Raw genomic sequence first — 55,162 nt, forward strand, 5'->3', positions numbered from 1 at the left:
TGTCGCCGACTTCATGGCAGGGGCAGGCTTCGCTCCGGCTGCAGACTGGTCATTGTCGTAAAACACGACCAACGTTTTGCAGCGCATGGTGGTGTCGCCCTGCACCACTTTGACATCGCCACTGAAAGTCGCAGCCTTATCCTTGTCCCGCATTTCAAGCGACGCCGCATCGATCTGAATAGGCTTGTCTCGATTCTGCGAGAAACCCTGCATCGCATTTGGAACGCCCGTCGTCGTACTCTGCGCCACGGCCTCGTGCGTAACAAAAAGAACGACAGCGATCATGCACGCGAACAACACGCGCGACTTCACACGAAACAAGGTCTCTGCTTTCAAACAATCAACCGGCGACATCATCTGGCTGCGGCGTCCTGCGCAGAAGTCGAATTCTGCGGCGTCTTTGCAGAGGAATCCTCTGGAATCAAAATCATCGAAACTCCGCCTTCGAACCGGACCAATGCGCCATTCTCGGTGATTCTCAGGCGTTGCGCATCGAGGGTGCCGTTAAGCAATTTCACCGCAACAGGCTCGTCCGACGACACGGTCCCACCTGCGATATCGACCGCGGCTTGTGTCAAACGTGCCTCATAGCCGGTCGAGGACTGCAGGAAAATTCGGTCCTTTAAATTCAGCAATTGCGATTTTGTGTCGAACAATCCGCTGCGCGCATCCATCGTGATGCCCGTCTTGTCTTCCATTTGAACCTTTGCGCGCAGTTCGTTCAACTCGACATTGGTGGGATTGGTGACATCCTGGACGGCAGACTTGGCCCACAGCTCATAAGGTCGCTGGTCCGGTGTGAAGCCCGCAAGATGCGGTGAGTCCATAGTGATCTTGGTGCCGGACACCGCCAACTTTGTCAGATCGATCGGCAGCTGAGCCAAAATCCTGAACGGGTTGAAAAGCGAGATTCCGACAATGCTCAGCAGGGCAGCAGCAACCAGCACAGGCACGGCAATGCGCAATTGGCGCACACGCCGGCTATGGCGTTTTGCACGCGCGTAACGCGCATCGGCGTCCGCCTGATAGTTCTGGCTCTGAATCGAATACAAAACCCGCTCCGAAACACCGGATGCCCCGCTTCATTCTACGCGATAAGCCGGCCCTTTACAGCCCGGCTTTCTTGTCGCGCTAGGTAAGCTACCCCGCCATCAGGCCAACGAGTGTGACCGAAACGAGGCGGCTTTAAGCATGTTTCGAAAAAGAGAGACCGAGGCAACCTTGCCCGCGCGGCAACCAAAGACACTCTTACGAATGAGCGAAGATGTCGTCGTTTTCCCAGCCATGAAGATCGAGCTTGGCGCGCGTTGGCAAAAACTCGAAACAGGCCTGTGCCAGCGCTTCGCGGTTTTCCCGCGCCAACATGGCGTCGAGCTTTTCGCGCAAGGCATGAAGGTGCAACACATCAGAGGCTGCGTAAGCAAGCTGCGCGTCCGTCAACGTCGCAGCGCCCCAATCGCTCGACTGCTGCTGCTTGGACAATTCCACGCCGAGCACCTCACGCACGAGATCCTTCAACCCATGCCGATCCGTGTAAGTGCGGACAAGCTTGGAAACGATTTTCGTGCAGTACACCGGCGCCGGCATCACGCCGAAAGCCTGCGACAACACTGCGAGATCAAACCGCGCAAAATGAAAAATCTTGGTGACGCCGGGATCGCCGAGCAGCTTCTTCAAATTGGGAGCATCGGTGTGACCGGCCGGGATTTGCACCACGTCGGCGGTGCCATCACCGTTCGACAGCTGCACAACACACAACCGATCGCGGTGCGGATTGAGCCCCAGCGTTTCGGTGTCGATCGCGACTGACTGCGTATAACGCGAAAGATCCGGCAAATCGCCGCGATGCAGACGGATGGTCATGGTTCACAGCACCCTGCTTTTCAAAGCCGTCGAATCGGCACAGTCTAAATTAACGCTCGATATTTTTATCGACGAGAGGTGATCGAAGCCTCAACGCCAAAGCCCGTAACTCGCCCACTTCGATTCTGGAATTTGTTCGCCGATTTTATAGCTGAACGACAGAACACTCATGTGGTCGGGGCTACCCTTGCACACAAACGAAAACGAATACCAATGGCCCTTGCTGCGAAATGCACCGCCGGCCCCCTTTACGGTATCCCCCATATGCTGAGGGTGCGACATCACATCGGTCTTGGCACGATCGGGACGGAAAGACCGCGCGTCCTTTGCAATACGGCTCATAGCCTCAAGGTCGCAGACCTGCTCCAGCCGCGTTTGCGGATCCAGCTTCTTCAGGCTCGCCGCGAAGCGCGGATCCATAGCGAAGGATGGCGTGACCGCAGCAGTTACTGCGAGCAAAACAAAGAGGAGATTCTTCACGCGAGGACCATTGCGAAGAGGACGGGCGCAATACCCAAGGGGCTCAACTTCTTGAAGAGTAAGATCTTCTTGAAGTTGCTGGTGCCCAGGAAAGGACTCGAACCTTCACGGCCGTTAAGCCACTGGCACCTGAAGCCAGCGCGTCTACCAATTCCGCCACCTGGGCACGGAGCGGTTTACTACGGACAGGCCGTCCGCTTGTCAAATTGAGCTGATAGAAACCCGGCATCTTCTCAACGCGAAAATGCTGGCATATCGCCGAACCGCGGGATATGCCCGCATCCAGCGTTATAACTTGCCCAGGAATCGCCCCATGCCAGCGCCCATCGATACGCTCGTTACCGTTTTCGGAGGATCGGGGTTCCTCGGCCGGCATGTGATTCGCGCGCTAGCCAAGCGCGATTATCGCATCCGGGTCGGTGTCCGCCGCCCCGAACTGGCCGGGCACCTCCAGCCGCTGGGGAAAGTCGGCCAAATTCACCCCGTTCAGGCCAATGTGCGCTACCCCGCGTCGGTCCAGGCCGCCGCCCGAGGCGCCCACATCATCGTGAATCTGGTGGGCATTCTTGCCGAGGGTGGCGCTCAGAGCTTTGACGCTGTTCAAGCCAAGGGCGCCGAGACGATTGCCCGCGCCGCCAGCGAGATCGGTGCGCGGGTCGTCCACGTCTCGGCCATCGGTGCCGATGCTTCATCTACCTCGCGTTACGCCCGCACCAAGGCCGCCGGTGAAGCCGCCGTGCTCGCTGCATCGCCTTCGGCCGCGATCATGCGCCCATCGGTGGTGTTCGGTCCGGAAGATCAATTCACCAACCGCTTTGCGGCCCTGGCGCGCATGTCGCCCATGCTGCCGCTGATCGGCGGTGGACTGACCAGGCTGCAGCCGGTGTTCGTCGGCGATGTCGCGACCGCGATCGCCGATGCAGTGGACGGCAAGACGAAACCGGGGGCCACCTATGAGCTTGGCGGCCCGGAAGTCATGACCATGCGGGAAATCCTCGAGGCGATCCTATCCATCACCCAGCGCGACCGGGCGCTGGTTCCGTTGCCGTTCGGACTGGCGCGCCTCCAGTCGATGTTCCTGCAATTTGCACCGGGCGACCTGAAGCTGACCCCGGATCAGGTCGAACTGCTGCGAAGCGACAATGTTGTGTCTGACGCAGCCAAGTCCGCTGGGCTAACGCTGGAAGGCTTGGGCATCACGCCGGATTCGCTGGAAGCCATCGCGCCGTCCTATCTGTGGCGCTTCCGCAAGACCGGACAGTTCGCACATAACGGCGCGTAATTCCGACGCGCCGTTCCGTTGTGCGGCAGGATTAGAACCCTAAAGCCAAACCAATCAGGCCCAGCGTTCCTACTGCCACGCGCCACCATGCAAACAGCCCGAAGCCGTGGCGAGTGACGTAGCCAAGGAACGTCTTCACCACGATGATCGCGGTGATGAAAGACACGACAAAGCCGACTGCGAGGACCAGGGAATGGTCCATCGTCATGTCATTCCGGCTCTTGTAGAGATCATACGCAAACGCGCCGACCATGGTCGGAATGGCGAGAAAGAACGAGAATTCCGCCGCCGCGCGCTTGTCCGCGCCGAACAGCATCGCGGCCACGATCGAAGCGCCGGAACGCGAGACGCCGGGAATCATCGCTGCGCACTGCGCCACGCCGATGCCGAGATACATCGGCAGCGAAAACGTCGTCGCATCATGATAGCGCGGCTTGAAATCCTGCTGGTCGACCCACAGCAGAACGGCACCACCAACGATCAGCGAGAAGCAAACCACCCAGGGATTGAACAGACGCTCCTTGATGAAATGACCGAACAACAATCCCATGACCACCGCGGGCAGGAATGCCACCAGTACGCCGATCACAAATCGCTGGGCGGCGGGATCGGAGAACATTCGCGTGGCGATGTGCCAGAGTCTGCCGAAATAGATGACAAGGATCGCCAGGATCGCACCGAGCTGAATCAGCACCGCGAAGCTTTTCCAGAAATTGTCCTGATCGAGATTGAAGAAGCGCTCCACCAGCAGCAGATGCCCCGTGGACGAGACCGGCAGAAACTCGGTAACGCCCTCGACGATACCGAGGACGAGGGCTCTCAAGAAATCAGCTAACATCAGGGGTCATCCGCAAGGCTAGTAGAGTGGATTTGACATTCGCAGGAGGCGCCCACCGAAACGGGATGCGAGTGTTCCAGGACCGGCGAACTTGTCGCCCATTCGGCATGCCGCCGCAACGGCAAATACATCCGGCGCGGACTTCAAATCGACACAACGACACGGCAGATGGCGAAGCTGTGTATCCCCTTTCGTCTCAACCGGCCGGGCGTGTTAACCGCCATTCGAGACGCTTTGTTAAATCTGAATGGACTATCACACCTTCATGTTCACCCTTTTTCATCATCCTTTTTGCCCACGATCGCGTTTTGTGCGGCTTGCGTTAGGCGAACACGGCCTGGATTCCCGGCTCGTGGAGGAAAGGGTGTGGGATCGCCGTGAAGCATTTCTCACTCTGAACCCCGCCGGCACGACGCCGGTTCTGATGGCAGAGGGGGCCCCGGCTATTCCGGGGGCCGGCATCGTCGCGGAATATCTTGACGAACGTCACGGCGCATTGCTCGGCGAGCATCGTCTGCTGCCGCAGGCGACGGCCGAACGCATCGAGGTTCGCCGTCTGCTGGCATGGTTCAACCATAAATTCTTCGACGAGGCGAGCGGCCCGCTGGTGACCGAACGGATCTACAAGCGGTTCATGGCTGGCGACCAGGGCGGCGGTGCGCCATCAACGGATGTTCTGCGGGCGGCGAAAGCGAATGTGCGCTATCATCTGGCCTATATCGGCTGGCTGGCGCGGACGCGGAATTTCCTGGCGGGTGATCGTCTCACCTATGCCGACCTTGCCGCTGCCGCCCATCTGTCCGCGATCGATTACCTGGGCGATGTGCCATGGAACGAGGACGACGCGGCCAAGGCATGGTATGTGCGGATCAAATCCCGTCCCTCGTTCCGGCCGCTGCTGAACGAGTGGCTGGCGGGGTTCCCGGCAGCCGCCCATTACATGGACCTCGACTTCTGATTCAGGACAGCGCTCTCGACCCGATTGCCGTCAAAGCGGCATTGATCCAAGAGGCGCATGCGCTCGGCTTCAGCGCGATTGGCATCACCGATCCCGGCGCAACGGCAGGCGCTGCCGAACACCTGCAGACGTTTCTCGATAGCGGAAGCCATGGCGACATGGACTGGCTCGCCAACGAGCCGCAGCGCCGCGCTCATCCGCAAGTGCTATGGGGCGATGTCCGCTCGGTGATCATGCTGGGCGTAAACTACGGCCCTGACGAAAATCCACTGTCCATCCTCGAACAGACAACACGCGGCGCAATCTCGGTCTACGCGCGCGGCGATGACTACCACGATCCGATCAAGAAGCGACTGAAAGCCCTCGCTCGATGGCTGCTCGCCCACGCAGGCGGAGACGTCAAAGTGTTCGTCGACACTGCCGCCGTGATGGAAAAGCCGCTCGCGCATGCTGCAGGCCTCGGCTGGCAGGGCAAGCACACCAACCTGGTGTCGCGCGACTACGGCTCATGGCTGTTTCTCGGCGCCATCTTCACCACACTCGATTTGCCGCGCGACAGCGACGGCGGCAGCCATTGCGGCTCCTGCCGGAATTGCCTCGATGCCTGTCCGACCCATGCTTTCCCCGCGCCGTACCAGCTCGATGCTAGGCGATGCATCTCGTATCTGACGATCGAACATAAGGGCCCGATCCCGCATGAATTTCGTCCGGCCATGGGCAATCGCATTTATGGGTGCGACGATTGCTTGGCAGCATGCCCCTGGAACAAGTTCGCCCAGGAGGGACATGAGGCGAAACTGAAAGCGCGCGAGGAACTGCGCGCACCGTCGCTGGCCGAACTTTCGCAACTCGACGACGCGTCTTTCCGCGCGCTTTTCACGAAATCACCGATCAAGCGGATCGGGCGCGATCGCTTCATTCGCAATGTTCTCATCGCCATCGGCAACTCCGGCGACGCGGCACTCGCCGAAAATGCCAGGCAGCTGCTTGAGGATGCGAATCCTCTGGTGCGAGGTGCAGCTGTCTGGGCGCTGGCACGTCTGTTGCCGTCCGCAGACTTTGCAGAACTTGCAGCGCGTTCGAATGATGCGGACGAGACAGTGCGCAACGAGTGGCAAGCCTGCGAAGCGATGGTTGCCTGACAACCGATCTAATTCGCGAGGTGCCGTCGCATCTCGGGCCTAGCCTTCAGCGCAACGCCCTGCCTGGCGAAGATCTTAGCCATGCGCTCGGGAGCAAATTTCATATCGACGAAGCCGGTCGCGACATTTGCCACTTCGCTATATTCCGCGATCAAGCCATCGCGAAGCGCCATAATGGCAACGCCTTCAAACATGGCACGCGCGCCCTCAGCCTCTGGAAGCAGCGACCGATAGCTGAAGGTATAGCGCGCATAAAGCATTCGCCCGTTGCTGACCGGATCGTGCATCTCCCACCGGAAATCAGTGGCGGTTCGATAGAACCAGTCATCGATCATCTGTGCGATCTTCGCGCGGCCCGCGAAAGCGCCGTAGAAAACATCGTGGTAGACGCCGTCTTCGGTAAACAGCGCTGCGAAGGCACGTCCATCGTGCTGTTCAACCGCGCGACAAAACTCCCGAAGCAGTGTGTCTGGCTGCATGATCACCTTCCGGCTTGAGGTTCGATTGTGCCGGAAGAGCTCGGCGCGTCAACCGATCGATAACTCGTCGACTGCCGCCAGCATGCGGGCGATGTCCTGCGGCCGTGACAGCCGATGGTCACCGTCCTGAATCAATGTGAGGACGACATCGTCGCTGGGCAGACAGTGCGTCAGTGAAAAGGCATGCTGCCACGGCACATCGGGATCCTGTGCGCCCTGCAGGATACGAACCGGACATCCGATATTGATTGCGCCACCAAGCAGCAAATGATTGCGCCCCTCTTCGATCAGGTTACGAGTGATCGGATAGGGATCACCGTATTCGGATGGACGGTACCAAACGCCTTTGGTCGCGATCTCGTCGCGGATCTCTTGCGGAAAGTTTTTCCACATCAACTCTTCAGTGAAATCCGGCGCCGGTGCAATCAGCACCAGCCCGGCCAACGTCGCGCGGGATGCGCCTTTGCGCTTTGCGAGGGCCCGTGCCAGCAGCAGGGCCATCCAGCCGCCCATGGAAGAGCCGATCGCGACCTGCGGTCCTTCGCAGCACGCCTCGAATACCGCAAGGCTCTCCTCGAGCCACTGCCCGATCGTCCCGTCCTCGAAGTCTCCACCGGACTCGCCATGCCCTGAATAGTCAAAGCGAATACATGCCCTGCGATTCTCGCCTGCCCATTCATCAAGCGCCTGCGCTTTGGTCCCCTTCATGTCCGACTTGAACCCGCCAAGCCAGAACAACCCCGGCGCGTCACCGGTGCGCGCACGGACCGCGATCCGACGCGCGGCATTGCTGCCGACATTGATGAAGACCGGGTCGGGCCCGGCGGAACCATCTATTGAGCTCATGTGAACCTATTCGTCCGATTGACCGTTATTGATATGCGGTCGTTGATGCGTCAATTGGCTGCGCGGGTTGCGCGCGCGGCGAACAGCAGGGAACCACAAGGTTAAAAATTGGTCGACGAGCATTGGATTTTGCGCGCGAGATAGCACCGCAATGCTTGCGCACCAAATGCCACGCCTTTATTTGAACCAAATGTAAAATGTTCCGCTTGAGCGGCTTGCTGCTTATTTGATGGTTTCGTGACTAATGCCTTTTCCGCTCCATTTCATCGGAAAATACGTTCTGAACCATCGCCGCGCTTGCCCGCAGCACCGTATTCATTCAAACTAAGCCCTTCACTAACAGCATTGGAGAACTACCCATTCGCCGTCCGAACAGAGCCCCGGTTGCCGTCGCCAAAGACGGACCGCGCATCAACGATGAAATTCGAAATGTCCAAATCCAGCTGATCGACCAGCATGGTGAAAATCTCGGCACCGTCGAGACATCGGTCGCCGTGAAAATGGCGATAGAAGCCGGTATGGATTTGGTCGAGATCTCGCCGAATAACGATCCTCCCGTATGCAAGATCATGGACTACGGGAAATACAAGTTTCAGGCCCAGAAGAAGGCTGCTGAAGCTCGCAAGAGGCAGAAAACCGTCGAAATCAAGGAGATCAAGCTCCGGCCGATGATCGACGATCACGATTACGACGTGAAAATGCGCGCGATGCTCCGGTTCTTCGAAGAAGGCGACAAGGTCAAAATCACGCTGCGCTATCGCGGCCGTGAAATGGCTCACCAGGAAATCGGAACCAAGCTTCTGGACCGCGTAAAGTCCGAGGTTGCTGAAGTTGCCAAGGTCGAGCAGGACGCCAAATTCGAAGGCCGCCAGGTCGTTATGGTTCTGGCGCCACGCTGATTGCCAAGCGTTTTGAAATTACAGAAACAGCCCGCCAAACCGGCGGGCTGTTTTCGTTTGGCCATAAAAAATGGCGCCGTGAAACCGCAGCGCCATTTGATATTCCTGCCTCAACAGTTAGAGGCTTCGGGTCGCTTCCCAGCGCCCGGAACACGCTGTAGTCGCTGACTTGCCGCTCCACTGCCCGGAACCGGAATTGCCGGACAGCTTGCCACTCGCGCTCGCCTTCTGATCGCCGCGTCCAATAGCAACGCTCACAGCGCCCGCCTCCCCGACGCGGCCGGAGATATCGAAGCTGCCGTCGCCGGAATAGCTGATGCGGCCGTCAGCCACTTTCACCGGATAGCTGTAGGCAGGATCGCAATTGCCGGACTGGGTGATGATGGTCACTTTCCAGGCGCCATCGAACGCAGCGCCGGCCCTGGCTCCGCCGGCCAACGCGATCGCCGCAGCCAATGCGAGAGCGGCAAAAAGCCAACGAAGAATTGCCGGGGAAACAGCGTTCTGGGAAACGGCAATAGCTTTGGCTCTGGCTTTTCTTGCCATCAGGCAGGTCCTCGCGATCTTTAGGGGATTTCGTGCTACCCTCGATATAAGCAGAATGTGGCGACATGCCAGTGCGCCAAATTCAACGTCCGCTCTATTCGGCAAGATGTGGCGCGGTGTCCGCGGCCCAAATTCGACGTTAATCGTTGCCAATTCGGCCTTTCTCTGCAATAAGCCCCAACTTCATCGCCCGGCTGATTAAGGGCTGCCGTGGCGATGATCGTGCCGACCATCTTCCACTCGGGAATAAGTCGAGCATTTTCAACGCTCTAACGAGCATTTTCAGCCGGCAACGCGCTTTTGGCGCGGTCTCGCCGTGCAACAGGAGAGCAAAATGCCCAAGCTGAAGACCAAATCGGGCGCTAAAAAGCGCTTCAAAGTGACCGGAACCGGCAAAGTGGTATCTGCCCATGCCGGCAAACGCCACGGCATGATCAAGCGGACGAAGAAGCAAATTCGTCAGCTGCGCGGCACGCGCATCTTGTTCAAGACCGACGGCGAAAACATCAAGAAGTATTTCTTGCCGAACGCCTGATCGCCTGCCGCGCCCTCGCGCGGCTCTCTGTCACCATTGTATTTTTCAGATGAAGGAGATCAGTCATGGCTCGCGTTAAACGCGGTGTGACGGCTCACGCCAAGCACAAGAAAGTCTACAAGGCCGCCAAGGGTTTCTACGGCCGCCGCAAGAACACCATCCGCGCCGCCAAGGCTGCGACCGACAAGGCCCAGCAATACGCATTCGTTGGCCGCAAGCTGAAGAAGCGCAACTTCCGCGCGCTCTGGATCCAGCGCATCAACGCTGCTGTGCGTCCGCTCGGCATGACCTACAGCCGATTTATCGACGGCCTCGCCAAGTCGGGCGTCGTTGTCGACCGGAAGGTTCTGTCGGATCTCGCCATCAACGAGCCCGCGGCTTTCCAGGCGATCGCTGAAAAGGCCAAAGCCGCACTCGCGGCGTAAGCTTGCCCCTCTTGCACGAGGCCGACACGACCGGGGTGTAACAACACCCCGCTCCGTTCGGCTGGGCAATTTGATCCCCGCCGGGCGGTTTGTTCAAACCGTTCCCGATGGGGCTTTGCATGTCCGATCTTTTGACTCTCGAAAACGAAATCCTGTCCGCGATTGCCACCGCGGCCGATGAAGCTGCGCTTGAAGCGGTTCGCGTTGGCGCGCTTGGCAAAAAGGGCTCGATCTCCGCGCTGCTGGCCACTCTGGGCAAAATGTCGCCCGAGGAGCGCAAGACCGAAGGCGCCGCCATCAATGCCGCCAAAGACAATATCTCCCAGGCGCTGACGGCGCGCCGCGACATTCTCAAGAATGCCGCACTCGATGCCCGCCTCGCCTCCGAGACCATCGATGTCACGTTGCCGACGCGCGACACACCCACCGAGCAGGGTCGCGTTCATCCCATCAGCCAGGTGATGGATGAATTGACCGCGATCTTCGCCGACATGGGCTTCTCGATCGCCGAAGGTCCGGACATCGAGACCGACGATTACAACTTCACCAAGCTGAATTTCCCCGAAGGCCATCCGGCGCGGGAAATGCACGACACGTTCTTCTTCAATCCGAAGCCCGACGGCTCACGGCTCCTGCTGCGCACGCATACGTCACCGGTGCAGGTCCGCACCATGTTGAGCCAGCAGCCACCGATTCGCGTGATTTGTCCCGGCCGCACTTACCGCTGCGACAGCGATCAGACCCACACGCCGATGTTCCATCAGGTGGAAGGACTGGTGATCGACAAGGGTTCTCACCTCGGTCACCTGAAATGGATTCTGTCGGAGTTCTGCAAGGCGTTCTTCGAAGTCGACAACGTCAACATGCGTTTCCGTCCGTCGTTCTTCCCGTTCACGGAGCCATCGCTGGAAGTCGACATTCAGTGTCGTCGTGACAAGGGCGAGATTCGTTTCGGCGAAGGCGAGGATTGGCTCGAGATTCTCGGCTGCGGCATGGTTCATCCGAACGTGCTGCGCGCCTGCGGCATCGATCCCGATGTCTATCAAGGCTTCGCCTGGGGCATGGGCATCGATCGCATCGCGATGCTGAAATACGGACTGCCGGATCTGCGCGCCTTCTTCGAGGCCGACGTGCGCTGGCTCAATCACTACGGCTTCAAGCCGCTTGAAGTACCGACCCTGGCGGGAGGATTGTCGTCTTGAAATTCACCCTCTCCTGGCTGAAAGAGCACCTCGACACCGACGAGCCGCTCGAGAAGATCGCCGACAAGCTCACCATGATCGGGCTTGAGGTCGAGCATCTCGACGACAAGGCGAAGGCGCTAGCCCCGTTCACCATCGCCAAGGTGATCACCGCAGAACAGCATCCGAATGCGGATCGCCTGCGTGTTTGTACGGTCGATACCGGCGACGGCGGCGCCCCGGTGCAAGTCGTTTGCGGTGCGCCCAACGCGCGCGCCGGTCTCGTTAGCGTATTCTCGCCACCCGGCACTTACATCCCCGGCAAGGACATCACGCTGGGTGTCGGCACCATTCGCGGCGTCGAAAGCCGCGGCATGCTTTGCTCGGCTGCCGAGCTGGAGCTGTCCGAAGATCACGATGGAATCATCGAGCTTCCAGCGGACGCACCGATCGGCAAGCCTTACGCCGAGTGGGCCGGGCTCGGCGATCCAGTCATTGAGATCAACCTCACGCCGAACCGTCAGGACTGCACCGGTGTTCACGGCATCGCGCGCGATCTTGCCGCCGCCGACATGGGCAAGTTCAAGGATCAGGCGCCGAAGCAGATCAAGGGTGAATTCCCCTCACCTGTGAAGGTGACGATCGCAGAACCCTCGCTGTGTCCTGGCTTCGCTCTTCGCCTCGTGCGCGGCGTCAAGAACGGCCCGTCGCCGGAATGGCTGCAGCAGCGGCTAACATCCATTGGTCTGCGTCCGATCAACGCACTGGTCGATATCACCAACTTCATGACCTTCGACCGCGCACGCCCGCTCCACGTGTTCGACGCAGCCAAGGTGAAGGGCGATCTGGTTGTCCGCCGCGCGAAAAACGGTGAGACCTTGCTGGCGCTCGATGGCAAGACCTACACGCTTGATGAGAGCATGTGCGTGATCGCCGACGATCATGCCGTCGAATCGCTGGCCGGCATCATGGGCGGCGAAGCATCGGGCTGCGACGAGAACACCACCGACGTGCTGATCGAATCGGCGCTGTGGAATGAAATCAACATTGCGCAGACCGGTCGCAAGCTCGGCATCAACTCCGATGCACGCTATCGCTTCGAGCGCGGGGTTGATCCGGCTTTCATGCTGCCCGGTCTCGAAATGGCAACAAAGCTGGTCATGGATCTGTGCGGCGGGACACCGTCCGAGATCTTCGTCGCCGGCCAGACCCATGGCGATGACCGCATCATCGAGTTTCCGATCTCCGAAGTGAAGCGGCTCGCCGGCATCGACGTGCCGTTTCCGGAAATGCGCCGCATCCTGAGCCATCTCGGCTTCATGATTGCGGGATCAGGCCCTGTGGTGAAAGTGGCCGTGCCATCATGGCGCGCCGACGTTCACGGCAAGGCCGACCTTGTTGAGGAAATCGTACGTATCGTCGGCGTGGACAGCGTTCCATTGACGCCGTTCGAGCGCGGCGACGCACAGCGCAAGCCGGTGCTGACGCCGATCCAGCTGCGCACACGCCGCGCAAAGCGTGCTCTTGCCTCGCGCGGTTTGACCGAGGCGATCACGTGGTCGTTCGTTTCCAAGCCGCAGGCCGAATTGTTCGGCGGCGGACAGGCTGAACTGGCACTCGCCAATCCCATCGCCTCCGACCTGTCGGATATGCGGCCTTCGCTCGTTCCGGGCCTGCTCGCAGCGGCGCAAGCCAATGCCGATCGCGGCTTTGCAGATGTCGCGCTGTTCGAGGTGGGACAGATCTTCCGGGGCGACCGGCCGCAAGATCAATTCGTTGCGGCGAGCGGCATCCGGCGCGCGCTGGCATCCGCCAAGGGCACGGGACGCCACTGGTCCGGCTCGTCGAGCGTTGACGTATTCGATGCCAAAGCCGACGCACTCGCAGTGCTTGCCGCCGCTGGCGCACCGATGCAGGGACTGCAGATCGTGGCGGGCGGCCCTTCATGGCTGCATCCGGGACGATCCGGCACGATCCAGATCGGGCCGCAGAACATCCTCGGCCATTTCGGCGAGCTGCATCCGCGCACGCTGGAAGCTCTGAAGGCTGAAGGCCAACTGGTCGGCTTCGAAATCATTCTCGAGCGTATTCCGGATGCGAAGGCCAAGCCGACCCGTGCCAAGCCGCCGCTTGAGCTCTCGCCGTTCCAGCCGGTGTCGCGCGACTTTGCATTCATTGTCGATCGCGATGTGAAGGCTGGTGATATCGTCCGCACCGCGCAGGCCGTCGATCGCAAGCTGATCACGAACGTGACGGTTTTCGACATCTACGAGGGCAAGGGCATCGATGACGGGAAGAAATCCGTTGCGATCGCCGTCACGCTGCAACCGCGTGAAAAGACGCTAACCGATCAGGAAATCGAAGCGGTTGCGTCCAAGATCGTCGCCGAAGTCACAAAGAAAACTGGCGGCGTGTTGCGCGGATAATTTGCAAGAATCTTGCAATTATCCTGCCTCGCTTTAGCTTCCGGCAAACTTAAAATCTTTGCCGGGAGCTTCGAATGATCGATCGCCGAGACCTTCTCAAATTTGCCGCTGCTGGTACGGCCGCGGCCCTGTCAGAAGGATCGATCGCCTTCGCTCAAGAGGCTGCCAAAAATCCGCGCTCGCGGATCGTCTTTCTCGGGACCAAAGGTGGTCCACGTGTCGGCGTTGGTGCATCGAACCCCGCGAATGCGTTGATCGTCAATGGCACGCCTTATGTGATTGATTGCGGCATGGGCGTTAGCCGGCAGCTTGTCAACGCCGGCATTCCGATTCCATCAGTAAAGTACGTTTTCATCAGCCATCACCATTCCGATCATAATCTGGAATACGGCAACCTCCTCTACAACGCCTGGGCAGCGGGACTGTCGACCCCGGTCCACACATTCGGCCCCGCCGGCCTGGTGCGCATGACCAGCACCTATTGGGAGCTCAATCGCTTCGATATCGATACGCGCATCGAAGACGAAGGCAGGCCAGACATCCGCAAGCTGGTGGTCGCCAAGGACATCACCGATAGCGGCGTGGTGCTGAAAACCGATGACGTCACTGTCACCGCGTTTCGCACCCCGCATCCGCCGATCACCGACAACTTCGCCTACAAGTTCGAGACGTCGGATGGCACCGTCGTGTTCTCCAGCGACACCAGCTACAATCCGCAGCTTGCGGAATTCGCCAAAGGCGCCGACGTGCTCGTTCACGAAGCCATGTACGAACCTGCGGTCGATCGGCTGGTGCTGAAAACCAAGAACGGCGCCACGCTGAAGAAACATCTGATGGACAGCCACACCACCACTGACGATGTCGGCCGTATCGCCGCAGCCGCTGGCGTCAAGGTACTCGTGCTCAGCCACTTTGTGCCGGGTGATGATCCCCTGGTGACGGACGACAACTGGACCGAAGGCGTCAGAAAGCACTTCAACGGCAAAGTCGTCGTCGCCAAGGATCTGATGGAATTGAACCTGCCGGTCTAACGATCCGGATCGAGCATCAATTACGAGGCCAGGACATACTGCGCGATGGTGCCGGCGCCTGAGCCTCGGCTGCCGCGCGTGAAGTCCGGCGAGTCTTTTTCGCTGGACGCTCTGCAACCGGGCTGTCCTTCTGGCCGCCCAGTTTGCGGAGAGCCGCGTCACCTGCGCGCTCGCCGCTTTCCCAGGCTCCGTTCACCGTGCCCCACTGCGACTCGTGAGCCGCCTCGCCTGCGAAGAACAGACTGCCCAACGGCTCCATCAAGATCTTGCGCGCGGGTTGCCCGCCCGGAGCCGCTGCCGACATTGCTCCCAGCACGTAGGGCACATCGTTCCAGCGCGTCGCGGTCGTGCGTTTGATACTTTTGGCAAAATTACTGCCAAACAGTTTCGTCAGCCATTCGGTTCCGAACGCCACCATCGCGGCTTCCCCCCGCGCTGACATCTCGGCGCCAAAAGAGCCAGAAATATCGATCTGGCACAGGGATGAGCCACCAACGTTGGCCAACAGCAATCCGGTGCTACGGTCGGCGCTCTGCTCGATCACAACGTCGTCACGCGCGAGCTCCAACGGATTGCCCGGCAATTCCAGCGCAATGTGATCATAACTTCCAAGGCCTAGCTTGGAGACAGCATCCTGCTGGCGCTTAGGCAGCTCAGGCGAAAACTTGATCTTGCCAGACAGCAGCGCGTTGGTGGATGCCGTGACGATCACAGCTTTCGCCGTGATCCTGCCGGCCGATGTCTCAACTTGGGCATCTCGCCCACTCCACGTGATCTGCCTCACCGGCGTAGAGAGCTGAACGGGAAGCTGTGCACCAAGCTTTGCGATCAGCGTTCCCAAACCCTGACGGCACGCCAACGGCGCGTCATGCGGCGTCATGGCAACGAGATCGAGCGCAGACAGATCCTGAAGATCCTTGCTGGTGGCGTGGGGACCGAGCAGGAATTCCACGGCACCTGTCCATTCGCGCAAATCTTTTGGCAGAGCCGCAGCGGCAGGCATGTCCGGCTTGCCTCGAACCGCGTCTCCCAATGTTCGGTTCGCACGCGCCAATGTCGCCAAGAAATCTTCCATCTCACCCGCGCGGGCATTGCGGCGGCCGATGCGAACACGCTGGCCCCGCGGAGCCGGGTACATATCGACCCCTGCGCCACGGGCAAGCTTCGCCACCGGGCTGCTATCTGCTCCATAGAGCCAGCGCGCGCCACGGTCGAATGGAACGTCGAATGCGGTGTTATCGGTGATGCAGCGTCCGCCGATGGTGTCCGAGGCCTCAATCACCACGACCTTGCGGTTGGCGGCGGCAATGCGCCGTGCGGCAGCAATGCCCGCCACGCCCGCTCCGATCACAACCACATCGGCATCGCGTGGCGGAGGTGCCGCATACGCGCGTCCTGCGACAATCGGCGTAACAGCCAGCGCTGCTGAGCCAGACAGAAAGTCGCGCCGCGTAATTGTCATGTCATGGTTTCCAAATCTCGACCGAATGGCGGAACATCTAGTGTCCCGAATCCAAAGTCCGCCTCAGCATGCAGCGCGCTCCATAGCGGACTTTGGATTCGAAAGGACACTAGTAAATCTATGATTCTAGTGCGGTTCTGGTTCAGAAGTTCGCTGGAAGGACTCGCAGGAAAATCAAGCGAACTTCTGAACCACCGCACTAGCGAACTTGCCGCATCAGAGGCCTCGCAGCAACGATCATGGTGAACATCCCATTATCAGTCATTTTGCGCCATGAACTAAATCGAAATTGGTTTCGACCAAGATGAGCCAACAAGAAAGCGGCCAGAATGCGCCGCTCGGGGGCTCCCATGGGCGTCATGCTCGATACCGTCGGCAAAATTATCGCCAAGTACCTTCAGAAAGAAGTGCCTGGCTATGAACCGTTCACGCCAAGTGACCCGGAACGCTTGCGCGATCTGATGGAGCCCGGCGACGTGTTGCTGGTGGAGGGCAACAGCCGCATCTCCGGCATCATCAAGTATCTCACACAATCAACCTGGTCTCACGCGGCGCTTTATGTCGGTCCCGTTGCCGGCGCGGTGGAACCAGACGGCGAACCGCACGTCCTGGTCGAGGCGTATATCGGCGAAGGCGTCACCACGGCGCCGCTCTCAAAATATTTTTCGTATCATACACGGATCTGCCGCCCGGTTGGATTGTCGTACGAGGACCGCACCACCGTGTGCCGCTACGCCATCAACCGCGTTGGCTTTGGTTACGACACGAAAAACATCGTCGACCTGATGCGCTATCTCATCCCGGTGCCGCTGCCGCAGCGATGGCGTCGCCGGATGATTTCGCTGGGCTCAGGCGATCCCACCAAGATTATCTGCTCGGCCCTGATCGCGCAGGCCTTCGGCGCAGTCCGCTATCCGATTCTTCCAAAGATCACGCAGGCCGCGAGCCGTCAGGCCAAGGAAGAAATCCTGCATATTCGCGATTCGTCGCTCTATATGCCGCGGGACTTCGACATCTCCCCCTATTTCGAAATCGTCAAGCCGACCATCGTCCGTGGCTTTGACTATACGGCACTGCATTGGGCCGATACGACGAAGCCGTCCCCGGAGGTGACGGGCGAGTTGGATCCCTTTCCGGAAGGCATCTTCGCGACGCCCGATTCCACACTAGTTCCCTTGCTCGAGACACTGACGGATCAAGTGCCGGCACACGAAGCCGCCTGAATCGATCCGCCATTCGCAGGCCTCCATCATACAAACCAGAAGTGGTCGGCTCCAACGTGAGCCAGCGTCGTGTGCTGAATTTCGATCGAGTTATGTTCATCGAGCGTGATGACCACACTGGTGCCCACCTGCGCCATATGTGACCGCACATCGTTGAAATCGGCGAACACTGACTTGCTGAATTGAATGACGTCTTTCGCCGCGGCCGTGTCGTCAAATTGGGCGATAACGTCGTGACCGAAATTTGGCGTGAAGACGAACGTATCGCTGCCAGCGCCACCGCTCAGATAGTCATTTCCAGCGCCGCCCTTCAAAACGTCGTTGCCGTTGTCTCCTGAGAGATTGTCGTTGCCAGAACCGCCATAGAGCTGGTCGTTGCCATCGCCGCCAAACATCCTCGCGGTCTGGGCGCCGCCTTCAAGCTTATCCTGGCCCGCGCCGCCATACATGACATCCTTGCCGCCGCCACCGATCAGGTGATCGTTGCCATCATCTCCGTACAACTGATCGTTTCCCGTTCCACCGGTGATGAGGTCATTACCGGCGCCACCATGGATTACATTGTTGCCCGGACCACCGTCGAGCGTATCGTCGTCAGTCGAGGACCCAAAGAACAGATCCTGATGACCGCCTGTGTCGTAATGAATTGCCCTGTTCTGATAGAGATTCCACGTGCCTGGTGAGCTTGGATTATCCGCGTCTACAGCCGTGAGATGTTCACCGTTGACCGTGATATCCTTGATGTAGAGATTGCGGTCGCCTCCACTCGTGATCGCATCATTGATGAACGAGAAATCCAGACTCGTCACCTTCTCGGGATTCGGAAAGGTGAAGCTGTAGGTCTGATACTCGGACGACGTCGATGCCGGATGAAACTCGACCGTCGCGCCGACCTGCTCCCCATTCACCAGCACCTGCATCTTCGCCCCGACGCCATCGACGAGCGGGCTGTAACCTGTGACGGTAATGGTGGTGTTTGCGAGATGCGGAATGGCATCGGGGCCGCCGGTGATATGATCATCGCCGGCGCCGCCGCGAATGATGTCGTTGCCCGCACCACCCGATAGCGTGTCATTGCCGCCGCCAACATCGATCAGATCCGCCGCAGGCGAGCCGTTAATTGTGAGTGCCGGTGGCGTGTGCTGCCCATTGAACCATTCGGTGATGAGGTGCTCGGCCGGCTTTCCCATCGGGGAATATCCCGTGGGCGAATAGGTGTTGGTGGGATCCCAGTCCCAGATATGCGCGCCTTTGAACCAGCTGCCGCCCTCTGAACTCCACACCTGGAAGAACGCGTTGAACGCATCAGCCTGTTCCTGCACGTCCGGAGTGTTGCTGCCACCTCCTCCGCCGGGCGCGATGTTGGTGCCATCAACGCTGCGATATCCGGTTTCGGTCAGCAACACCGGCTTGCCGTGTTCGACCGAGAGAGAATGCAGGAAATCCACAGGCGACTTGTGATCCATGGCAGCGGCCCAGTAGTCGTCGGCCGAAACGTTATTCCACGCAGCAACCATCTCACTCACAGTCGGATCGGTTTTTGTCGTAAGTGGCGGATAAGCATTGACTCCGATGTCATCCACCTTGTCCCAGAAACTGACATTGTGCGCTTCATCGGTGGCGGCAGCGTAGGTAATCTGGCCGTGATAGACAGCTCGAACGGAATCGATCAAATCGACCCAATGATCGCGGTATTGCTCATCGGAAAGCTTGCTGAGTTCGTTGCCGATCGAGAGCATTTCGACGTGATTTTGCTCGGCGACGTGGGCGAGATCGAGCATTTCAGCTTTGTAGGATGCGAAGAACGCATCAACATTGCTGGGCGTCAGCTGACCTTGATTGGTTCCATCGATGCCGGTGAGCATCGGCTTGAGCAGGACAGACAGCCCAAGATTGTGCGCATCCGCAATTGTCGCAGCTATGTTCGCATCGCTTTCGGTCTTGTTGGGATCAGCGATGACTTCGTTTGAATTTTTTCCCTCTGTGAATATGCGCGGCGCGATCGATATGGAGTTGGCGTGGGTAGCAGCCAGACCGTCCAACGCGTCGTGCGCAGCGTCTGTCCGGAATTCGCCGTTATAGTCGGATTTGAATCCAAATCCCTGAATATCGAAAACACCTGCCATGACTGTCTCCTTGATTTGGAATGCTTCTTGGTTGGCGTGATGACGCGCAGGCGAATGCGGGCTTGTTCAGCCGCAATTCATGTAGATTTGTCAGAATGACGCCCCACAGCGCGATGCAAGCACCGCCATAGGCACATGCTGCGAACGCAATCCGTCAAAGATCGGCCAACGCAATGACCAAACAGTGATTTGTAGCGGCGGTCGTTCACACCTGACGGCACCACCAACAGTTCACGATCAAAATGAGTGCAAATGTCGCGATTTGCGACCTATCCCAATACTTGCCGAAATTGGCTGCGGTATCTAATTCTCATGAGATTTTAGGAGCGAGACGCCATGCTTGACGCCGCATTCAAGGCGTTGTCACAAATCCTGTCGCCGCCGATGCGAGCGATCCTGTGGAAGTCGGTCGGTCTCGCGTTGGTGCTGATCGTCGTCGTCGCAGTTCTGCTACAGCGGTTGCTGAGCTGGCTCGCCGGATCGGGAGAGGTCTGGGCCGAAACGATGCTTGGGCCCAATTTCCACACGCCGCTGAATATTCTGGCGTGGTTCATCTCAATTGCAGCTGGATTAGGCATCATCGCCGGGGCAGTGTTTTTGATGCCGGCGATCACATCGCTGGTTGCGAGCGTGTTCGTTGATGACGTGGCGGATATCGTCGAGCGCGAGCACTATCCGGCGGAGCGCCCCGGTATGGCGCTCCCGATCGGCCGCGCGATGATCGAAGGCTCAAAAACCGCGCTGCTGACCATTCTCGTTTACCTGCTTGCGCTGCCGTTTGTGTTTTTCGCGGGCGCAGGCGTCATCGCATTCTTCATCGCGACCGCGTGGTTGCTGGGCCGCGAATATTTTGAACTCGCGGCCATGCGCTTCCGGACGCCGGAAGAGGCCAAATTGATGCGCAAGCAGAACGCCACGACGGTGTTTACCGCGGGCCTCTTCATTGCGGCGTTCGTGTCGATTCCGATCATCAATCTGGCGACGCCGTTGTTCGGCATGGCCTTCATGGTTCACATGCACAAGCGGCTTTCGGGCCCGCGGCCGGAACTCATCGAGCCCACCCGCAAGGCGGGAGTCTCCACAACGTAATTGTTAGGCCGGAATAGTCTTTTCCGGCCAACGGCAAAGATCGTTGATTAGACACACCTCGCAACGCGGTTTGCGCGCCACACACGTGTAGCGTCCGTGCAGGATCAGCCAGTGATGGGCATGCCGCTTGAACTCGGCCGGGATGATTTTCTCCAATCCGAGTTCGACCTCCAGCGGGGTTTTTCCCGGCGCGAGGCCTGTGCGGTTGCCGACGCGAAACAGATGCGTATCGACCGCGATGGTCGGTTCGCCAAAAGCGATATTGAGCACGACGTTGGCCGTCTTGCGTCCCACACCCGGCAGTTTCTCCAGCTCCTCGCGTGAGCGCGGCACTTCGCCACCGTGGTTCGCAATCAACTGTTCCGACAGTGCGATGACGTTCTTTGCTTTGGTCCGATAAAGCCCGATGGTTTTGATGTAGTCGCGGAGTTTCTCTTCCCCCAGCGCCACCATCTTTTGCGGCGTATCGGCGATAGGGAACAGATGCCGGGTGGCCTTGTTGACACCGACGTCGGTCGCTTGTGCGGACAACGCCACCGCAACCAGCAGAGTGTAGGGGTTGAGGTGTTCGAGTTCGCCCTTCGGCTCCGGATTCGCCTTTTGGAAACGGCTGAAGGCCTCGTAAACTTCTGCAGGCGTCCAAGCCTTGGTTTTAGAACTCTTGTTTATAGAGCTCTTGCTTTTGGGCGCCTTGCCTGCCTTGGGCTGCGCAGCTTTCGCCGGCCGCTTGACGGCTTTCGGAGCGCGAGGTTTCGAGGGAGTTTTTGAACGGGACGTGATGGTCTTTTTTGCCATGATGCCGGTATAGTGAACCGCTATGGACAATCGCAACGACTTTGATCCTCCACCGCAGGATGCGCCGCTGTTTTCCGCGCGGCTGACGCCGCATCGGTCTCTCAGCCGCAGCGGTTTCTTAGCGCTGATGGGATTTCTCACCGCGGTCAGCTTCATCGCCGGCTTCGTATTTCTGCTGATGGGCGCATGGCCGGTCTTCGGATTTTTTGGGCTCGACGTTCTGATCGTGTATTGGGCGTTTCGCCTGAACTTCCGCCGGGCGGCGGCCACCGAAGACATCGTTGTGACGCCATATGAACTGCGCGTCCGCCGCGTCAGCCACCGCGGCCGCGTTGTCGAATGGACGCTCAATCCGCTCTGGGTGCAGCTCGACAAACAGGTCCATGAAGAATTCGGAATCGAGAAGCTCTATCTGGTGTCCCGCGGGCGGCGCCTGTCCGTCGGCAGCTTCCTTGGCCCCGATGAAAAAGCAAGTTTTGCCAAAGCCTTAAGCGCAGCCCTCCAGGCTGCCAAACGCGGCCCCACCTACAATCCCGTGACCTAATTCGAAGCAGAAATCGGGTGGAGGTCAGAGCGTTGTCGGCCTACATCCAGCATATGATGAACATTGCTATGGCAACCCCGATCATTTCTGAACAGCGGCTCGTCAAACCCGCAGCTTCCGCGGCTCTCCGCGATTACGACGCGGTTCGGCGCGCGATCGCTTTCATTTCAGAAAACTGGCGGAGCCAGCCAACCATCGAGGCCATGGCTGACGCCGCAAGCCTCACCCCTGACGAGCTGCACCATCTGTTCCGCCGCTGGGCCGGGCTGACGCCGAAGGCCTTCATGCAGGCCCTGACGCTGGATAACGCCAAGCGCCTGCTGCGTGATTCCGCAAGTGTGCTGGATGCAGCCTACGATTCAGGCCTCTCGGGACCGGGCCGGCTGCACGATCTGTTTGTCACTCATGAAGCCATGTCACCGGGGGAATGGAAGAAGGGCGGAGAAGGCACAACCCTGCGCTATGGCTTCCATCCGTCACCGTTCGGCGTTGCGGTTGTGATCGCGAGCGAACGGGGCCTCTCAGGATTGGCTTTCGCGGATGAAGGCGACGAGCTGCCCGCATTTGAGGATATGAAGCGACGCTGGCCGCTGGCCACCTATGTCCATGACCAGAACGGCACCACCGCGCTGGCACAACGCGTCTTCGATTCCTCGCAATGGTGCGCCGATCAGCCGTTGCGCGTTGTTCTTATCGGCACCGACTTCGAAGTGCGTGTCTGGGAGACCCTCCTGAAGATTCCGATGGGCAAGGCGACGACCTATTCGGATGTGGCAAACAAGATTCTATCGCCGAAGGCATCACGCGCCGTTGGCGCGGCCGTCGGGCGAAATCCGATTTCATTTGTGGTGCCTTGCCATCGCGTGCTTGGCAAGAGCGGCGCAATCACCGGCTATCATTGGGGCACGACACGCAAGCAGGCCATGCTTGGGTGGGAAACCGGTCGCTTCTGCGACGTTTAAGCTTCAGTAAAAAATCGTCTCCGTTAAACGGAGACGATTTGAGCATTCCAAGCTTACTTGCCTGAAGACAGGCGTCGCTTATCCCGCCGTATCGACCACGGAAGCAACCGTTGCATCAGCGTTCAGGCGATAGATCACCGGTGTGCCGGTCGCGAGCTCCCGCTTCAGGATTTGCTCCGGAGTGAGTTTCTCCAGTACCATGATCAGCGCGCGCAGCGAGTTGCCGTGAGCTGCGACCAGCGTGCGCTGACCACGCAGCACGCACGGAAGAATTTCTTGAACAAAATACGGCAGCGTTCGCGCCAATGTGTCCTTGAGGCTTTCGCCGCCCGGCGGCGGCACGTCGTAGGAACGGCGCCAGATCAGCACCTGCTCCTCACCCCACTTCGCGCGCGCGTCGTCCTTGTTGAGGCCTGATAGATCCCCATAATCGCGCTCATTCAGCGCCAGATTCTTTGTCACTGGAATATTGGTCTGGTCCATTTCCTTAAGCGCCAGATCCAGCGTGTGCTGCGCGCGCGTAAGCGCTGATGTGAACGCGACATCGAACGACAAACCAAGTTCTTTCAGCTTCCGTCCCGCCTGCACCGCTTCCTTGACGCCAAGTTCTGTGAGGTCAGGGTCTTTCCAACCGGTGAAAAGATTTTTCAGGTTCCATTCGCTCTGACCATGACGGACGAGCACGAGAAGACGATCGCTCATTCTTTGATTCCGGTTTGGGATTGGTTTGGTTCAGCCGATGCCAAGCACATCGGCCATAGTGTAGAAGCCGGGCTTCTTGTCGCGCGCCCACATGGCGGCCTTCAGTGCACCACGTGCGAAGATCATACGGTCCTCGGCCTTGTGCGCCAGCTCGATGCGCTCATAGGGGCCAGCAAAAATAACTGTGTGATCGCCGGTGACCGTGCCGCCGCGCAAGGTTGCGAACCCGATATCGCCCGAATTGCGCGGACCGGTGTAGCCATCGCGGGCGCGCACTGACCTCTGCTCAAGGTTGATGCCACGGCCTGCTGCGGCCGCCTGACCCAGCAGATAGGCGGTGCCAGACGGAGCATCGATCTTCGCCTTGTGATGCATCTCGACAATCTCAATGTCGAAATCCTCATCGAGCGATTTCGCGACCTGCTTCACCAACGCGGCGAGTAGATTGACGCCGAGGCTCATATTGCCGGACTGCACGACGATGGCCTGGGATGTGACACTGCGGATCACCGCGTTGTCCGAAGCCGAAAGGCCCGTCGTCCCGATGACGTGAACGAGGCCACGCTGCGCGGCAATAGCCACGTTCGCGATCGTCGCGGCCGGGACGGTGAAATCGAGGATACCGTCAGCGTTCTTGGAGAGGCTCCACAGATCACAGGACAGTTCGACGCCGTTGGCAGGCAAACCGGCTAGGACGCCTGCGTCCTGCCCAAGCAATTCGGAACCCGGCGCTTCCAGCGCACCGGTGACGACGGCGCCAGGGGTCTCCGAAATGGAGCGGATCAGGGCGCGGCCCATCCGTCCCCCGGCACCTGCAACGATCAACCGCATATCGGACATTGAACAACCCTCTGAAGATATTGAGGGTATAGCGGGCGGACCGAGGCTTGTCAGCCCGCCAGAACGCCATCGGGGGTAAGAAGGTCAGGGCTGCGGGCCGTCATAGCCCTCGATGATGATGATTTCACCGTTGGAATGGGGGGCGCGTTTTGCCACCAGCGCCTGATATTCGGGCGAGTGATAACAGGCGAGCGCTGTCTCGTAGTCTTTGAATTCAATGACGACATTGCGTGACCGTGCCGGGCCTTCATGCCCTTCGTACTGTCCAGCCCGCACCAGAAACTTCGCACCATATTTCTTGAACACCGCTCCATTGTGAGCGACGTAGTCATTCTTGTAGCCATCGACGTCGTGCACATCGATGCGCGCGACCCAGTAACCCTTCGCCATTTTGCGTCTCCTTTTTTGAACTATCCGCCGGCCTGGGCGATTTCTGCAACGATCGCCTCGGCAGCGGCCTTCGGATCAGAAGCGGCAACAACCGGACGGCCGACAACAAGGTAATCCGCACCGGCCGCGATCGCGCGCGCAGGGGTCATTACCCGCTTCTGATCGCCGACGTCACTGCCCGCAGGCCGAATGCCGGGCGTCACCAGATTCATGCCCGCGCCCACGATACCGCGCAGATTGGCAGCTTCTTCGCCCGAACACACCAGCCCATCGACTCCGATCGCTTGCGCCTGCCGCGCACGAAGCTCCACAAGGTCTGCGACACCGGGCCGATAACCCGCCTGCTGCAGATCGTTGTTGTCGTAAGACGTCAGCACTGTCACCGCGAGAATCTTGAGCGATGATCCGGCACGCGCCTCGACGGCGGCTTTCATGGTCTGCGGATAAGCATGCACCGTGAGAAACGTCGCGCCCTGTTTGGCGATGCTCTTAACGCCTTCGGCGACGGTATTACCGATGTCGTGCAGCTTGAGGTCGATGAAAACCTTCTTGCCCCGATCGGAAAGCTTGGAGATCATGGGCAATCCACCGGCGTAAGCAAGCTGATAACCGATCTTGTAGAAGGTCACGCTGTCCCCGAGCTGGTCAATCAGCGCTTCTGCAGCCTCAACGCTTGAGAGATCAAGAGCGACGATCAGGCGATCGCGCGTGGCAATGTTTTCGGATGTCATTCAACCTCACATCATTCGTTGCGCGACATCGATCAGTTGTCGCATCGTGCCGCGGAGCAGATCTGCATCGTTCGGATCTTTCAGGGCGCCCATTTCGTCGAAAGCGTCAGCGGCACGCGACAACGCGACCTGCTTCGGAATAACCGTCGCGCCGCATCCGAGTGTCAGAATTTGCCGGAGAGCCATTAGTACGCGCACGCCCCCGAGCTTTCCGTTGGAGGCCGCGCTGATTGCAAAAGCCCGATCGCGAAATACTTGTCCGAGCGGCTCTCCGCGCTCACGCACGCGCGTGACCCAGTCGATCACGTTTTTCAGAAGCGGCGGCACGGACGAATTGTACTCTGGACTGACAATGAACACGCCATGGTGCGCACCGATCATGTTCCTCAGATCTACCGCCGCCTTCGGTGCGCCGGAATTTGCCTCGATGTCCCCATCGTAAATCGGCATCGGATAGTCACTGAGCGAAATCAGTGTGGCATTCACATCCGCCAGCGCCAATTCCTTGATGGCTGCAGCTGCCAGCTGCGCATTGTAGGATCCGGTGCGCAGGGAGCCTGGGATGACGAGAATTTTGAGGGCAGCCATCAACGTCCTGTCATGATCAAGCGGAGCCGGATGCTCACGGCAAGAGGCGTGTCGGACTTATAGCTTGCAGAATCAGGGACGCAAAACGCCAACAACGGCCGCTCAGCCCTTGCGGTAAACCCAGACACGTGCGGGCGGCAGGTTCATCCAGATGCGCTCAGAAGCCTGCGTGTGGACGCCCGGCAGCGATTTCGGAATCGGCGGCGCGACGGAATACGTGAACTGGATAAAGGGCGCGCCGTGCTCGAGCTTCAGGAAAGCATCGCGCATCAATTTCATGCGGATCATCATCGGCTTGGTCACGAGCGGCAGACCGGACACCATCGCGGCGGCGGGTTCGCGCAGCTCAGACAATGTCTGGTCGAGATTGTAGGCATCGCCTTGAATGATGGTCGCTTGCGGATAACGTTCGCGCAGCAGTGCACAAAAGCCGGGATCGAATTCAACGAGCAGAAGACGCTTTTCACTAACCCCGCGCGCAATCAGCGCGTCGGTGATTGCACCCGTGCCTGGACCCAATTCGATAACGGGAGCGGTCGATTGAATGTCGACGTAACGAGCGACAGTGCGAGCCAGCACTTTGCCTGATGGCATCACCGCGCCGACGTGCAACGGCTTTTCAATCCAAGAGCGAAGAAAACGAACTTCGTCATCAAGACGAAGCGGCTTTTTCAGCGCACGCGCAGAGGACTGGGGGGCCATGGCACTTCCAAGAAGCCCGGGATGGGCGGGGACGTCAAACTTCCTTCACAAAGGGGTACAGGCGCAAGCGAAAACCGTCAAGGATCGGCCTACGCAGCACCCGTTCGATTGCCGAAGAAGTCCTTGACCATCTTGAAGAATCCAGCAGCCTCGGGCTGCGTTTCACCCGACGAAAGCTTCTCGAATTCGGCCAGCAATTCTTTCTGTTTCTTGGTCAAATTTTGCGGGGTCTCCACCACAACCTGGACGTACATGTCCCCCGTCTGCCGAGAACGCAACACAGGCATGCCCTTCGATGCGATCCGGAAGCGGCGACCGGATTGAGTGCCGGCTGGCACCTTCACTCTGGTCTTGCCCTTATCGATGGTCGGCACTTCAAACTCGCCCCCCACCGCCGCGGTCACCATCGACACCGGAACGCGGCAATGCAGGTCCGCGCTGTCACGCTGGAAGAATTTGTGCGCGGCCAGCGAGAGGAAAATGTAAAGGTCACCGGACGGGCCGCCCATGACCCCAGCCTCGCCTTCGCCAGCAAGGCGAATGCGGGTGCCATCCTCAACACCCGGAGGAATATTCACCGACAAGGAGCGGTCGCGTGTGACTCGACCCGTGCCAGAACACGAAGGGCATGGGCTCTCGATCATCTGACCGCGTCCGTGACACCCGGGGCAGGTCCGCTCGAGTGTGAAGAAACCTTGGGCCTGGCGAACGCGGCCAGCGCCGCCGCACATCGAGCACGCTTTCGGCTTGGTACCGGCCTTGGCCCCCGTGCCTGAGCAGGGCTCGCACGTGACTGCGACCGGAATATCAATCTGAGCCGTCTTGCCGAGGAAAGCTTCCTCCAGCGTGATTTCCATGTTGTAGCGCAGGTCCGCGCCACGCTCGCGGCCGCCACGGCCACCGCGCTGTCCGGCCATGCCAAACAGATCTTCAAAAATGTCAGAGAATGACGAGGCAAAGCCCGCACCGAAGCCGTGGGCCTGACCACCACCGCCCTGCTCAAATGCAGCATGGCCATAGCGATCATAGGCAGCTCGCTTGTTGCTGTCCTTCAGGACTTCGTAAGCCTCGCTGATTTCCTTGAACTTGTGCTCGCAGGATGGATCGCCCGGATTCTTATCCGGATGCCATTTCATCGCAAGCTTACGAAATGCCGTCTTTAAGCCGGCATCATCGATCGTGCGTTCAACTTCCAGCGTCTCGTAATAGCAGGCTTTAGACATTGCAGATCTTGGATTTGGGAATCTGGGACATGCGAATCTCGAACCTCAAGCCTTGCTCAAGAAAATCCTCCCCCAAATCGGGGGAGGATTTCGGAGAAACGCGTTACGCCGACTTCTTGTTGGTCTTGTCGTCGTCCACTTCCGTGAACTCCGCATCGACCACGTCGTCCTTTGCAGCATCCCTGGCGGCATCAGCCTCCGCCTGCTGCGTATACATGGCTTCGCCGAGCTTCATCGAAGCCTGAGCCAAAGTGTTGCTCTTGGCCTTGATCGACTCAGCATCGTCGCTCTTCAGCGCTTCCTTCAGGTCAGCCAAAGCATCTTCGATCGCCTTGCGCTCAGGTTCGCCGACCTTACTGCCGTGCTCTGACAATGCCTTCTCCGTGGAATGCACGAGGGCATCCGCATGGTTCTTGGCATCGACCGCCTCGCGGCGCTTTTTGTCTTCGGCCGCATTGGCTTCGGCGTCCTTGACCATCTTCTCGATGTCAGACTCCGACAAACCGCCGGACGCCTGAATACGAATCTGCTGTTCCTTACCGGTCGCCTTGTCCTTCGCCGACACATTCACGATACCGTTGGCGTCGATATCGAACGTGACTTCGATTTGCGGCATGCCGCGCGGTGCCGGCGGAATACCCATCAGATCGAACTGGCCAAGCGCCTTATTGTCGGCAGCCATCTCGCGTTCACCCTGGAATACGCGAATGGTGACCGCATTCTGGTTGTCCTCGGCAGTCGAGAACACCTGGCTCTTCTTGGTCGGAATCGTCGTGTTACGCTCGATGATGCGGGTGAACACGCCACCCAGCGTCTCGATGCCCAGGGACAGCGGGGTGACGTCGAGCAGCAGCACGTCCTTGACGTCGCCCTGCAGCACGCCAGCCTGAATCGCAGCGCCGATTGCGACGACTTCATCCGGGTTGACGCCCTTGTGAGGCTCCTTGCCGAAGAACTGCTTCACGACTTCCTGGATCTTCGGCATGCGGGTCATGCCGCCGACCAGGACAACCTCGCCGATTTCACCGGCGGTCAGGCCAGCGTCCTTCAAAGCCTTGCGGCACGGCTCAATGGTCTTTTCGACAAGATCGGCCACCAGCGCTTCGAACTTAGCGCGGGTGAGCTTCATCGTCAGATGCTTCGGACCGGAAGCGTCCGCCGTGATGAACGGCAGGTTGATTTCGGTTTGCGTGGTCGACGACAGCTCGATCTTCGCCTTTTCAGCGGCCTCTTTCAGGCGCTGCAAAGCGAGCTTGTCGTTGCGCAGGTTGATGCCCTGCTCCTTCTGGAATTCATCAGCCAGATAGCTGACAAGACGCATATCGAAGTCTTCACCGCCGAGGAACGTGTCGCCGTTGGTGGACTTCACCTCGAACACGCCGTCGCCGATCTCGAGGATCGAGACGTCGAACGTACCGCCGCCGAGGTCATAGACCGCGATCGTGCCCTGTTTCGACTTGTCGAGACCGTAGGCCAACGCAGCTGCCGTCGGCTCGTTGATGATACGCAGCACCTCAAGACCGGCGATCTTGCCGGCGTCCTTGGTGGCCTGACGCTGGGCGTCATTGAAATAGGCAGGAACGGTAATGACCGCCTGATCGACCTTCTGGCCGAGATGAGCTTCCGCGGTCTCCTTCATCTTCTGCAGAATGAAAGCGGAGACTTGCGAGGGCGAATAGGTCTGACCGTCGGCCTCGACCCATGCGTCGCCATTGCTGGCCTTGACGATCTTATAGGGGACAAGCTTCTTGTCCTTTTCGACCGTCGGATCGTCGTAGCGACGACCAATCAGGCGCTTCACAGCGAAAATGGTCTTTTCCGGATTGGTAACGGCCTGGCGCTTGGCCGGCTGACCGACAAGGCGCTCACCGTCGTCGGTAAGGGCGACAATGGACGGGGTCGTCCGCATGCCCTCAGCATTCTCGATAACTTTCGGTGTTTTGCCATCCATTACGGCGACGCACGAATTCGTGGTGCCGAGATCGATCCCGATGACCTTTCCCATGGTCCGTCTACCCTTCATTTTTAAGGCAGGCTGGCTGGGCCCTGACGGCGCCCCAATCCATACCCCCAACTATCAAATATCCGCGACATCGCGACGCTCCGCCTCATATAGGAGGGGGCCATAGCCCTGCAAGGACTGGCATAACAAACCGCAATGAAAATGAATTTTCATTTGATTGCGCCGAATTAAGGCAGCCAGGGTAAAGGCGCAGCTGCATAGGGCCGTCCGCTTCTCGCGTCTTTGTGCGTCAATTTGCAACGAATCGGGACTTGATCTGTTGGCCTGTCACGGAAACAGTCGGGCCCCGGCACTGCCGGCGACGGCCCTTGCCGGCTCGACCACCGAACGGCCTCAATGAGACACCAGTCAGGCTCCATGAAAAAGCTCCTTCGCGCCTCCGCTACCCCTGTTCTCGCCCTGCTGTTGCTGGCCGGACCCGCCGGGGCGGCCGATACGGTCTTCCCGCCTGGCGCGCGAGTCGGGCTGGCGCCGGCGGATGGCCTTGCCGTCGCCAAAGAGTTCTTAGGCTTCGAGACCGAGGACAAGAAGATCAAGGTGGGTATCGCGGAGATACCGTCTGCCGCTTTTACAGCCGTCGACACGGCCGTGAAGGAGGGCAAGACGCCTCCAGCCGGACCCAAGCCAGAAAAATTCGAAACTGCAGCAGGATCGGCTTACATCACCAGCGAGACCGGCAAGGACGGCAGCACCAATATCCGGTCGTACTCGCTGATCGTGCCGGGCAGCGACATTTTCTCGGGCTATGTGATCGCCCAAGTGCGCGATGACGCCGCAAATCCCGTATCCGACGAAGCAATGCGAAAGATGCTCGCAACGACGACGATCCGCAAAGAGGTCCCTGTCGATGAGCAGCTCGGCCTGCTGCCATTCAAGGTGAGCGAGCTCAGCAACTTCAAGACTGTCCGCACACTCACACCGCGCTCAACCGTTTTGCTGACGGATGGAACCGAAGAAACAACTCTCGACGGCGCACCTTACATGGTGATTGGTCTGGTGACGGGAGCCCCAGCCCAACCGGAAGACCGAGGACGCTTCGCGCAGCAGGTCGCGGCCACTATTCCGGGCCTGCGTGATGCACGCATCACGTCGAACGAGCCCCTCCGAATCGAAAGTACACCCGGGTTTGAGACCCGAATCGATGCTGTGACCGGCAAGAACGATACGCCGGTCACGGTTGTCCAGTGGCTGCGATTTGGCGGCGGTTCGGCACTGCGAATCATCGCAAGCGCAACGCGCGAGGAATGGCCGAAAGCATTCCCACGCTTCCGCGCCGTGCGAGACGGGATCGATCCTCGCTGAGCTTTTTGTTTTGACGCGTTTTCTTCACGCGAACTAGTGCCCCGATTCCGACGTTCGCACGGGCTTGCCGCTTGCTCGGATGCGAACTTCGGAATCAAAGGGGCAGGAGTAAATCTATGATTCGAGTGCCGCTTTTGGATTTGAAGTTCTTCATCGAGCCCGCGGCTTCATTCGAAAGAACTTCAAATCCGCGGCACTAGTCGCCACTTCGCTCAAAAAAGCTACTAGTTCTTTGGTCCGCCTTTGGCGACTCCGACCAAAGCGGGCCGAAGGATACGGTCGCCGATCACGTAACCGGCCTGCACGACCTGGAGAACGGTTCCCGCCGGCACCGACGCGTCCGGAATTTCGAACATCGCCTGGTGAAGGTTGGGATCGAATTTCTGCCCCAGCGGATCGACCTTTTTCACGCCGTTCTTCTCCAGCGTATTGTGGAGCGAACGTTCTGTCAGTTCGACGCCTTCGATGAGCCCTTTGAGGCCAGCGTCGGCAGCTTCCTTCGCCTCCGCGGGAACGGCGTCGAGCGCGCGCTGAAGATTGTCTGCGATGTCCAGGACTTCGCGGGCAAACGACGAAATGCCGTAGGTTTTCGCGTTGGCAATTTCGCGCTGGGTCTGCCGGCGCAGGTTTTCCATCTCCGCGAGCGTGCGCAGCATCTTGTCGCGCGCATCCGCCGCTTCCTTGGCCAGGGCCTCTGCCGACCCCTCTTCAGGATCGTCCGGCATAACGTAAGGCTTTGAAACCACAGGGTCCTTGTCAGTCATGTTCGCGCTCTCCTGCGCGATATTCTCCGACTGTTCCTTGCGCCCATTGGTTTCGGCCATCACTCACCCTTTTAGAAAATCGTCATCGATCATGCGGGAATTTCCCTGCCGCATATCGTGGTTTAGACGCGAAAAATCAAGCGGTTCGATACTAGCGTGGTGGTTCAGAAGTTCGCCCGATTTTTCCTGCGGGTCGTTTCAGCGAACTTCTGAACCTGAACCACACTAGAATCATAGATTTGCTAGTGTCCTCCCGAATCCAAAGCCCGCTACGGAACGCGCTGCAAGATCGGCAGACTTTGGATTCGGGACACTCGCCGCTTATTTCCCGATCAACTGGCTGACGATGCGTGCCGCGTAATCGACCATGGGAATCACCCGCGCATAATTCAGCCTGGTGGGCCCAATGACGCCGAGCACGCCGACAATCTGGCCCGCACCGTCCCGATAGGGGGCGATAACAGTGGATGATCCGGACAGGGAGAACAGCTTGTTTTCGGAGCCGATGAAAATGCGCACGCCTTCGGCACGCTCAGCGCGGCCCAGCAGGTCGATCACACCCTTCTTGGCTTCAAGATCGTCGAACAGCAGGCGCACGCGTTCGAGATCTTCCATCGCGTGAAGGTCTTCGAGCAGATTGGCGTGTCCTCGAACAATCAACTGCCGCTCGTCGCCGCCGCCACCAGACCAACCTGCGATTCCCGCGGCGATGACTTTTTGCGTCAACTGATCCAATTCACTGCGGCTCTGGGTCATTGCCGCTTCAAGTTCGACGCGCGCTTCCGCAAGCGTACGCCCGCGAATTCGCGCATTGAGGAAATTCGAGGCTTCGGTGAGCGCCGATATCGGCACCCCCGGCGGCAACGGCAGCACGCGGTTCTCGACCTGACCATCTTCGGCGACGAGCACGACCAACGCCTGCTCGGGCTCCAGCCGCACGAACTCGATGTGTTTCAACCGCACATTGGATTTCGCTGTGAGCACCACAGCCGCGGCGCGCGTCAGACCTGACAATCGCGTGAGCGCCTCACTCAACGCAGCTTCAACAGACTGCGCGGCCCCCACAGATTTAAGTTGTGCTTCAATCGATTGCCGCTCGGGCTCGGTCAGATCGCCAACCTGCATCAGCGCATCGACGAAAAAACGCAGTCCTAGTTCCGTCGGCAACCGACCGGCGGATGTATGCGGCGCATAGATCAATCCCAATTGTTCAAGGTCCGACATCACGTTGCGTACGGACGCAGGTGACAACGGCACCGAAATCAGACGAGAAATATTGCGTGAACCGACCGGCTCACCCGTTGCCAGATAATTTTCGACGATTTGACGAAAAATATCCCGAGAGCGTTCGTTCAGCTGCGCCAAGGCGGAGCTCGGCGTGATCAACTGACCTATCGGATCGTGGTGGGCCAAATCAGGCTCCGAGTACATTGGTTGCCCTCCAATTTGTCCATCAGGTGCGGTGATGACAAGCGGGTTTCTCAGCATGGGCCTTTCTGCACCCTTGCCGCTGCCGCCTCAGCCCCCTAAAAGCACCGCCTGAACTTGCTTTTTCTTGAATTTCGGAGGTTTTCACATGCGGCCAAGCCGTCGCGCGCCCGATGAACTGCGTCCCGTCACGTTGGAACGCGGGGTGGTCAAATACGCCGAGGGTTCCTGCATGGTGAAGTTTGGCGATACCCATGTGTTGGTCACCGCCACGCTTGAGGAACGCCTGCCACCCTGGCTGAAGGGACAGGGCCGCGGCTGGGTCACCGCAGAATATGGCATGTTGCCCCGCGCCACTCACGAACGCATGCGCCGCGAATCGGCGGCAGGCAAGCAGAGTGGCCGGACCGTTGAAATCCAGCGCCTCATCGGTCGCTCTCTTCGCACCACCGTCGATCTGGTGGCACTTGGCGAACGCCAGATCACGGTCGACTGCGACGTCATCCAGGCCGATGGCGGCACACGCACGGCATCTATCACAGGTGCATGGGTCGCGCTCGCCGATTGCCTGAACTGGATGAAGGCGCGCAACATGGTGAAAGGCAATGTGTTGCGCGACAACGTCGCGGCAATTTCCTGCGGAATCTACAACGGTACACCCGTGCTCGATCTCGACTACGCTGAAGATTCCGAGGCGGAGACCGATGCCAACTTCGTGATGACCGGCGACGGCCGCATTGTCGAAGTCCAGGGCACCGCTGAAAAGACGCCGTTCACGCAGGAAGAGTTTCTGAACCTGATGGCGCTGGCGCAGAAGGGCATTGCGCGTCTGGTGGATTTGCAAAAGATGGCGGTTGCGTAATTCGCACGACCAGCACGGATAAACCCTTTCCATGAGTGACCACCGCAAAATCAACGGCCGTCTTGTGATAGCAACCCATAATTCCGGCAAGCTTGCCGAGATGCGGGAATTGCTGGCGCCATACGGTGTGGAGGCGGTGTCGGCGGCAGAGCTTGGCCTGGGCGAGCCGGAGGAAACCGGAACGACGTTTCAGGCCAATGCGCGCATCAAGGCTGTAGCTGCAGCAAATGCGACGCAACTCCCGGCCTTTGCCGATGATTCCGGACTTGCCGTGGATGCACTCGACGGACAACCCGGCATCTATTCGGCGCGCTGGGCCGGAGAGACGAAAGACTTCCTCGCCGCGATGATGAAGATCGAACGTCTGCTTCAAGAGCGTGGTGCAAAGGAACCTGCCCAACGCAAGGCACATTTTGTGTCCGCTCTCTGCGTGGCCTGGCCGGATGGTCACATTGAAGAGGTCGAAGCGCACGTCAACGGAAGTCTGGTGTGGCCACCGCGCGGCACCGCAGGTTTCGGCTACGATCCGGCATTTCTTCCCGACGGTCACGGGCGTACCTTCGGCGAGATGACGAGCATCGAGAAACATGGCCTGCCGCCGCTTGGCCTGGGTCTGTCCCATCGCGCCAAGGCCTTTGTGCAACTCGCGGAGATGTGCCTTGAGCAGCACTGACGCACAATCCGCCTTCGGCGTTTATGTGCACTGGCCATTTTGCCTGTCAAAATGTCCGTACTGCGACTTCAACAGTCATGTGCGCCACGCGCCGATTGACGAAGTGCGCTTTGCGAATGCTTTCGACCGCGAAATCGCGACCACCGCATCGCGCGTGCCCGGCCGTGAGGTCACATCCATCTTCCTTGGCGGCGGCACACCATCCCTTATGCAGCCACAGACCGTCGGCGCAATTCTGGATTCGATCGCCAAGCATTGGACGGTTGCGTCGGATGTCGAAGTCACGCTTGAGGCCAATCCCACCAGCGTTGAAGCGACACGGTTTCGCGGCTATCGCGCCGCCGGCGTCAACCGTGTCTCGCTCGGCGTGCAGGCTCTCGACGACGCCTCGCTGAAAGCATTGGGCCGGCTGCACACAGCACGCGAAGCGCTCGATGCCGTCGCCATCGCGCGCTCCGCATTCGATCGCTATTCATTCGACCTGATCTATGCGCGCCCCGATCAAACGCCGCAAATGTGGCGCGATGAGTTGATGTTAGCGATCTCGGAAGCCGCCGAACATCTCTCGCTCTATCAGCTCACGATTGAGCCCGAGACACCGTTTTTCGGATTGCACGCCGCGGGCAAGCTCAAGATTCCCGACGAAGCCGTCGCGCGCGCGCTTTACGATGTGACGCAGGAGGTCTGCGCGCAGCAAGGGCTTCCTTCCTACGAAATTTCAAATCACGCGCGGCCCGGCGCCGAGTGCAAACACAATCTCGTTTATTGGCGCGGACAGGAATACGCCGGCATTGGCCCCGGCGCGCATGCCCGCCTCGATATCGATGGCGTACGTCATGCCATCTCCACCGACAAGCGCCCTGAAGCGTGGCTGATACGAGTTGAGGAGCAGGGTCACGGTGTGGCCGTGGATGAACTTCTCAACAGCGAAGAACGCGCCGATGAATATCTGCTGATGGGCTTGCGTCTCGCGGAAGGAATCGATCCGCAACGTTACAAAGCACTGTCCGGACGAACGCTTGATCCGCGCAGGATCGCGATCCTGAAGGACGAAGGTGCCATCACGGTCGACCCCGATGGACGCGTGCGAGTGACGATGCAGGGATTTCCTGTGCTCGATGCCGTGGTGGCCGATCTCGCTGCCTAATGCTCTGAGATCAGGCCCCAAAGCTCTTCGGTGATGCCGACACCGCCTGCCCGCCACCAGGCGCCGCACGCATGACTGCGAGGCCGCGTTCATTTGTGCCGTCACTGCGGAAGCGAAACAATCCATCAATACCCGCGAAGCCGGACTGATTGGTCAGCACCTCCTGCGAGAAACGCTGCCCGCCCTGGGTGCGAGCTAGCGCAGCCACCAGCGCCACCGAATCATAGGCGAGCGTTGCAGTCCGCACCGGGTCCTGACCGTATTTGTTGCGATAGCGGCCCGAAAAACTCCGGAAACCCGAAGGATCCGGCGCAGCGTAGAAGCCGCCTTGTAGATTAGCGTTGCCAAGCACGCGGGGATTATCCCATAGCCCCGTGCCGAGCAGTTGCAGGCGCTTCAGATTGGCGCCGCTTGCAGCTAGCGCATCCGCGGCGCCGACCAGCGCGTCTCCATCATCCGCCAACAACAACGCATCGGCATTTGCAAGACTTTGTGCAACGGTCGCCGCAGTACTCTGCATCTGGGCACCCGGGCTATATTTCTCGAACGCGACAACACGGCCACCCTTGCGGGCGACGGCTTGCTTGAATGCACCTTCGACCACGTTGCCGTAAGCATTTGCAGGGAGGAAAGCCGCAAACGATCGTTTGCCGGTGCCAGCGGAGTATTCAACGATACGGTTGACGTCCGACTCCGGCAGGAAACTCAGAAGGTAGACACCGCGGCCGGCAACGCTTGAGTCGGTCGAGAACGCAATCATGGGCACGCCGCGGGTGCGTGTAAGCTGCGCCGCTGCGGGGACCGACAACGCGAACAGCGGGCCGAGGATAATTTCAGCGCCTTCATCGAGGGCCTGCTGCGCACCCTGCTGGGCGCCTTGAGCGGTGCCCGCATCGTCCTTCACCAGAAGTTGGATGTTCGGGTTCTGGAATTCTGCAAGCGCCAGCTCGGCCGCATTGCGCATCGACTGCGCAGCTACTCCCGCATTGCCCGATGCTGACAACGGCAAAAGCAGACCGACTTTGACATGCCCGCTACCGAGCGCCGACGGCTGCTGCTGCGGGCCGGCAGGCGCAGACGGCTGCGGCTCCGAGCTGGAGAAGGGGGAGGTGAATGACGACGGCAAGCTCGAGCAACCCGCGATCAGCGGGGCCCCCAGAATCAGACCAACAGCCGAGCGGCGCGTGGCACCGAAGCGTTGGGATTTCGGGGTGGATGGACCGTTCATTTCGTCTCTTTCAGTAGCCCCTCTTCCGGATCGGACGGGTGACCATCCAGGATCTGGAAGAAGATTCAGGCATATTCTCGGCTATAAGTTAAGCAAAACAAAAGCTTTATGGCGGCGACCGCGAACTGGCTTACTTATATACCCAATTGGACGCGACGCCGTCGCTCCTCGACGCTAGATTGTCCGCATGCGCGCCAAGAGTATTTCCGACACAGTTTCCGACCAAACCCCGGCGGGTTCCGTCCGTTCATACGCCATTGCCGGTCAGTTGCTGAATGCGCCCAAGAGCGCTCCGGGACTTTACCTCGTGGCGACCCCCATCGGCAATCTTGGCGATATCACCCTTCGCGCCCTCGAAACCCTCGCAGCCGTAGACATCGTTGCATGCGAAGACACGCGCATCACCCGCCGTCTGCTCGACCGCTACAGTATCAAAGCCACACTCTGGTCCTATCACGAGCACAACGCAGCGCAGGCTCGCCCTCAGATTCTCGAGCGGCTTGCGCAAGGTGCTTCGATCGCTCTGGTGTCCGACGCCGGAACGCCATTGATTTCGGATCCGGGATTCAAATTGGTGCGCGACGTTTGCGCCGCAGGCCATTCCGTGACTGCGTTGCCTGGACCGTCGTCGGTTTTAACCGCGCTGGCGGTCGCAGCCCTGCCAACGGACAGGTTCTTCTTCGAAGGCTTCTTGCCATCGAAGCAAATGGCGCGCCGAAACCGGCTTGCCGAGCTCGCGCGCATTGATGCAACACTTGTGATGTTCGAATCCGGCTCGCGCGTGCAGGAGACATTGCAGGACCTGCGTGATGTGATGGGAGAACGGGACGCAGCGATCTGCCGCGAACTGACAAAGCTGCATGAGGACGTTCGTCGCGCGACAATCTCAGATCTGGCGTCAGAAGCCGATGCGCTTGAGACCCGCGGGGAATTCGTCCTCGTGGTGGGTCCCCCCGCTGCCGATGCCGGCGTCATGGACGAGGCCGCCCTCGATGAGATTTTGCGATCCTCACTAACCAGCGGCAGTGTGAAGGACGCAGTCGCCCACGCCGTTGAAGTATCCGGACGCCCGCGTCGCGAGGTCTATGCCCGCGCACTGGCCCTCTCCAAGGAAGCCACTCAGCGGGGTGACGATGACAGGGAGTGACAACAGCCCGCCCGCAAAGCCGTCGGCGAAAAAGCTTAAGGCCGCGGATACAAAAATCCCCTCGCCTGCCCGCGTCGCGGCATTCCAGACCGGCCTGTCCGCCGAGAGCCGCGCCAGCGCCTACCTGATCGCGAAAGGTTATCGCATCCTGGCGCGGCGATATCGCACGCCTTATGGCGAGATCGATATTGTTGTCCGCCGCCGCAATCTGTTGGCATTTATCGAGGTGAAGGCCCGCGCCAATCTCGACGACGCGGCCTACTCTGTAACACCCCAGCAACAGCAGCGAATTGTTGCAGCAGCCCAAGCATGGCTAATGAATCAGCCAGATTATGCGAATTTCGACATGCGCTTCGACGTTGTGCTCATTGCGCCGAAGCACCTCCCACGCCATCTGATGGCGGCTTTCGATGCCAGCGCGTGAACGGCAGGGTTGCGTTCGAATACTCTGGCGCCGTCAGCCGAAATCGCACAGATTGCCGCCTCTGATTTCCATATCCGGATCAAAAGAATGAAACTGAAAGTCGCCGTCCAGATGGACCCGATCGCGCGGATCAACATTCGCGGTGATTCCACATTCGCCCTGTTGCTCGAGGCGCAAAAGCGCGGCCACGACATTTCATACTACACGCCGGAAATGCTGTCGTTGAAAGGCCAGGACGTCGTCGCCACTGTCCAGCCGCTCACGGTGCGCGATCAGGACGGCGATCATTTCACCTTGGGCGAAGCGAAGCGCGTCAACCTCGAATCCTTCGATGCCATTTTGCTTCGCCAGGACCCACCGTTCGATCTCGCCTACATCACCACCACGCATTTTCTCGAACGCATTCATCCCAAGACGCTCGTGGTGAATAATCCGGCTAGCGTGCGTAATGCGCCAGAAAAGATTTTCGTGATGCAATTCGCGGATCTGATGCCGCCGACGCTGATTTCACGCGACAAGGATGAAATCAACGCGTTCCGCGCCGAGCATGGCGACGTCGTGATGAAGCCGCTGTACGGCCATGGCGGCGAAGCCGTATTTCGCATCACGCCAAACGACATGAATTTCGGCTCGCTCTACGACATGTTCTCGGTGACGTTCCGCGAGCCATGGGTGATTCAGCGCTTCCTTCCTGAAGTCAAAAATGGCGACAAGCGTATCCTTCTGGTGGATGGAGAATTCGCAGGCGCAGTCAATCGTGTTCCAGCCGTTGATGATCTGCGCTCGAACATGGTGCGCGGCGGCGCCGCCAAAGCGACCGAGCTCTCCCCGCGTGAGCAGGAGATTTGCGCCCGGCTTGGACCGGCGCTCCGTGAGCGCGGATTGCTTTTCGTTGGCATTGACGTGATCGACGGTCATCTCACCGAAATCAACGTCACCTCTCCGACGGGCATTCGTGCCGTAGCTCGTCTCGGTGGCCCTGATGTCGCGGCGAAGATCTGGGACACCATCGCGGCCAAGCGTGCGTAATTCCCGCCTTTCATGGTGGTGCTTAATCAATTGCTGACCACCTTGCGCCAATATGTTTGACGGCCTGAATTCTGCGCTCTGAACTGACCGCAGCATGACCGGAGCGGCAAGCTTATGGCGATTGAGGTTTTCAACGGCTCATCGATTCCGCGCGAGTTGACAACAGCTCCGATGGAATTCCTGTGGGCGAAATGGAAAACTCTCAATGATACCAATAGCTTAACGCTCCAACGCCTCACCGAGGAATGCAGTTATCAGCTGCGCGCGAACTCCACGCATCTTCTCAGTGTAGGAGACGATTTTTCCTACATCTATGTGGGAGAGGCGCTTCAGGCGGCCTACAGCGAAAGCGTTCCGGGCACACTGCTCTCGGACAATCCCAGTCCGCTCAAACGCGAGTTTGCCGAGGTTTACCGTCAGGTCGCCAAGCGCATGACGCCAGCTTTCATCCGCTTTACCGGGACCCGATCAGAGAACGGCGAACTCTGGCAGCGGCTTGTGCTGCCGATCCCGATCGCAGGCGGCGGTGTGATCCTGATGATGTACTCCGAACTCATCAATCATCAGATGGAAGTCTACGATCATCTCTTCCGCACTGCGTCCGACGCGATGGTTGTGGCTTACCCCATTACGAACGATGCCGGGCACACCATCGACGGCTGGATCGTGATGATGAATGATCGCGCGCGGCATTTGCTGAACTTCGACGGCACCATCGGCAATCTGCGCCTCACCGAGCTTGCGCAGTTCGCAAATATCGGTCTTTGGGACAGACTTCATGCACCGAAATCATCGGTCCCATCGGCGATCACAACGGCGGACTTTGATCTCGAGATCATGCGCTTCTCCCGTGTGTTTGGACTTCGCATTCGCCCGAAGATCGAAACCGTGCACGACGAGACCGTGACGCTGGCGCCGGGCCATCGCGCCGCACGCACGCCAGCATCTGCGTGACACCAGCTGCGAGCTCGTGACACACGAGACTGATCAATTCCTTCGTTGAATACTTGCCAGTTGCGGCGTCCAGGCGCAGCATCTTGCTGCCGCCTCACAGCGAGCGGCGGCAACAAAAAACATGACAACGGAGGAACGCATGACACTTGATGTTTCGCGACGATCTCTCCTTGCGCTCGGTGCCGGTCTCGGCGCCACACTCATCAGCAGCAATGCTCATCCGCGCGCGCCCAAGCTCGGCACGCAAGCTCCCTATTTCCACCGCTTCAAACTCGGCGACGCGGAAGTGACTATCGTGTCGGACGGCCCACTGCCTCTGGGTGATCCCTCCGGCACTTTTATCGGCGTACCAAAGGAAGATGTGCAAAAGCTGCTGAGCGACAATTTCCTCAGCCCCAGCAACGTCGTGCTGGAGCAGAACGTGCCGATCGTAAATTTCGGCGACAAGATCGTTCTGTTCGACACCGGCATGGGTACGTCGAAACTGTTTGGGCCGACGACAGGCCGACTGCAGAAGAGCATCGCCGAATCCGGCCTCAAAGCAGAAGACATCGACGCTGTCGTGTGCTCGCACGCCCACATCGATCACATCGGCGGTATTATCGATGAGAGTGGCAAGCCGCTATTTCCAAATGCGCAGGTCTATATCAGCCAGACTGATCTGGAGTTCTGGACCGACGAGACAAAGCAGGATAGCGCGCTCAAGGACTTCATCATCCATGCCCGCAAAAATCTGCTGCCAGTGCGCGACCGCATCGTCTTTTTCAAAGACAACGAAGAGTTCTTGCCAGGCGTAACGGCACTTTCCGCGCCGGGACACACCTTCGGCCACCACATATTTATGATTCAGTCTGGCGGTCAATCATTCGCATTCCTCGGCGATCTCGCACATCACCAGGTGCTGTTGCTCGAGAAACCGCGAATGGAATTCGCTTACGACTCCGACCCGAAGATGGCCGCTGCCAGCCGGGTGAAAATGCTCGACATGCTCGCTGCCAACAAGATCGCCGTGATGTCCTATCACTTCGCATGGCCGGGATACGGGCACGTCGTCAAAGCCGGCGATGGCTTCCGCTACATCGCGGAGCCCATGGTCATGCAGCTTTGATCTCGCTGCTGACGCGGTGGTGAGTCAGCCGCTGCCGCGTCAGTATTACCAACTATCCGTTCCCTAAATGTTCTTGTCAGACGGTTGAACCTTTGCTACGGTTTCGCGCAGGGCGCGAGGGATCATGGTTCAGCACGTTTCCACAGTGGCATTTGAGGGCATCGAGGCCCGTGCGGTGGACGTGCAGGTCCAGGTGGCGCCCGGACTCCCTGCCTTCGCGATCGTCGGTCTTCCAGACAAGGCGGTGTCCGAAGCCCGCGAACGGGTCCGCTCTGCATTGATCGCCTCTGGCTTGGCGCTTCCTGCGCGGCGCATTACCGTCAACCTCGCTCCCGCCGATTTGCCCAAAGAGGGCAGTCACTACGATTTGCCGATCGCACTCGGGCTGATGGCAGCGATCGGCGCCATCCCGCAGGACGCTCTGTCAAATTTTACCGTGCTTGGCGAACTCGGCCTCGATGGCTCGATCGCACCGGTTGCGGGCGTACTGCCTGCTGCGATCGGTGCCAACGGGCGCGATGAAGGATTGATCTGTCCAGCAGCTTGCGGCCCCGAGGCGGCCTGGGCCAGCCCGGATCTGCAAATTATCGCCGCGTCATCGCTGATCCAGCTCGCCAATCATTTTAAAGGCACGCAAGTCCTGTCACGTCCCCAGCCGAAAATCGCGGAGCAACAAACGAGCCTGCTCGATCTTCGCGACATCAAGGGACAGGAAAGCGCCAAACGGGCCCTGGAAATTGCCGCCGCGGGCGGTCATCACCTGTTGATGATCGGCTCGCCAGGATCGGGCAAATCCATGCTGGCGGCGCGGTTACCGTCAATCCTGCCACCGCTGTCACCCTCCGAGTTGCTCGAGGTCTCCATGATCGCCTCCGTCGCAGGCGAGCTTGAGGGCGGAGCGTTGACTGCACACCGTCCGTTCCGGGCACCACACCATTCGGCCAGTATGGCGGCGCTCACCGGAGGCGGCATGCGCGCGAAACCGGGCGAGATTTCGCTGGCGCATCAGGGCGTGTTGTTTCTCGACGAGTTGCCGGAGTTCGACGCACGAGTGCTGGATTCGCTGCGGCAGCCATTGGAAAATGGTGAAGTCGCCGTATCGCGCGCTAATCATCGCGTGACATATCCCGCGCGTTTCATGCTGGTGGCGGCCATGAATCCGTGTCGCTGCGGGAGTGCCTATGACCCAGGCTATTCCTGCAAACGGGGTAAAATCGATCGCTGCAGCGCCGATTACCAGGGACGGATTTCCGGCCCGTTGATGGATCGTATTGATCTGCGCATCGAGGTGCCCGCCGTTACTGCGAGCGATCTCATCCTACCGCCGCCGTCAGAAGGATCTGCCGAAGTTGCAGCACGTGTCGCCGCGGCCCGCGCCATCCAGTTGGCTCGGTATGCCGGCATGGGACTGCCTCAGGTCCGTACCAATGCCGAGGCGCCCGCCGCAGTGCTTGAGGATATCGCCAAGCCCGATGCCCAAGGACAGAAACTGCTGCGTGATGCAGCCGAGACTATGCGCCTTTCGGCGCGCGGATATCATCGCGTCCTTCGCGTCGCTCGCACTCTGGCGGATCTGGACGGCGCGGAAACGATCGGACGGCTTCACCTCGCCGAAGCGCTCTCCTATCGCGCACTGGCGGAAGACATTCGACGCGCCGCCTAGTGTCCCCGTCTCCGAATAACCGCCCCGTTTGCAGCGTGCTCGTACGGTTATTCGGAGACGGAAGGACACCGGCAAAGCTATGATTCTAGCGAAGTGTTGGATTTGACATTCGCTTGACGAACTCGCGGCCATGAGGGGAGCGAATGTCAAATCCACTCCACTAGGCACAAAATCGGCGCATGAGAACGCTCTGGTAACGATCTCTCTTTACACTTCAGGAACCATAAGCGCCGATTGCCGGGGCTTCGGTTTATTGTTCCTGTGAGTAGCGTCCATGTTGCGTGTCAAGATTCTGGCATCATCCCTGCCACTGATCCTCGTTGGCTTCGTTGCCGGCGGCGAACTGCTCCCGGCCACCCAGCCCTGCATCTCTGTCGGGGATACCTCGCTTCAAATGGCGACGGCACCCTGGCAACGTCAGCTTCATGTCAGCTTCACTGACGATCCCGCCGCAGCCACGGTCCGCGTTCAACTTGTCGAACGCGCCGACATCGCCGACTTCGTCGTGGTGGACGACATAAACACAGCGGATGCCGACAGCTGCACGACGACCTCGGACGCAAGGTTTGTCAGCATTGCGGCCCAGACCTCGCCTTCAGAGCCAATCATCTACTTGTCTAAGGATGACGGGGCGGACTACCGGATTTTCGTTCAATCACGAACCTTCACAGCGCGTGAAGCGGCCGCGCTCGTGGTCAGCGCCAGGCGTGCCACGCCGAGACAAACCACAGCCTCGCTTTGAGGTAGGCCGCACACTTAACGGCTCGTCAACCACGTTGCCATCGACGAAAGCCGGCTCAAGCACTTCGCAATATCCCCCTCTCACTCTCTCGGGACTTTCAAGCGCATGATTCAACTGCGGGACAGCCGATGCGGGGTTTAAGGATCAGAACACGGCTTCGCCGTTTTGCGCGCGTCCATCCGCGAATCCACTTTGCCGTCCGCTCGATCATGATCTTCATGGCAGCCTTTGGCGGCGCCTATGGATTTGTCATGGGTAGCCGGCGGGACGTTTCCGGCTACGATCCCCAAGCATTTGCCATGGGTGCAAGCTTCCTGTTCGCCCTCGCCTGCTTAGGGCTAGCTATTCAGAACATGCGGTTGCGTTGGATGAGGCAGAAAGTCCGCAGGATCGAACTGCACAACGAAGCGCTTGTGGACCGCAACTGGGAACTCAAGGAGGCGGAGGAACGCGCGCGCTTCCTGTTCGAATCCCAGACGGACTTGATCGTTCTGCGTGATAGCGACGGCCGGATCACGTCGGTCAATGACGCCTATTGCGCGCTCGCACAGAAGCCCCGCGAAGCCCTGATCGGAACCCTGTTCACCCTGCCGGTTCTGAAACAGGGAGATGCTGCCTTTGAGACCAACGGCGTGCGGATTCATGACCAGCAAATCGACACTGCATTGGGACCTCGCTGGATCGCATGGCGTGAAGGCCTGGTGCGCAGCGATGCAAATCGCGCGGCGGACCTGCAGTGCGTGGGACGCGACGTCACCGACCGCGCCGAAAGCGAGCGCGCACTGGCGGAGGCTCGCGACCTTGCCAACTCGGCCAATCGTGCAAAGTCGCGATTCCTGGCAATGGCATCGCACGAAATCCGCACGCCGCTGAACGGCATCATCGGCATGAGCGGTCTCTTGCTTGACACATCGCTCACGCCTGAACAGACGACGTATGTCAAAGCCGTCAAGACTTCAGGCGACGCCTTGCTGGCGCTGATCGAAGAGTTGCTGGATTTCTCGAAAATCGAAGCCGGCAAAATCGACATCGAACATCGGCCATTTGCCCTGGCTACGTTGATCGAAGACATTACGGAATTGCTGGCGCCTCGTGCGCAGGCGCGCAATCTCGAGATCGCCGCTTATGTCGACGAACGGCTGCCGTCCAAGGTTGTCGGCGATGCCGCGCGCCTGCGGCAGGTGCTGCTCAATCTCGCCGGTAATGCCATCAAGTTCACCACCACGGGCGGCGTGGCTCTGATTGTCGAACCAGGTATCTGGCCGGGAGAGATCAGTTTCCTCGTGCGCGATACCGGCATCGGCATCGCGCCGGACGCACAGCAGCGAATCTTCCAAGAGTTCGAGCAAGTGTCCCCGCGCAACTACAGCGGCACCGGCCTGGGATTGAGCATCAGCGAACGTCTGGTCAAGCGGATGGGTGGCCGGATTACGCTTGAAAGCGCAGAGGGTGCCGGCTCGACATTTGAGTTTTCGATTCCTCTCGCTGCGGATCCGAACAGCGACGCGGCGCCGGCCTTTATCGCGCCTAGCCTCACTGACAAGGCCGTCATGCTGGTGGCAACGCAGACCATCGAAGCGTCGTTGATCGCGCGACGGCTGGAGCGTTGGGGCGCACAGACCTGTACGGTTTCCGATCCCTTCATCGCCAAAGTCCTGCTGCCCGAGCGTTCGTGGCACGCGGTGCTTGTCGATCACATGATCGGCGAAACGGGCATGACAGCGATTTGCGAGACCGCGCTTTCTCATGCATCGCATCGCATCGCGATGTTCACTCCGGCCGGCCGGCATGAAATAGCGCCATCAACCATGGCTGCCTTTACGGGCTATTTGGTTAAACCGTTACGGGCGGCCTCGCTTGCTGCACGCCTCGCTCCGTTGTCACCAGCGCTGGTCCCGGAAATTCCAGGGCGGGATGACACAGAGATAGAAGTGCCAGCGCCAGTCGTCACCCCGCCCTCGAAAGCGCTTTCAGTTCTCGTGGCTGAAGACAACGAAATCAACGCACTTCTAATTCGTTCCCTTCTCAAGCGCCTCGGCCATCAATGCACTGTCGCAATCAATGGCGAGGAAGCACTGGAATCCTGGCTGGCGGCTGACTCCGCCGGCACCCCTTACGATGTGGTGCTGATGGATGTGCAGATGCCCAAACTCGACGGCATCGAAACAACCAAGCGAATTCGGGCGCGTGAAGCAGGCCGCGGTTCAAGAACGACCATCCTCGCATTAACCGCCAACACCTTGGTGGATGACCGTTATGCATGCTTCGAAGCCGGAATGGACGGCTTTCTCATCAAGCCGCTCGATCGCGATAAACTTGCCGATGCGCTCGCAGCCGTCAGAGCAAATGCGATGTCGCCACACAAGCCTTCCGTGACAGTCGTGTAACGACGGACGTCATAAATCCGTATCAGGACCGTGTTTATTCAAGCCTCACAGACTGCGCTTTCGCGATTCGAACAAGCGCGCGGTCAAGAGGAAGCCCATGCACGGGAATGGACCGGCTGGAACGAAGCCCGCCATCAAACTGAAATCTCGGCGCACTCCGATTCGAAAGCCGCTTGACGCCATTCGGCAGCATGCGCTGGTTCAGATGTTCAAACCTGAGAAGGCGAAGTTCGCAGCCACTGCTGCTGCGACCTGGTTGATGCCGGGTCTCCGTGGTGAAGGCATCGTCAGTCCATTCCAACCGTTTACACCCGCATCTGCGACCCTTGGCCGGATGGGTCCGCTCGAAGTGCGGCTTGCCCAGACCAAGGGCGACGTACGGCGCGCTCAGAAGCTGCGCTACAAGGTATTTTACAAAGACGGCTCGGCGATCGCCGATGCAGCAACCATGCTCGCACAGCGCGACAAGGATGCGTTCGACAAAATTTGTGACCACATCCTGGTCGTCGACCACGATGCCAAGCCGTCTCTCAGCGGCAAGCAACCCGTGGTCGGCACCTATCGGTTGCTGCGCCAGGACGTGGCTGAGCGTCATGGTGGCTTCTACACTGACGACGAATTCGACATTTCCGGCCTGATGGAACGGCATGCAGGTTTGAAGTTTCTGGAGCTTGGTCGCTCCTGCGTGCTTCCGCCCTATCGCACCAAGCGGACGGTCGAGCTGCTGTGGCACGGCGTGTGGAGCTACGTGCGGCGGCACAATCTCGACGTCATGATCGGCTGCGCCAGTTTCGAGGGTACCGATCCGGATCGCCTTGCCTTGCCGCTGTCGTTCCTGCACCATTTTGCACGCGCGCCTGAAGCATGGCGTGCGAGTGCGCATCCTTCGCGCCGTGTGGACATGAACCGGATTGCAAAGGACGACGTCGATACCAAGGCCGCCCTGAAGCAATTACCGCCTTTGATCAAAGGCTATTTGCGGATCGGGGCGTTCGTCGGCGATGGTGCCGTGGTGGATCATCAGTTCGGCACCACGGACGTGCTGATCGTGATGCCGGTTTCGTCCATCAGCGGACGTTACCTCGATCATTTTGGCGTCGACGCCACGCGGCACGCGGCATAACCCGCGCTCTGTTCACGACGCTCAATCGAGGCGGCAGGATTACAAACGCCGCAGCGACACGTTTTCGATGACGTGGTCACTGCCCTTTTTCAGGATCAGCGTTGCCCGCGGGCGTGTCGGCAGGATGTTTTCCTGCAAATTGACCAGATTGATCCCGTTCCACAGCGAAAGCGCCCTTTCGGTCGCCTCCTCATCGGACAGCTTCGCATAACGATTGAAATAAGAGCGTGGATCACGGAACGCCGTGTCGCGCAGCGTCAGGAAGCGTTCGACGTACCATTCGCGCAGGATGGGCTCTTCGGCGTCGATATAAACCGAGAAATCGAAGAAATCGGACACGAACGGTACCGCCTTGCCGTCACGCGGCAATCGCCCGGTCTGCAAGACGTTGACGCCTTCGACGATCAGGATGTCCGGCCGGTCAACTTCAACCCATTGATTGGGGACGATGTCGTAGGTCAGGTGCGAATAAATCGGAGCCTGCACCGGCCGTCGCCCGGCCTTGATGTCGGACAAAAACCCAAGAAGCGCAGGAAGATCGTAGCTTTCCGGAAAGCCCTTCCGCTGCATCAACCCTTCCCGTTCCAGCACTTCGTTGGGAAACAGGAATCCGTCAGTCGTCACCAGATCGACCTTGGGCTGCGGCGACCAGCGCGCCAGCAACGCCTGCAGCACGCGCGCAGTGGTCGATTTACCGACAGCCACCGATCCGGCGACACCGATGATGTAAGGCATCTTGCGGTCTTCGATGCCGAGGAAATGCCGTTGAGCCACGAACAACCGTTGCGCTGCCGCGACGTAGAAAGACAGCAAACGAGACAACGGTAGATAAATTTCCTCGACCTCCGCGATATCGAGGCGATCATGCATCGAATGCATCCGCGCGATTTCTTCGGCGGTGAGAGTCATCGGCATGTCTTCGCGCAACGCGGCCCACTGCGCGCGGGAGAAAACCCGGTACGGATTGTACTGGATCGGATTCTGCAGCTCGGCTCTCGCATCCATGAGCCAGGTTCCTTTTAACCCGAGCACGCGGCGTCCCATCCGCGTTGCCGACGATGACGTTAATCGCGCTTGCGCGCAGCTTTTTCCTCAAGTCCCGACATCTGCGTGCGCTGCGCAAGTGCAGCTTCGACTTCAGTCAACGTAATGCCGCGCGCCTTCAGCAGCACCAGCCAGTGGAAGACGAGATCGGCGCTTTCAGCGATCAGGTGCGCCCGGTCGTCTTCGACAGCAGCAATGACCGTCTCGATCGCTTCTTCACCGAACTTCTTGGCGCAGTGCTCCGCCCCCTTATCCAGGAGCTTTCGCGTATACGATGCCTCGCCACCCGAGGCTGCGCGGGTGTCGATGATGGTCGCAAGATCATGGATCGTGAAACTGGTCATGACGCGCTTTCTATCACTTCCACACCTCGGTAGGGAGCACAAAGTGCTGATCGAACTAGCCTTTTAGGGATCCAGCCGCATTGGCAGCCCGGAACGGACCATATGGTCCTTGGCTTCGCGAATGCTGAACTCACCAAAATGAAAAATGGACGCAGCCAGCACAGCGGTCGCATGGCCTTCGCGGATGCCCGCAACCAGATGATCGAGGTTGCCGACCCCGCCGGATGCGATGACCGGTACTTTGACGCTATCCGCAATGGCGCGGGTCAATGGGATATCGAAGCCCTGCCGAGTGCCATCGCGGTCCATCGAGGTCAGCAGGATCTCACCTGCTCCCAGCGATACCACTTCCTGTGCGTATTCGATGGCATCGATGCCGGTGGCTTTGCGTCCGCCATGGGTGAAGATTTCCCAGCGCTCCGACCCGCCTGCGCGTTTGACGCTTTTCGCGTCAATGGCGACGACGATGCACTGATCGCCGAACTTTTCAGCGGCTTCCTTGACGAATTCTCGGCGGCTGACTGCGGCGGAATTGATCGAGACCTTGTCAGCTCCGTAGTTCAGGAGCGTGCGAACATCGTCCACAGTCCGAACACCACCGCCGACTGTCAGCGGCATGAAGCAGGCTTCTGCCGTCCGCCGGACGACATCCAGCATCGTGCCGCGGTTTTCGTGAGTCGCATTGATATCGAGGAAGCAAAGCTCATCCGCGCCCGCGGCGTCATAGGCAATCGCCGCTTCAACCGGATCGCCGGCGTCGCGCAGGTCGACGAAGTTAATCCCCTTGACCACACGGCCGTCTTTGACATCGAGACAGGGAATGACACGAACCTTAAACATGATGCCGCCCTTTATGCCGCGGCCCGGGCATTGCGTATCAACGTCAATGCCTCGGCTGGATCGATACGGCCATCATAAAGCGCGCGTCCGGAGATAGCGCCCTCAAGCTTTTTGGCGCGTGGTGTCAGCAAAGCCTTCACGTCTTCGATCGAAGCGAGGCCACCCGACGCAATCACCGGAATCGAAATCGCATCGGCCAAAGCGATGGTCACATCGAGATTGAGACCTTTGAGCAAACCGTCGCGCGCGATGTCGGTGAAAATAATCGCTGCAACGCCGGCATCCTCAAACTGGCGCGCAATTTCCAGAACCGTAACGGTCGATGTTTCCGCCCAGCCTTCGACCGCAACCTTGCCATCACGTGCGTCGAGGCCAACTGCGACCTTCCCTGGAAACTTCTTCGCGGCCTCACGGACCAGCGCCGGATCACGTACCGCTGCGGTTCCGATGATGACGCGTGAGATGCCTTTGCTAAGCCACGCCTCCACGGTCGCAAGATCGCGAATGCCGCCACCAAGCTGAACGGGCATCTTCACGATCTTCAGCATCGCTTCGACGGCCTGGGCATTCATCGGCTTACCGGCAAATGCCCCATCCAGATCGACGACATGAAGATACTCGAAACCCTGTGTCTCGAACGTTTTTGCCTGCGCGGCTGGATCGAGATTGAAGACGGTGGCGCGCGCCATGTCGCCCTGTTCGAGGCGCACGCACTGGCCGTTCTTGAGATCAATCGCTGGAAAAAGAATCACGGCTTCCACTTGAGAAAGTTCGAGATCAAAGCAAGGCCGAAGCGCTGGCTCTTCTCCGGGTGAAATTGGGTGCCAATGGCAGTGTCCTTGGCGACAATCGCTGTGATCGGTCCGCCGTAGTCGGCACGGGCCACGACATCGACCTCATTTTTCGCATTCAAATGGTAGGAATGGACGAAATAAGCATGACGTCCTTTGTCGCCGAGCGGCAACCGCTCCAGCACTGGATGCTCGCGCAGAAGGTTGAGCGTATTCCAGCCCATATGTGGAATCTTGAGATTTTCCTCGCGCGGCGAAATCTTTTCCACGTCGCCAGAAACCCAGTTCAGTCCCGGCGTCGTAACGTATTCCTTGCCCTGCGTCGCCATCAGCTGCATGCCGACACAAATGCCGAAGAACGGCCGCGCCTTGTCGCGCACGACTTCAGTCATGGCATCGACCATGCCGTCGAGCGAATCGAGACCTTTGCGACAATCCGCGAAGGCGCCGACGCCGGGCAACACCACGCGATCCGCGCGAAACACCACATCGGGATCGCGCGTGACGACGACTTTCTCAGGATTCTCCATGGCGCGTGCGGCGCGCTCGAACGCCTTCGCCGCCGAATGCAAATTACCTGAGCCGTAGTCGATAATCGCAACGCTCACCGTGAAACTCCGGGCTCCGGAAACAATCCGATGACGTCTTGCTTGGATGTCAGAGACGCGTGCGGCATTGGGTGCAGAGGTCCATTGCCGCGGTCGTCACGCATGGAATGTTCAGTCCAGCGATCGAAGAAACGACGCTCGGCCTCTTCCTCGTTTTTGGCCACAACCACATCGAGCTGCCGCCACTTGCGGCGCGACAACTTCCATCGCCGCAACGACCCCGCCTCCAAGCCAATCAGCAGGGCAATGATCACAGCGACGAAAGCACGTGCACCGAAATCAAGACCGAACGAGCGAAGCACGATGCTCGACGCAATCGAGATCACCACATAGCCGAAAAGCGCCAGCCACAGGCGGTGCCAGATCAGCCAGAAAAACGAGAGGACGAATGCCCAAAAGTAGAAGCCGTCGCGCACGAACACGAGCCGGTCGGATGTGGTGCGCACGTCAACACCGTAACTCGCCGGTGCGTGAACTGTGTAAACCGCCATAACCTACTCCAAACCTTTACCCGTGCAGCGATCCACACAGATCGTGCTTTTCTTGTCGTTTAAAAAGAGACGTCCGCACATGCCCAGCATGCGCCGACAGATCAACCGCCAAGTTGTCCCTTGGTGGACGGCACCTCGCCCGCGGCCCGCGGGTCGATCGCAACAGCAGTCCGGAGTGCCCGCGCCAACCCCTTGAAGCAAGACTCCGCGATGTGATGGCTATTGTCGCCGTACAGCGTTTCGACATGTAGTGTCACGCCCGCATTCATTGCAAACGCGTTGAACCACTCCCGGACCAGCTCGGTGTCGAATTCGCCGATCTTGTCGCGCGGAAAGTCTGCCTTAAACACCAGAACCGGCCGCCCGGAGATATCGATCACGACACGCGTCAACGTCTCGTCCATCGGCATGTGAATACCCGCATAACGCGTGATGCCAGCCATGGTGCCGAGGGCCTGTTTCACAGCCTGCCCGAGTGCAATCCCGACATCTTCTGTGGTGTGGTGATAATCGACATGCAGGTCACCGTCGGCCTTGACGGTGATATCGATGCGCGAGTGCCGCGCGAGAAGGTCGAGCATATGGTCAAAGAAACCAATGCCGGTCGCGACATCGGACACGCCGGTGCCGTCCAGATTGACCGACACCTGGATGTCGGTTTCCTTGGTTTTGCGCTTGATGGTGGCCGTGCGCATGGGAAAGTGCTCTCCGGAGCCTGAAAGTGCGTCCTTTTAACAGGCACGTGACACCTTCGCTACTGCAGTATCAGGCGATTTTTGTCTGATATTTCAAATATGGTGACCGAATCGCGGGCAAGCTGGCCGATTGCAAGGGCCGCCGCGAACGCCTAGATCAGGCCGGTCAATGAGGTTTTACATGCAAGCATCACAGGCGGAACTCTGGCACGGCACCACCATTCTAACGGTCCGCAAGGGCGGCAAAGTGGTTATCGGCGGTGACGGACAGGTTTCCATCGGCCAGACGGTCATCAAATCCAACGCAAAAAAGGTTCGGAAGCTCGGCAAGGGCGACGTTATCGGCGGTTTCGCCGGTGCCACGGCGGACGCCTTCACGCTGTTCGAGCGCCTCGAAAACAAGCTTGAGCAGTATCCGGGGCAACTGACCCGCGCGGCAGTCGAGCTGGCGAAGGATTGGCGGACAGACCGCTATCTGCGCCGCCTGGAGGCCATGATGATTGTCGCTGACAAGGATGTCTCCCTGGTACTGACCGGCACAGGTGACGTTCTGGAACCCGAGCACGGTGTGATGGCGATCGGCTCCGGCGGTAACTATGCCCTGGCGGCTGCGCGCGCGCTGGCGGATTCGGACAAGGATGCCGAAACCATCGTGCGGCGCTCGCTCGATATCGCCGCTGATATTTGCGTCTACACCAATCGCAACTTGACGATCGAAACGCTGACAACCGGCTGATGCAGGCTGCGCGCTATCAGTTTGAACCAATGACGGCGGACGACCTGCCGTTGATCAAGCGCTGGCTGAGCATGCCTCATGTTGCGCAGTGGTGGGACGGGGCTGACGAGTTTGAACTGGTAAGCGGAGATCTTGGTCATCCTGATATGGCGCAATTCATTGTCGCGTGTGATGGAAAGCGGTTCGCGTATTTGCAGTGCTACAATCTGAGCGCGTGGAATACCGGTTTTGGTTCCCATCCCCAAGGCACGCGTGGCCTTGACCAGTTTGTCGGTGAAGCGAACATGCTTGACCGTGGCCATGGCTCCGCCCTCATCCGCGAATTCACTGAGCAACTGTTTGCGCAAGGGACGCCACGCGTCGTGATTGATCCCGATCCCACCAACGCACGCGCAATTAGAGCCTATGAAAAAGCCGGCTTTCGCCGTAGCAACATTGTCGATACGCCCGACGGGCCCGCACTTCTGATGGTACGCAATCCATGACTGACTTTTCTCCTCGCGAAATCGTTTCCGAACTCGACCGCTTCATCGTCGGCCAGGCTGACGCCAAGCGCGCGGTATCAATTGCTCTGCGCAACCGCTGGCGCCGGCAGCAACTGACCGGGTCTTTGCGCGAGGAAGTGCTGCCGAAGAATATTTTGATGATCGGCCCGACCGGCGTCGGCAAAACCGAGATTGCCCGGCGGCTCGCCAAACTCGCGGGTGCTCCCTTCATCAAGGTCGAAGCCACGAAGTTCACAGAAGTCGGTTACGTGGGTCGCGACGTCGAACAGATGATCCGCGATCTCGTCGAGGTTGCGATTCTCCAGACCCGCGAACGCAAGCGCAAGGACGTTCAGGCCAAGGCGCAGCTCGCCGCCGAAGAACGCGTGCTGGATGCGCTCGTTGGCGCCAACGCCAGCGCATCCACCCGCGATTCGTTTCGTAGGAAACTGCGTGCCGGAGAACTCAACGACAAGGAAATCGAAATCGAAACGCAGTCCTCCGGTGGCACCCCAATGTTCGAGATTCCCGGCATGCCCGGCGCACAAGTCGGCGCGATCTCGATCGGCGATATCTTCGGCAAGATGGGTGGCCGCACCAAGACGCGCCGTCTCTCCGTGACGGATTCACATGAAGTGCTCGTCAATGAGGAAAGCGACAAGCTGCTTGACAACGATCAGTTGACGCAGGAGGCCATCCAGGCGGTTGAGAACAACGGCATCGTCTTTCTGGATGAAATCGACAAGATTTGCGTGCGTGATGGCGCGCGCGCCGGTGACGTCTCCCGCGAAGGTGTACAGCGCGATCTGTTACCCC

58 protein-coding genes and 1 tRNA gene (2 of these 59 cut by a window edge) are annotated in these 55,162 nt (G+C 59.2%); 29 read left to right on the forward strand and 30 right to left on the reverse strand.

Features of this window, described 5'->3' with window-relative positions:
- The 5 genes from ACZ5C3_RS00515 to ACZ5C3_RS00535 all read right to left on the reverse strand — a co-directional run.
- A protein-coding gene (locus ACZ5C3_RS00515) for an LptA/OstA family protein (protein ID WP_464044423.1) crosses the window boundary here: on the reverse strand, positions 1-357 show its beginning. Its footprint begins 372 nt before the window's first position; only the first 357 of its 729 coding nucleotides appear in the window; the start codon lies at positions 355-357; the stop codon falls past the left edge of the window.
- The gene (gene lptC, locus ACZ5C3_RS00520) at positions 354-1,052 is read right to left on the reverse strand and encodes an LPS export ABC transporter periplasmic protein LptC (RefSeq protein ID WP_464034463.1); all 699 of its coding nucleotides are present in this window, start codon (positions 1,050-1,052) and stop codon (positions 354-356) included. The genes ACZ5C3_RS00515 and lptC overlap by 4 nt, the downstream gene beginning before the upstream one ends.
- Before the next feature lie 196 nt (positions 1,053-1,248).
- A complete protein-coding gene (locus ACZ5C3_RS00525) occupies positions 1,249-1,863 on the reverse strand; it encodes a ribonuclease D (RefSeq protein ID WP_464034465.1) in 615 nt (204 codons plus the stop codon).
- Between the two features lie 90 nt (positions 1,864-1,953).
- The gene (locus ACZ5C3_RS00530) at positions 1,954-2,343 is read right to left on the reverse strand and encodes a DUF930 domain-containing protein (RefSeq protein WP_464034467.1); all 390 of its coding nucleotides are present in this window, start codon (positions 2,341-2,343) and stop codon (positions 1,954-1,956) included.
- Positions 2,344-2,422: 79 nt separating this feature from the next.
- Positions 2,423-2,509: transfer RNA gene (locus tag ACZ5C3_RS00535), tRNA-Leu, on the reverse strand.
- Between the two features lie 147 nt (positions 2,510-2,656).
- Here ACZ5C3_RS00535 and ACZ5C3_RS00540 point away from each other — a divergent pair.
- The gene (locus ACZ5C3_RS00540) at positions 2,657-3,625 is read left to right on the forward strand and encodes a complex I NDUFA9 subunit family protein (protein WP_464034469.1); all 969 of its coding nucleotides are present in this window, start codon (positions 2,657-2,659) and stop codon (positions 3,623-3,625) included.
- Positions 3,626-3,656: 31 nt separating this feature from the next.
- Here ACZ5C3_RS00540 and ACZ5C3_RS00545 read toward each other — a convergent pair whose 3' ends face one another.
- Entirely contained in the window at positions 3,657-4,463 is an 807-nt protein-coding gene (locus ACZ5C3_RS00545; RefSeq protein WP_464034470.1) for an undecaprenyl-diphosphate phosphatase, read from the reverse strand.
- 265 nt (positions 4,464-4,728) lie between these two features.
- On the opposite strand from ACZ5C3_RS00545, the gene ACZ5C3_RS00550 reads away from it, so the two are divergent.
- Positions 4,729-5,421 (forward strand): glutathione S-transferase family protein, encoded by a 693-nt coding sequence (locus tag ACZ5C3_RS00550; protein ID WP_464038457.1) that lies wholly within the window; start codon positions 4,729-4,731, stop codon positions 5,419-5,421.
- Positions 5,370-6,563 (forward strand): tRNA epoxyqueuosine(34) reductase QueG, encoded by a 1,194-nt coding sequence (gene queG, locus ACZ5C3_RS00555; RefSeq protein WP_464034472.1) that lies wholly within the window; start codon positions 5,370-5,372, stop codon positions 6,561-6,563. Before ACZ5C3_RS00550 ends, queG begins: the two co-directional genes overlap by 52 nt.
- An 8-nt stretch (positions 6,564-6,571) precedes the next feature.
- Here queG and ACZ5C3_RS00560 read toward each other — a convergent pair whose 3' ends face one another.
- Both ACZ5C3_RS00560 and ACZ5C3_RS00565 read right to left on the reverse strand, forming a co-directional pair.
- Complete coding sequence (locus ACZ5C3_RS00560; protein ID WP_464044424.1) at positions 6,572-7,042, reverse strand: nuclear transport factor 2 family protein; 471 nt, start codon at positions 7,040-7,042, stop codon at positions 6,572-6,574.
- A 48-nt stretch (positions 7,043-7,090) separates the two neighbouring features.
- The gene (locus ACZ5C3_RS00565; protein WP_464034474.1) at positions 7,091-7,888 is read right to left on the reverse strand and encodes an alpha/beta hydrolase; all 798 of its coding nucleotides are present in this window, start codon (positions 7,886-7,888) and stop codon (positions 7,091-7,093) included.
- Between the two features lie 359 nt (positions 7,889-8,247).
- Here ACZ5C3_RS00565 and infC point away from each other — a divergent pair, with 359 nt between their 5' ends.
- Positions 8,248-8,787, forward strand: a complete 540-nt coding sequence (gene infC / locus ACZ5C3_RS00570; protein WP_464038458.1) for a translation initiation factor IF-3 — start codon at positions 8,248-8,250, stop codon at positions 8,785-8,787.
- 117 nt (positions 8,788-8,904) lie between these two features.
- Here infC and ACZ5C3_RS00575 read toward each other — a convergent pair whose 3' ends face one another.
- Positions 8,905-9,333, reverse strand: a complete 429-nt coding sequence (locus tag ACZ5C3_RS00575; RefSeq protein WP_464034476.1) for a hypothetical protein — start codon at positions 9,331-9,333, stop codon at positions 8,905-8,907.
- A 334-nt stretch (positions 9,334-9,667) separates the two neighbouring features.
- On the opposite strand from ACZ5C3_RS00575, the gene rpmI reads away from it, so the two are divergent.
- The 5 genes from rpmI to ACZ5C3_RS00600 all read left to right on the forward strand — a co-directional run bounded on the left by rpmI (position 9,668) and on the right by ACZ5C3_RS00600 (position 14,931).
- Entirely contained in the window at positions 9,668-9,868 is a 201-nt protein-coding gene (gene rpmI / locus ACZ5C3_RS00580) for a 50S ribosomal protein L35 (RefSeq protein ID WP_011470932.1), read from the forward strand.
- A gap of 65 nt (positions 9,869-9,933) precedes the next feature.
- The gene (gene rplT, locus ACZ5C3_RS00585; RefSeq protein WP_464034479.1) at positions 9,934-10,293 is read left to right on the forward strand and encodes a 50S ribosomal protein L20; all 360 of its coding nucleotides are present in this window, start codon (positions 9,934-9,936) and stop codon (positions 10,291-10,293) included.
- A gap of 119 nt (positions 10,294-10,412) precedes the next feature.
- On the forward strand, positions 10,413-11,495 hold the full coding sequence (pheS, locus tag ACZ5C3_RS00590; protein ID WP_464044425.1) for a phenylalanine--tRNA ligase subunit alpha: 1,083 nt from the start codon (positions 10,413-10,415) through the stop codon (positions 11,493-11,495).
- The gene (gene pheT / locus ACZ5C3_RS00595; RefSeq protein ID WP_464034481.1) at positions 11,492-13,900 is read left to right on the forward strand and encodes a phenylalanine--tRNA ligase subunit beta; all 2,409 of its coding nucleotides are present in this window, start codon (positions 11,492-11,494) and stop codon (positions 13,898-13,900) included. The genes pheS and pheT overlap by 4 nt, the downstream gene beginning before the upstream one ends.
- A gap of 74 nt (positions 13,901-13,974) precedes the next feature.
- Positions 13,975-14,931 carry an MBL fold metallo-hydrolase gene (locus ACZ5C3_RS00600; protein WP_464034483.1) on the forward strand — a complete coding sequence of 319 codons (957 nt, stop codon included), beginning with the start codon at positions 13,975-13,977 and terminating at the stop codon, positions 14,929-14,931.
- A 16-nt stretch (positions 14,932-14,947) separates the two neighbouring features.
- Here ACZ5C3_RS00600 and ACZ5C3_RS00605 read toward each other — a convergent pair whose 3' ends face one another.
- A complete protein-coding gene (locus ACZ5C3_RS00605; protein ID WP_464044426.1) occupies positions 14,948-16,393 on the reverse strand; it encodes a flavin monoamine oxidase family protein in 1,446 nt (481 codons plus the stop codon).
- 350 nt (positions 16,394-16,743) lie between these two features.
- Here ACZ5C3_RS00605 and ACZ5C3_RS00610 point away from each other — a divergent pair, with 350 nt between their 5' ends.
- On the forward strand, positions 16,744-17,616 hold the full coding sequence (locus tag ACZ5C3_RS00610) for a YiiX/YebB-like N1pC/P60 family cysteine hydrolase (protein WP_464044427.1): 873 nt from the start codon (positions 16,744-16,746) through the stop codon (positions 17,614-17,616).
- 26 nt (positions 17,617-17,642) lie between these two features.
- Here the strand turns inward: ACZ5C3_RS00610 and ACZ5C3_RS00615 are convergent, their stop codons facing one another.
- Positions 17,643-19,742, reverse strand: a complete 2,100-nt coding sequence (locus tag ACZ5C3_RS00615; RefSeq protein ID WP_464044428.1) for a glycoside hydrolase family 113 — start codon at positions 19,740-19,742, stop codon at positions 17,643-17,645.
- A gap of 336 nt (positions 19,743-20,078) precedes the next feature.
- Here ACZ5C3_RS00615 and ACZ5C3_RS00620 point away from each other — a divergent pair, with 336 nt between their 5' ends.
- Complete coding sequence (locus tag ACZ5C3_RS00620) at positions 20,079-20,831, forward strand: sulfate transporter family protein (RefSeq protein ID WP_464034488.1); 753 nt, start codon at positions 20,079-20,081, stop codon at positions 20,829-20,831.
- A gap of 3 nt (positions 20,832-20,834) precedes the next feature.
- Here ACZ5C3_RS00620 and nth read toward each other — a convergent pair whose 3' ends face one another.
- On the reverse strand, positions 20,835-21,626 hold the full coding sequence (nth, locus tag ACZ5C3_RS00625) for an endonuclease III (RefSeq protein WP_464038459.1): 792 nt from the start codon (positions 21,624-21,626) through the stop codon (positions 20,835-20,837).
- A gap of 22 nt (positions 21,627-21,648) precedes the next feature.
- Here nth and ACZ5C3_RS00630 point away from each other — a divergent pair, with 22 nt between their 5' ends.
- Together ACZ5C3_RS00630 and ACZ5C3_RS00635 are read left to right on the forward strand one after the other, a co-directional pair.
- Positions 21,649-22,170: a DUF2244 domain-containing protein gene (locus tag ACZ5C3_RS00630; protein WP_464034489.1), complete on the forward strand. Its 522-nt coding sequence runs from the start codon at positions 21,649-21,651 to the stop codon at positions 22,168-22,170.
- Positions 22,171-22,238: 68 nt separating this feature from the next.
- On the forward strand, positions 22,239-23,132 hold the full coding sequence (locus ACZ5C3_RS00635) for a methylated-DNA--[protein]-cysteine S-methyltransferase (protein ID WP_464044429.1): 894 nt from the start codon (positions 22,239-22,241) through the stop codon (positions 23,130-23,132).
- 78 nt (positions 23,133-23,210) lie between these two features.
- On the opposite strand, the gene ACZ5C3_RS00640 is transcribed toward ACZ5C3_RS00635, so the two are convergent.
- The 8 genes from ACZ5C3_RS00640 to dnaK all read right to left on the reverse strand — a co-directional run bounded on the left by ACZ5C3_RS00640 (position 23,211) and on the right by dnaK (position 30,313).
- Positions 23,211-23,834, reverse strand: a complete 624-nt coding sequence (locus tag ACZ5C3_RS00640) for a 2,3-bisphosphoglycerate-dependent phosphoglycerate mutase (protein WP_464034491.1) — start codon at positions 23,832-23,834, stop codon at positions 23,211-23,213.
- A gap of 30 nt (positions 23,835-23,864) precedes the next feature.
- A complete protein-coding gene (gene dapB, locus ACZ5C3_RS00645; protein ID WP_464034493.1) occupies positions 23,865-24,674 on the reverse strand; it encodes a 4-hydroxy-tetrahydrodipicolinate reductase in 810 nt (269 codons plus the stop codon).
- Positions 24,675-24,758: 84 nt separating this feature from the next.
- Positions 24,759-25,064, reverse strand: a complete 306-nt coding sequence (locus ACZ5C3_RS00650) for a DUF1330 domain-containing protein (protein WP_464034495.1) — start codon at positions 25,062-25,064, stop codon at positions 24,759-24,761.
- 20 nt (positions 25,065-25,084) lie between these two features.
- Positions 25,085-25,795: an orotidine-5'-phosphate decarboxylase gene (gene pyrF, locus ACZ5C3_RS00655; protein ID WP_464034496.1), complete on the reverse strand. Its 711-nt coding sequence runs from the start codon at positions 25,793-25,795 to the stop codon at positions 25,085-25,087.
- Between the two features lie 6 nt (positions 25,796-25,801).
- Complete coding sequence (locus ACZ5C3_RS00660) at positions 25,802-26,383, reverse strand: NADPH-dependent FMN reductase (protein WP_464034498.1); 582 nt, start codon at positions 26,381-26,383, stop codon at positions 25,802-25,804.
- A gap of 102 nt (positions 26,384-26,485) precedes the next feature.
- On the reverse strand, positions 26,486-27,085 hold the full coding sequence (locus ACZ5C3_RS00665; RefSeq protein WP_464034500.1) for a class I SAM-dependent methyltransferase: 600 nt from the start codon (positions 27,083-27,085) through the stop codon (positions 26,486-26,488).
- Between the two features lie 89 nt (positions 27,086-27,174).
- Entirely contained in the window at positions 27,175-28,308 is a 1,134-nt protein-coding gene (gene dnaJ, locus ACZ5C3_RS00670; RefSeq protein WP_464034501.1) for a molecular chaperone DnaJ, read from the reverse strand.
- A 103-nt stretch (positions 28,309-28,411) separates the two neighbouring features.
- Entirely contained in the window at positions 28,412-30,313 is a 1,902-nt protein-coding gene (gene dnaK / locus ACZ5C3_RS00675; protein WP_464034503.1) for a molecular chaperone DnaK, read from the reverse strand.
- Positions 30,314-30,688: 375 nt separating this feature from the next.
- On the opposite strand from dnaK, the gene ACZ5C3_RS00680 reads away from it, so the two are divergent.
- Complete coding sequence (locus tag ACZ5C3_RS00680) at positions 30,689-31,633, forward strand: hypothetical protein (protein ID WP_464044430.1); 945 nt, start codon at positions 30,689-30,691, stop codon at positions 31,631-31,633.
- Positions 31,634-31,857: 224 nt separating this feature from the next.
- On the opposite strand, the gene grpE is transcribed toward ACZ5C3_RS00680, so the two are convergent.
- Both grpE and hrcA read right to left on the reverse strand, forming a co-directional pair.
- A complete protein-coding gene (gene grpE / locus ACZ5C3_RS00685; RefSeq protein WP_464034505.1) occupies positions 31,858-32,457 on the reverse strand; it encodes a nucleotide exchange factor GrpE in 600 nt (199 codons plus the stop codon).
- Positions 32,458-32,718: 261 nt separating this feature from the next.
- Positions 32,719-33,810, reverse strand: coding sequence for a heat-inducible transcriptional repressor HrcA (hrcA, locus tag ACZ5C3_RS00690; protein ID WP_464038461.1), 1,092 nt, complete (start codon positions 33,808-33,810; stop codon positions 32,719-32,721).
- A gap of 163 nt (positions 33,811-33,973) precedes the next feature.
- Between hrcA and rph the strand changes: the two genes are divergently transcribed.
- The 3 genes from rph to hemW are packed head-to-tail and all read left to right on the forward strand — an operon-like array spanning position 33,974 to position 36,507.
- The gene (gene rph / locus ACZ5C3_RS00695) at positions 33,974-34,687 is read left to right on the forward strand and encodes a ribonuclease PH (protein WP_464034507.1); all 714 of its coding nucleotides are present in this window, start codon (positions 33,974-33,976) and stop codon (positions 34,685-34,687) included.
- Positions 34,688-34,718: 31 nt separating this feature from the next.
- A complete protein-coding gene (rdgB, locus tag ACZ5C3_RS00700) occupies positions 34,719-35,360 on the forward strand; it encodes an RdgB/HAM1 family non-canonical purine NTP pyrophosphatase (RefSeq protein ID WP_464034509.1) in 642 nt (213 codons plus the stop codon).
- Positions 35,347-36,507: a radical SAM family heme chaperone HemW gene (gene hemW, locus ACZ5C3_RS00705; RefSeq protein WP_464034511.1), complete on the forward strand. Its 1,161-nt coding sequence runs from the start codon at positions 35,347-35,349 to the stop codon at positions 36,505-36,507. The genes rdgB and hemW overlap by 14 nt, the downstream gene beginning before the upstream one ends.
- Positions 36,508-36,517: 10 nt before the next feature.
- On the opposite strand, the gene ACZ5C3_RS00710 is transcribed toward hemW, so the two are convergent.
- A complete protein-coding gene (locus tag ACZ5C3_RS00710; RefSeq protein ID WP_464044431.1) occupies positions 36,518-37,735 on the reverse strand; it encodes a penicillin-binding protein activator in 1,218 nt (405 codons plus the stop codon).
- Positions 37,736-37,922: 187 nt separating this feature from the next.
- Here ACZ5C3_RS00710 and rsmI point away from each other — a divergent pair, with 187 nt between their 5' ends.
- From rsmI to olsB, 9 genes are all read left to right on the forward strand, one after another.
- The gene (gene rsmI / locus ACZ5C3_RS00715; RefSeq protein ID WP_464034512.1) at positions 37,923-38,882 is read left to right on the forward strand and encodes a 16S rRNA (cytidine(1402)-2'-O)-methyltransferase; all 960 of its coding nucleotides are present in this window, start codon (positions 37,923-37,925) and stop codon (positions 38,880-38,882) included.
- Positions 38,869-39,306 (forward strand): YraN family protein, encoded by a 438-nt coding sequence (locus ACZ5C3_RS00720; protein ID WP_464034514.1) that lies wholly within the window; start codon positions 38,869-38,871, stop codon positions 39,304-39,306. Before rsmI ends, ACZ5C3_RS00720 begins: the two co-directional genes overlap by 14 nt.
- Before the next feature lie 87 nt (positions 39,307-39,393).
- Positions 39,394-40,335: a glutathione synthase gene (gene gshB, locus ACZ5C3_RS00725; RefSeq protein ID WP_464034516.1), complete on the forward strand. Its 942-nt coding sequence runs from the start codon at positions 39,394-39,396 to the stop codon at positions 40,333-40,335.
- Positions 40,336-40,449: 114 nt separating this feature from the next.
- Positions 40,450-41,289 (forward strand): hypothetical protein, encoded by an 840-nt coding sequence (locus ACZ5C3_RS00730; RefSeq protein WP_464034518.1) that lies wholly within the window; start codon positions 40,450-40,452, stop codon positions 41,287-41,289.
- Positions 41,290-41,428: 139 nt separating this feature from the next.
- The gene (locus tag ACZ5C3_RS00735; protein WP_464034520.1) at positions 41,429-42,397 is read left to right on the forward strand and encodes an MBL fold metallo-hydrolase; all 969 of its coding nucleotides are present in this window, start codon (positions 41,429-41,431) and stop codon (positions 42,395-42,397) included.
- A 124-nt stretch (positions 42,398-42,521) separates the two neighbouring features.
- Positions 42,522-44,060 (forward strand): YifB family Mg chelatase-like AAA ATPase, encoded by a 1,539-nt coding sequence (locus tag ACZ5C3_RS00740; RefSeq protein ID WP_464034522.1) that lies wholly within the window; start codon positions 42,522-42,524, stop codon positions 44,058-44,060.
- Between the two features lie 274 nt (positions 44,061-44,334).
- Entirely contained in the window at positions 44,335-44,802 is a 468-nt protein-coding gene (locus tag ACZ5C3_RS00745; RefSeq protein WP_464034524.1) for a hypothetical protein, read from the forward strand.
- 128 nt (positions 44,803-44,930) lie between these two features.
- The gene (locus ACZ5C3_RS00750; RefSeq protein WP_464044432.1) at positions 44,931-47,189 is read left to right on the forward strand and encodes a response regulator; all 2,259 of its coding nucleotides are present in this window, start codon (positions 44,931-44,933) and stop codon (positions 47,187-47,189) included.
- 97 nt (positions 47,190-47,286) lie between these two features.
- On the forward strand, positions 47,287-48,312 hold the full coding sequence (gene olsB / locus ACZ5C3_RS00755) for a l-ornithine N(alpha)-acyltransferase (protein WP_464034525.1): 1,026 nt from the start codon (positions 47,287-47,289) through the stop codon (positions 48,310-48,312).
- Positions 48,313-48,351: 39 nt separating this feature from the next.
- Here olsB and coaA read toward each other — a convergent pair whose 3' ends face one another.
- The 7 genes from coaA to hisB form a co-directional block, all read right to left on the reverse strand.
- Positions 48,352-49,317, reverse strand: a complete 966-nt coding sequence (gene coaA / locus ACZ5C3_RS00760) for a type I pantothenate kinase (RefSeq protein ID WP_464034527.1) — start codon at positions 49,315-49,317, stop codon at positions 48,352-48,354.
- Between the two features lie 59 nt (positions 49,318-49,376).
- Positions 49,377-49,700, reverse strand: a complete 324-nt coding sequence (locus ACZ5C3_RS00765) for a phosphoribosyl-ATP diphosphatase (protein WP_464034529.1) — start codon at positions 49,698-49,700, stop codon at positions 49,377-49,379.
- 63 nt (positions 49,701-49,763) lie between these two features.
- Positions 49,764-50,540: an imidazole glycerol phosphate synthase subunit HisF gene (gene hisF / locus ACZ5C3_RS00770; RefSeq protein ID WP_464034530.1), complete on the reverse strand. Its 777-nt coding sequence runs from the start codon at positions 50,538-50,540 to the stop codon at positions 49,764-49,766.
- Positions 50,541-50,551: 11 nt separating this feature from the next.
- Entirely contained in the window at positions 50,552-51,292 is a 741-nt protein-coding gene (gene hisA / locus ACZ5C3_RS00775; RefSeq protein WP_464034531.1) for a 1-(5-phosphoribosyl)-5-[(5-phosphoribosylamino)methylideneamino]imidazole-4-carboxamide isomerase, read from the reverse strand.
- The gene (hisH, locus tag ACZ5C3_RS00780) at positions 51,289-51,939 is read right to left on the reverse strand and encodes an imidazole glycerol phosphate synthase subunit HisH (protein ID WP_464034533.1); all 651 of its coding nucleotides are present in this window, start codon (positions 51,937-51,939) and stop codon (positions 51,289-51,291) included. Before hisH ends, hisA begins: the two co-directional genes overlap by 4 nt.
- The gene (locus ACZ5C3_RS00785) at positions 51,936-52,430 is read right to left on the reverse strand and encodes a DUF2628 domain-containing protein (protein WP_464034535.1); all 495 of its coding nucleotides are present in this window, start codon (positions 52,428-52,430) and stop codon (positions 51,936-51,938) included. Before ACZ5C3_RS00785 ends, hisH begins: the two co-directional genes overlap by 4 nt.
- A 101-nt stretch (positions 52,431-52,531) precedes the next feature.
- Positions 52,532-53,125 carry an imidazoleglycerol-phosphate dehydratase HisB gene (hisB, locus tag ACZ5C3_RS00790; protein ID WP_464034537.1) on the reverse strand — a complete coding sequence of 198 codons (594 nt, stop codon included), beginning with the start codon at positions 53,123-53,125 and terminating at the stop codon, positions 52,532-52,534.
- 181 nt (positions 53,126-53,306) lie between these two features.
- Between hisB and hslV the strand changes: the two genes are divergently transcribed.
- The 3 genes in view from hslV to hslU are tightly spaced (each overlapping or abutting the next) and all read left to right on the forward strand, a layout consistent with a single transcriptional unit that may run on beyond the window.
- Positions 53,307-53,861, forward strand: coding sequence for an ATP-dependent protease subunit HslV (gene hslV / locus ACZ5C3_RS00795; protein WP_464044433.1), 555 nt, complete (start codon positions 53,307-53,309; stop codon positions 53,859-53,861).
- Positions 53,861-54,346 (forward strand): GNAT family N-acetyltransferase, encoded by a 486-nt coding sequence (locus tag ACZ5C3_RS00800; RefSeq protein ID WP_464034540.1) that lies wholly within the window; start codon positions 53,861-53,863, stop codon positions 54,344-54,346. Before hslV ends, ACZ5C3_RS00800 begins: the two co-directional genes overlap by 1 nt.
- Positions 54,343-55,162: the 5' portion of an ATP-dependent protease ATPase subunit HslU gene (gene hslU / locus ACZ5C3_RS00805; protein WP_464044434.1), read on the forward strand. Its footprint extends 482 nt past the window's final position; only the first 820 of its 1,302 coding nucleotides appear in the window; its start codon is at positions 54,343-54,345; the stop codon falls past the right edge of the window. The genes ACZ5C3_RS00800 and hslU overlap by 4 nt, the downstream gene beginning before the upstream one ends.

The organism is Afipia dichlorophenoxyacetatis, assembly GCF_055386385.1.

What these genes read in the sequence shown, in the direction of transcription:
- ACZ5C3_RS00610 (WP_464044427.1), top strand. Translation starts at nt 16,744, where the DNA reads ATGGGCGTCATGCTCGATACCGTCGGCAAAATTATCGCCAAGTACCTT.
- ACZ5C3_RS00765 (WP_464034529.1), bottom strand. Translation starts at nt 49,700, where the DNA reads ATGACCAGTTTCACGATCCATGATCTTGCGACCATCATCGACACCCGC.
- ACZ5C3_RS00620 (WP_464034488.1), top strand. Translation starts at nt 20,079, where the DNA reads ATGCTTGACGCCGCATTCAAGGCGTTGTCACAAATCCTGTCGCCGCCG.
- rplT (WP_464034479.1), top strand. Translation starts at nt 9,934, where the DNA reads ATGGCTCGCGTTAAACGCGGTGTGACGGCTCACGCCAAGCACAAGAAA.
- dnaK (WP_464034503.1), bottom strand. Translation starts at nt 30,313, where the DNA reads ATGGGAAAGGTCATCGGGATCGATCTCGGCACCACGAATTCGTGCGTC.
- pyrF (WP_464034496.1), bottom strand. Translation starts at nt 25,795, where the DNA reads ATGACATCCGAAAACATTGCCACGCGCGATCGCCTGATCGTCGCTCTT.
- ACZ5C3_RS00680 (WP_464044430.1), top strand. Translation starts at nt 30,689, where the DNA reads ATGAAAAAGCTCCTTCGCGCCTCCGCTACCCCTGTTCTCGCCCTGCTG.
- ACZ5C3_RS00660 (WP_464034498.1), bottom strand. Translation starts at nt 26,383, where the DNA reads ATGGCTGCCCTCAAAATTCTCGTCATCCCAGGCTCCCTGCGCACCGGA.
- rsmI (WP_464034512.1), top strand. Translation starts at nt 37,923, where the DNA reads ATGCGCGCCAAGAGTATTTCCGACACAGTTTCCGACCAAACCCCGGCG.
- ACZ5C3_RS00550 (WP_464038457.1), top strand. Translation starts at nt 4,729, where the DNA reads ATGTTCACCCTTTTTCATCATCCTTTTTGCCCACGATCGCGTTTTGTG.
- ACZ5C3_RS00575 (WP_464034476.1), bottom strand. Translation starts at nt 9,333, where the DNA reads ATGGCAAGAAAAGCCAGAGCCAAAGCTATTGCCGTTTCCCAGAACGCT.
- ACZ5C3_RS00745 (WP_464034524.1), top strand. Translation starts at nt 44,335, where the DNA reads ATGTTGCGTGTCAAGATTCTGGCATCATCCCTGCCACTGATCCTCGTT.
- ACZ5C3_RS00800 (WP_464034540.1), top strand. Translation starts at nt 53,861, where the DNA reads ATGCAGGCTGCGCGCTATCAGTTTGAACCAATGACGGCGGACGACCTG.
- coaA (WP_464034527.1), bottom strand. Translation starts at nt 49,317, where the DNA reads ATGGATGCGAGAGCCGAGCTGCAGAATCCGATCCAGTACAATCCGTAC.
- dnaJ (WP_464034501.1), bottom strand. Translation starts at nt 28,308, where the DNA reads ATGTCTAAAGCCTGCTATTACGAGACGCTGGAAGTTGAACGCACGATC.
- ACZ5C3_RS00735 (WP_464034520.1), top strand. Translation starts at nt 41,429, where the DNA reads ATGACACTTGATGTTTCGCGACGATCTCTCCTTGCGCTCGGTGCCGGT.
- ACZ5C3_RS00525 (WP_464034465.1), bottom strand. Translation starts at nt 1,863, where the DNA reads ATGACCATCCGTCTGCATCGCGGCGATTTGCCGGATCTTTCGCGTTAT.
- olsB (WP_464034525.1), top strand. Translation starts at nt 47,287, where the DNA reads ATGCACGGGAATGGACCGGCTGGAACGAAGCCCGCCATCAAACTGAAA.
- ACZ5C3_RS00635 (WP_464044429.1), top strand. Translation starts at nt 22,239, where the DNA reads ATGGCAACCCCGATCATTTCTGAACAGCGGCTCGTCAAACCCGCAGCT.
- gshB (WP_464034516.1), top strand. Translation starts at nt 39,394, where the DNA reads ATGAAACTGAAAGTCGCCGTCCAGATGGACCCGATCGCGCGGATCAAC.
- hslV (WP_464044433.1), top strand. Translation starts at nt 53,307, where the DNA reads ATGCAAGCATCACAGGCGGAACTCTGGCACGGCACCACCATTCTAACG.
- ACZ5C3_RS00600 (WP_464034483.1), top strand. Translation starts at nt 13,975, where the DNA reads ATGATCGATCGCCGAGACCTTCTCAAATTTGCCGCTGCTGGTACGGCC.
- ACZ5C3_RS00630 (WP_464034489.1), top strand. Translation starts at nt 21,649, where the DNA reads ATGGACAATCGCAACGACTTTGATCCTCCACCGCAGGATGCGCCGCTG.
- ACZ5C3_RS00560 (WP_464044424.1), bottom strand. Translation starts at nt 7,042, where the DNA reads ATGCAGCCAGACACACTGCTTCGGGAGTTTTGTCGCGCGGTTGAACAG.
- ACZ5C3_RS00740 (WP_464034522.1), top strand. Translation starts at nt 42,522, where the DNA reads ATGGTTCAGCACGTTTCCACAGTGGCATTTGAGGGCATCGAGGCCCGT.
- ACZ5C3_RS00710 (WP_464044431.1), bottom strand. Translation starts at nt 37,735, where the DNA reads ATGAACGGTCCATCCACCCCGAAATCCCAACGCTTCGGTGCCACGCGC.
- grpE (WP_464034505.1), bottom strand. Translation starts at nt 32,457, where the DNA reads ATGGCCGAAACCAATGGGCGCAAGGAACAGTCGGAGAATATCGCGCAG.
- rdgB (WP_464034509.1), top strand. Translation starts at nt 34,719, where the DNA reads ATGAGTGACCACCGCAAAATCAACGGCCGTCTTGTGATAGCAACCCAT.
- pheS (WP_464044425.1), top strand. Translation starts at nt 10,413, where the DNA reads ATGTCCGATCTTTTGACTCTCGAAAACGAAATCCTGTCCGCGATTGCC.
- ACZ5C3_RS00650 (WP_464034495.1), bottom strand. Translation starts at nt 25,064, where the DNA reads ATGGCGAAGGGTTACTGGGTCGCGCGCATCGATGTGCACGACGTCGAT.
- rph (WP_464034507.1), top strand. Translation starts at nt 33,974, where the DNA reads ATGCGGCCAAGCCGTCGCGCGCCCGATGAACTGCGTCCCGTCACGTTG.
- ACZ5C3_RS00615 (WP_464044428.1), bottom strand. Translation starts at nt 19,742, where the DNA reads ATGGCAGGTGTTTTCGATATTCAGGGATTTGGATTCAAATCCGACTAT.
- rpmI (WP_011470932.1), top strand. Translation starts at nt 9,668, where the DNA reads ATGCCCAAGCTGAAGACCAAATCGGGCGCTAAAAAGCGCTTCAAAGTG.
- ACZ5C3_RS00545 (WP_464034470.1), bottom strand. Translation starts at nt 4,463, where the DNA reads ATGTTAGCTGATTTCTTGAGAGCCCTCGTCCTCGGTATCGTCGAGGGC.
- ACZ5C3_RS00665 (WP_464034500.1), bottom strand. Translation starts at nt 27,085, where the DNA reads ATGGCCCCCCAGTCCTCTGCGCGTGCGCTGAAAAAGCCGCTTCGTCTT.
- ACZ5C3_RS00605 (WP_464044426.1), bottom strand. Translation starts at nt 16,393, where the DNA reads ATGACAATTACGCGGCGCGACTTTCTGTCTGGCTCAGCAGCGCTGGCT.
- ACZ5C3_RS00720 (WP_464034514.1), top strand. Translation starts at nt 38,869, where the DNA reads ATGACAGGGAGTGACAACAGCCCGCCCGCAAAGCCGTCGGCGAAAAAG.
- ACZ5C3_RS00730 (WP_464034518.1), top strand. Translation starts at nt 40,450, where the DNA reads ATGGCGATTGAGGTTTTCAACGGCTCATCGATTCCGCGCGAGTTGACA.
- nth (WP_464038459.1), bottom strand. Translation starts at nt 21,626, where the DNA reads ATGGCAAAAAAGACCATCACGTCCCGTTCAAAAACTCCCTCGAAACCT.
- ACZ5C3_RS00540 (WP_464034469.1), top strand. Translation starts at nt 2,657, where the DNA reads ATGCCAGCGCCCATCGATACGCTCGTTACCGTTTTCGGAGGATCGGGG.
- ACZ5C3_RS00565 (WP_464034474.1), bottom strand. Translation starts at nt 7,888, where the DNA reads ATGAGCTCAATAGATGGTTCCGCCGGGCCCGACCCGGTCTTCATCAAT.
- hisB (WP_464034537.1), bottom strand. Translation starts at nt 53,125, where the DNA reads ATGCGCACGGCCACCATCAAGCGCAAAACCAAGGAAACCGACATCCAG.
- ACZ5C3_RS00640 (WP_464034491.1), bottom strand. Translation starts at nt 23,834, where the DNA reads ATGAGCGATCGTCTTCTCGTGCTCGTCCGTCATGGTCAGAGCGAATGG.
- ACZ5C3_RS00785 (WP_464034535.1), bottom strand. Translation starts at nt 52,430, where the DNA reads ATGGCGGTTTACACAGTTCACGCACCGGCGAGTTACGGTGTTGACGTG.
- ACZ5C3_RS00750 (WP_464044432.1), top strand. Translation starts at nt 44,931, where the DNA reads ATGCGGGGTTTAAGGATCAGAACACGGCTTCGCCGTTTTGCGCGCGTC.
- dapB (WP_464034493.1), bottom strand. Translation starts at nt 24,674, where the DNA reads ATGTCCGATATGCGGTTGATCGTTGCAGGTGCCGGGGGACGGATGGGC.
- hisF (WP_464034530.1), bottom strand. Translation starts at nt 50,540, where the DNA reads ATGTTTAAGGTTCGTGTCATTCCCTGTCTCGATGTCAAAGACGGCCGT.